Annotated in this window: 57 protein-coding genes (1 of these 57 running past the window's edge); 36 read left to right on the top strand and 21 right to left on the bottom strand. The window is 33.1% G+C overall.

Annotated features, from left to right (window positions below):
• The 7 genes from ABJM36_RS00540 to pepT all read right to left on the bottom strand — a co-directional run.
• Positions 1 to 1,488, bottom strand: partial view of an NADP-dependent isocitrate dehydrogenase gene (locus ABJM36_RS00540; protein WP_348448073.1) — the 5' portion only. 723 nt of this gene lie to the left of the window's left edge; only the first 1,488 of its 2,211 coding nucleotides appear in the window; the start codon lies at positions 1,486 to 1,488; its stop codon lies off the left edge, out of view.
• An 833-nt stretch (positions 1,489 to 2,321) separates the two neighbouring features.
• Positions 2,322 to 2,672 (bottom strand): 50S ribosomal protein L19, encoded by a 351-nt coding sequence (gene rplS, locus ABJM36_RS00535; RefSeq protein ID WP_348448071.1) that lies wholly within the window; start codon positions 2,670 to 2,672, stop codon positions 2,322 to 2,324.
• 353 nt (positions 2,673 to 3,025) lie between these two features.
• A complete protein-coding gene (locus tag ABJM36_RS00530) occupies positions 3,026 to 3,355 on the bottom strand; it encodes a hypothetical protein (protein ID WP_348448069.1) in 330 nt (109 codons plus the stop codon).
• 15 nt (positions 3,356 to 3,370) lie between these two features.
• Complete coding sequence (gene trmD / locus ABJM36_RS00525) at positions 3,371 to 4,048, bottom strand: tRNA (guanosine(37)-N1)-methyltransferase TrmD (RefSeq protein ID WP_348448067.1); 678 nt, start codon at positions 4,046 to 4,048, stop codon at positions 3,371 to 3,373.
• 98 nt (positions 4,049 to 4,146) lie between these two features.
• Entirely contained in the window at positions 4,147 to 4,371 is a 225-nt protein-coding gene (locus ABJM36_RS00520; protein ID WP_348448065.1) for a hypothetical protein, read from the bottom strand.
• Between the two features lie 75 nt (positions 4,372 to 4,446).
• Complete coding sequence (locus tag ABJM36_RS00515; RefSeq protein WP_348448063.1) at positions 4,447 to 5,010, bottom strand: hypothetical protein; 564 nt, start codon at positions 5,008 to 5,010, stop codon at positions 4,447 to 4,449.
• A 125-nt stretch (positions 5,011 to 5,135) separates the two neighbouring features.
• Positions 5,136 to 6,380 carry a peptidase T gene (gene pepT, locus ABJM36_RS00510; protein ID WP_348448061.1) on the bottom strand — a complete coding sequence of 415 codons (1,245 nt, stop codon included), beginning with the start codon at positions 6,378 to 6,380 and terminating at the stop codon, positions 5,136 to 5,138.
• Positions 6,381 to 6,559: 179 nt separating this feature from the next.
• Between pepT and ABJM36_RS00505 the strand changes: the two genes are divergently transcribed.
• Entirely contained in the window at positions 6,560 to 7,591 is a 1,032-nt protein-coding gene (locus ABJM36_RS00505; protein WP_348448059.1) for a quinone-dependent dihydroorotate dehydrogenase, read from the top strand.
• A gap of 4 nt (positions 7,592 to 7,595) precedes the next feature.
• Here the strand turns inward: ABJM36_RS00505 and ABJM36_RS00500 are convergent, their stop codons facing one another.
• A complete protein-coding gene (locus ABJM36_RS00500) occupies positions 7,596 to 8,510 on the bottom strand; it encodes a spondin domain-containing protein (protein ID WP_348448057.1) in 915 nt (304 codons plus the stop codon).
• A 109-nt stretch (positions 8,511 to 8,619) separates the two neighbouring features.
• Between ABJM36_RS00500 and ABJM36_RS00495 the strand changes: the two genes are divergently transcribed.
• The 8 genes from ABJM36_RS00495 (at position 8,620) to guaB (ending at position 21,022) form a co-directional block, all read left to right on the top strand.
• On the top strand, positions 8,620 to 9,483 hold the full coding sequence (locus ABJM36_RS00495; protein WP_348448055.1) for a hydroxymethylglutaryl-CoA lyase: 864 nt from the start codon (positions 8,620 to 8,622) through the stop codon (positions 9,481 to 9,483).
• A gap of 172 nt (positions 9,484 to 9,655) precedes the next feature.
• A complete protein-coding gene (locus tag ABJM36_RS00490; protein WP_348448053.1) occupies positions 9,656 to 10,852 on the top strand; it encodes a DUF4856 domain-containing protein in 1,197 nt (398 codons plus the stop codon).
• A 43-nt stretch (positions 10,853 to 10,895) separates the two neighbouring features.
• Entirely contained in the window at positions 10,896 to 11,990 is a 1,095-nt protein-coding gene (locus ABJM36_RS00485) for an imelysin family protein (RefSeq protein WP_348448051.1), read from the top strand.
• A gap of 110 nt (positions 11,991 to 12,100) precedes the next feature.
• Positions 12,101 to 13,462, top strand: a complete 1,362-nt coding sequence (locus tag ABJM36_RS00480) for an HTTM domain-containing protein (RefSeq protein WP_348448049.1) — start codon at positions 12,101 to 12,103, stop codon at positions 13,460 to 13,462.
• Positions 13,443 to 15,866, top strand: a complete 2,424-nt coding sequence (locus ABJM36_RS00475) for a TonB-dependent receptor (protein WP_348448047.1) — start codon at positions 13,443 to 13,445, stop codon at positions 15,864 to 15,866. The genes ABJM36_RS00480 and ABJM36_RS00475 overlap by 20 nt, the downstream gene beginning before the upstream one ends.
• A 90-nt stretch (positions 15,867 to 15,956) precedes the next feature.
• Positions 15,957 to 18,710, top strand: a complete 2,754-nt coding sequence (locus ABJM36_RS00470; protein WP_348448045.1) for an outer membrane beta-barrel protein — start codon at positions 15,957 to 15,959, stop codon at positions 18,708 to 18,710.
• A gap of 71 nt (positions 18,711 to 18,781) precedes the next feature.
• Entirely contained in the window at positions 18,782 to 19,492 is a 711-nt protein-coding gene (locus tag ABJM36_RS00465; RefSeq protein WP_348448043.1) for an Insecticidal toxin complex protein, read from the top strand.
• A gap of 57 nt (positions 19,493 to 19,549) precedes the next feature.
• On the top strand, positions 19,550 to 21,022 hold the full coding sequence (guaB, locus tag ABJM36_RS00460; protein WP_348448041.1) for an IMP dehydrogenase: 1,473 nt from the start codon (positions 19,550 to 19,552) through the stop codon (positions 21,020 to 21,022).
• 90 nt (positions 21,023 to 21,112) lie between these two features.
• On the opposite strand, the gene ABJM36_RS00455 is transcribed toward guaB, so the two are convergent.
• The 9 genes from ABJM36_RS00455 to ABJM36_RS00415 form a co-directional block, all read right to left on the bottom strand.
• The gene (locus ABJM36_RS00455; RefSeq protein ID WP_348448039.1) at positions 21,113 to 21,682 is read right to left on the bottom strand and encodes a type 1 periplasmic binding fold superfamily protein; all 570 of its coding nucleotides are present in this window, start codon (positions 21,680 to 21,682) and stop codon (positions 21,113 to 21,115) included.
• Positions 21,683 to 21,702: 20 nt separating this feature from the next.
• A complete protein-coding gene (locus ABJM36_RS00450; RefSeq protein WP_348448037.1) occupies positions 21,703 to 24,102 on the bottom strand; it encodes a TonB-dependent receptor in 2,400 nt (799 codons plus the stop codon).
• 76 nt (positions 24,103 to 24,178) lie between these two features.
• The gene (locus ABJM36_RS00445) at positions 24,179 to 24,511 is read right to left on the bottom strand and encodes a hypothetical protein (protein WP_348448035.1); all 333 of its coding nucleotides are present in this window, start codon (positions 24,509 to 24,511) and stop codon (positions 24,179 to 24,181) included.
• Complete coding sequence (locus ABJM36_RS00440; protein WP_348448033.1) at positions 24,511 to 25,005, bottom strand: DUF6787 family protein; 495 nt, start codon at positions 25,003 to 25,005, stop codon at positions 24,511 to 24,513. The genes ABJM36_RS00445 and ABJM36_RS00440 overlap by 1 nt, the downstream gene beginning before the upstream one ends.
• 36 nt (positions 25,006 to 25,041) lie before the next feature.
• The gene (locus tag ABJM36_RS00435; protein WP_348448031.1) at positions 25,042 to 25,479 is read right to left on the bottom strand and encodes a DUF6146 family protein; all 438 of its coding nucleotides are present in this window, start codon (positions 25,477 to 25,479) and stop codon (positions 25,042 to 25,044) included.
• A gap of 222 nt (positions 25,480 to 25,701) precedes the next feature.
• The gene (locus ABJM36_RS00430; RefSeq protein WP_348448029.1) at positions 25,702 to 26,337 is read right to left on the bottom strand and encodes a DUF937 domain-containing protein; all 636 of its coding nucleotides are present in this window, start codon (positions 26,335 to 26,337) and stop codon (positions 25,702 to 25,704) included.
• Between the two features lie 124 nt (positions 26,338 to 26,461).
• On the bottom strand, positions 26,462 to 27,412 hold the full coding sequence (locus tag ABJM36_RS00425; RefSeq protein WP_348448027.1) for a D-2-hydroxyacid dehydrogenase: 951 nt from the start codon (positions 27,410 to 27,412) through the stop codon (positions 26,462 to 26,464).
• A 102-nt stretch (positions 27,413 to 27,514) separates the two neighbouring features.
• Positions 27,515 to 28,579, bottom strand: a complete 1,065-nt coding sequence (gene serC / locus ABJM36_RS00420; RefSeq protein ID WP_348448025.1) for a 3-phosphoserine/phosphohydroxythreonine transaminase — start codon at positions 28,577 to 28,579, stop codon at positions 27,515 to 27,517.
• 181 nt (positions 28,580 to 28,760) lie between these two features.
• Positions 28,761 to 29,819, bottom strand: a complete 1,059-nt coding sequence (locus ABJM36_RS00415; protein ID WP_348448023.1) for an acyl-CoA reductase — start codon at positions 29,817 to 29,819, stop codon at positions 28,761 to 28,763.
• Between the two features lie 99 nt (positions 29,820 to 29,918).
• Between ABJM36_RS00415 and ABJM36_RS00410 the strand changes: the two genes are divergently transcribed.
• From ABJM36_RS00410 to ABJM36_RS00400, 3 genes are all read left to right on the top strand, one after another.
• Positions 29,919 to 30,272 carry a 4Fe-4S dicluster domain-containing protein gene (locus ABJM36_RS00410; protein WP_144117886.1) on the top strand — a complete coding sequence of 118 codons (354 nt, stop codon included), beginning with the start codon at positions 29,919 to 29,921 and terminating at the stop codon, positions 30,270 to 30,272.
• Between the two features lie 162 nt (positions 30,273 to 30,434).
• Positions 30,435 to 30,935, top strand: a complete 501-nt coding sequence (locus tag ABJM36_RS00405) for a hypothetical protein (protein ID WP_348448020.1) — start codon at positions 30,435 to 30,437, stop codon at positions 30,933 to 30,935.
• Between the two features lie 52 nt (positions 30,936 to 30,987).
• Positions 30,988 to 31,593, top strand: a complete 606-nt coding sequence (locus ABJM36_RS00400; protein ID WP_348448018.1) for a thiamine diphosphokinase — start codon at positions 30,988 to 30,990, stop codon at positions 31,591 to 31,593.
• 2 nt (positions 31,594 to 31,595) lie between these two features.
• On the opposite strand, the gene ABJM36_RS00395 is transcribed toward ABJM36_RS00400, so the two are convergent.
• Positions 31,596 to 33,056 (bottom strand): carboxypeptidase-like regulatory domain-containing protein, encoded by a 1,461-nt coding sequence (locus ABJM36_RS00395; RefSeq protein ID WP_348448016.1) that lies wholly within the window; start codon positions 33,054 to 33,056, stop codon positions 31,596 to 31,598.
• A 213-nt stretch (positions 33,057 to 33,269) separates the two neighbouring features.
• On the opposite strand from ABJM36_RS00395, the gene ABJM36_RS00390 reads away from it, so the two are divergent.
• A complete protein-coding gene (locus ABJM36_RS00390) occupies positions 33,270 to 33,668 on the top strand; it encodes an ACT domain-containing protein (RefSeq protein WP_348448014.1) in 399 nt (132 codons plus the stop codon).
• A gap of 102 nt (positions 33,669 to 33,770) precedes the next feature.
• Here ABJM36_RS00390 and ABJM36_RS00385 read toward each other — a convergent pair whose 3' ends face one another.
• The gene (locus ABJM36_RS00385) at positions 33,771 to 34,985 is read right to left on the bottom strand and encodes an RsmB/NOP family class I SAM-dependent RNA methyltransferase (protein WP_348448099.1); all 1,215 of its coding nucleotides are present in this window, start codon (positions 34,983 to 34,985) and stop codon (positions 33,771 to 33,773) included.
• A 388-nt stretch (positions 34,986 to 35,373) separates the two neighbouring features.
• Between ABJM36_RS00385 and ABJM36_RS00380 the strand changes: the two genes are divergently transcribed.
• The 22 genes from ABJM36_RS00380 to ABJM36_RS00275 all read left to right on the top strand — a co-directional run bounded on the left by ABJM36_RS00380 (position 35,374) and on the right by ABJM36_RS00275 (position 54,908).
• Positions 35,374 to 35,952, top strand: a complete 579-nt coding sequence (locus ABJM36_RS00380) for an RNA polymerase sigma factor (protein WP_348448012.1) — start codon at positions 35,374 to 35,376, stop codon at positions 35,950 to 35,952.
• A gap of 48 nt (positions 35,953 to 36,000) precedes the next feature.
• On the top strand, positions 36,001 to 36,318 hold the full coding sequence (locus ABJM36_RS00375) for a hypothetical protein (RefSeq protein ID WP_348448010.1): 318 nt from the start codon (positions 36,001 to 36,003) through the stop codon (positions 36,316 to 36,318).
• A 2-nt stretch (positions 36,319 to 36,320) separates the two neighbouring features.
• Positions 36,321 to 36,881 carry a hypothetical protein gene (locus tag ABJM36_RS00370; RefSeq protein WP_348448008.1) on the top strand — a complete coding sequence of 187 codons (561 nt, stop codon included), beginning with the start codon at positions 36,321 to 36,323 and terminating at the stop codon, positions 36,879 to 36,881.
• Positions 36,882 to 37,032: 151 nt separating this feature from the next.
• On the top strand, positions 37,033 to 37,323 hold the full coding sequence (locus ABJM36_RS00365) for an EF-hand domain-containing protein (RefSeq protein WP_348448007.1): 291 nt from the start codon (positions 37,033 to 37,035) through the stop codon (positions 37,321 to 37,323).
• Between the two features lie 23 nt (positions 37,324 to 37,346).
• Complete coding sequence (locus ABJM36_RS00360) at positions 37,347 to 38,096, top strand: polyphosphate polymerase domain-containing protein (RefSeq protein ID WP_348448006.1); 750 nt, start codon at positions 37,347 to 37,349, stop codon at positions 38,094 to 38,096.
• Positions 38,097 to 38,098: 2 nt separating this feature from the next.
• Positions 38,099 to 38,701: a DUF4956 domain-containing protein gene (locus tag ABJM36_RS00355; RefSeq protein WP_348448005.1), complete on the top strand. Its 603-nt coding sequence runs from the start codon at positions 38,099 to 38,101 to the stop codon at positions 38,699 to 38,701.
• Between the two features lie 20 nt (positions 38,702 to 38,721).
• The gene (locus tag ABJM36_RS00350) at positions 38,722 to 39,450 is read left to right on the top strand and encodes a DUF2490 domain-containing protein (protein ID WP_348448003.1); all 729 of its coding nucleotides are present in this window, start codon (positions 38,722 to 38,724) and stop codon (positions 39,448 to 39,450) included.
• A 16-nt stretch (positions 39,451 to 39,466) separates the two neighbouring features.
• A complete protein-coding gene (locus ABJM36_RS00345; protein WP_348448001.1) occupies positions 39,467 to 40,897 on the top strand; it encodes a CotH kinase family protein in 1,431 nt (476 codons plus the stop codon).
• Positions 40,898 to 41,050: 153 nt separating this feature from the next.
• Positions 41,051 to 42,184, top strand: a complete 1,134-nt coding sequence (locus ABJM36_RS00340) for a YHYH protein (RefSeq protein ID WP_348447999.1) — start codon at positions 41,051 to 41,053, stop codon at positions 42,182 to 42,184.
• Positions 42,185 to 42,255: 71 nt separating this feature from the next.
• Positions 42,256 to 43,047 (top strand): YHYH protein, encoded by a 792-nt coding sequence (locus ABJM36_RS00335; RefSeq protein ID WP_348447997.1) that lies wholly within the window; start codon positions 42,256 to 42,258, stop codon positions 43,045 to 43,047.
• Positions 43,048 to 43,059: 12 nt separating this feature from the next.
• Positions 43,060 to 43,677 (top strand): toxin-antitoxin system YwqK family antitoxin, encoded by a 618-nt coding sequence (locus ABJM36_RS00330; protein ID WP_348447995.1) that lies wholly within the window; start codon positions 43,060 to 43,062, stop codon positions 43,675 to 43,677.
• 4 nt (positions 43,678 to 43,681) lie between these two features.
• Positions 43,682 to 44,350 carry an SCO family protein gene (locus ABJM36_RS00325; RefSeq protein WP_348447993.1) on the top strand — a complete coding sequence of 223 codons (669 nt, stop codon included), beginning with the start codon at positions 43,682 to 43,684 and terminating at the stop codon, positions 44,348 to 44,350.
• 13 nt (positions 44,351 to 44,363) lie between these two features.
• Entirely contained in the window at positions 44,364 to 45,137 is a 774-nt protein-coding gene (locus ABJM36_RS00320) for a YHYH protein (RefSeq protein ID WP_348447991.1), read from the top strand.
• Positions 45,138 to 45,707 carry a hypothetical protein gene (locus ABJM36_RS00315; protein WP_348447989.1) on the top strand — a complete coding sequence of 190 codons (570 nt, stop codon included), beginning with the start codon at positions 45,138 to 45,140 and terminating at the stop codon, positions 45,705 to 45,707.
• A 78-nt stretch (positions 45,708 to 45,785) separates the two neighbouring features.
• Positions 45,786 to 46,373: an SCO family protein gene (locus ABJM36_RS00310; protein WP_348447987.1), complete on the top strand. Its 588-nt coding sequence runs from the start codon at positions 45,786 to 45,788 to the stop codon at positions 46,371 to 46,373.
• 115 nt (positions 46,374 to 46,488) lie between these two features.
• The gene (locus ABJM36_RS00305) at positions 46,489 to 47,574 is read left to right on the top strand and encodes an oxidoreductase (protein WP_348447985.1); all 1,086 of its coding nucleotides are present in this window, start codon (positions 46,489 to 46,491) and stop codon (positions 47,572 to 47,574) included.
• Positions 47,575 to 47,976: 402 nt separating this feature from the next.
• A complete protein-coding gene (locus tag ABJM36_RS00300) occupies positions 47,977 to 48,864 on the top strand; it encodes a hypothetical protein (protein ID WP_348447983.1) in 888 nt (295 codons plus the stop codon).
• Between the two features lie 47 nt (positions 48,865 to 48,911).
• Positions 48,912 to 49,976 carry a substrate-binding domain-containing protein gene (locus tag ABJM36_RS00295; protein ID WP_348447981.1) on the top strand — a complete coding sequence of 355 codons (1,065 nt, stop codon included), beginning with the start codon at positions 48,912 to 48,914 and terminating at the stop codon, positions 49,974 to 49,976.
• An 18-nt stretch (positions 49,977 to 49,994) separates the two neighbouring features.
• The gene (locus ABJM36_RS00290) at positions 49,995 to 51,518 is read left to right on the top strand and encodes a sugar ABC transporter ATP-binding protein (RefSeq protein WP_348447979.1); all 1,524 of its coding nucleotides are present in this window, start codon (positions 49,995 to 49,997) and stop codon (positions 51,516 to 51,518) included.
• A gap of 28 nt (positions 51,519 to 51,546) precedes the next feature.
• Positions 51,547 to 52,515, top strand: coding sequence for an ABC transporter permease (locus ABJM36_RS00285; protein ID WP_348447977.1), 969 nt, complete (start codon positions 51,547 to 51,549; stop codon positions 52,513 to 52,515).
• A 13-nt stretch (positions 52,516 to 52,528) separates the two neighbouring features.
• Positions 52,529 to 54,025, top strand: coding sequence for a mannitol dehydrogenase family protein (locus ABJM36_RS00280; protein ID WP_348447975.1), 1,497 nt, complete (start codon positions 52,529 to 52,531; stop codon positions 54,023 to 54,025).
• A 1-nt stretch (position 54,026) separates the two neighbouring features.
• Positions 54,027 to 54,908: a carbohydrate kinase gene (locus ABJM36_RS00275; protein ID WP_348447973.1), complete on the top strand. Its 882-nt coding sequence runs from the start codon at positions 54,027 to 54,029 to the stop codon at positions 54,906 to 54,908.
• A 71-nt stretch (positions 54,909 to 54,979) separates the two neighbouring features.
• Here the strand turns inward: ABJM36_RS00275 and ABJM36_RS00270 are convergent, their stop codons facing one another.
• A complete protein-coding gene (locus tag ABJM36_RS00270) occupies positions 54,980 to 56,470 on the bottom strand; it encodes a mannitol dehydrogenase family protein (protein WP_348447971.1) in 1,491 nt (496 codons plus the stop codon).
• A 143-nt stretch (positions 56,471 to 56,613) separates the two neighbouring features.
• Here ABJM36_RS00270 and ABJM36_RS00265 point away from each other — a divergent pair, with 143 nt between their 5' ends.
• Entirely contained in the window at positions 56,614 to 57,339 is a 726-nt protein-coding gene (locus ABJM36_RS00265; protein WP_348447969.1) for an NUDIX hydrolase, read from the top strand.
• Between the two features lie 14 nt (positions 57,340 to 57,353).
• Here ABJM36_RS00265 and ABJM36_RS00260 read toward each other — a convergent pair.
• On the bottom strand, positions 57,354 to 57,671 hold a 318-nt coding region (locus ABJM36_RS00260; RefSeq protein ID WP_348447967.1), incomplete at its 5' end, for a hypothetical protein.

Here is a 57,671-nt window from a genome sequence, read left to right as displayed (position 1 = left end):
AATTTCTACATCATGCCCTCTATTTTCATCTAACCAAAATATAGCAGGAATTTTAGAAGCTCTAGCACGTGTTACAGCTAATTTTACCCAATCTTGAATAGGAGCATCTTTAGTTTGGCACATTCTCCAAATATCACCCTCTTCAACGGTATGTTCTAATAAGGTGTTACCAGAGGCGTCAAAAACTTTAACTGTTCCATTTGATGGAATTTCGAAAGTTTTATCATGAGAACCATATTCTTCAGCTTTTTGAGCCATAAGTCCAACATTAGGAACAGTTCCCATGGTTGTAGGATCGAATGCACCATTTTCTTTACAGAATTCGATAGTTGCGGCATACACACCAGCATAACTACTATCCGGGATAACTGCTTTTGTATCTTGAAGGTTGCCGTCGGCATTCCACATTTGACCAGATGTACGAATCATGGCAGGCATGGAAGCATCAATAATAACATCACTAGGTACATGAAGGTTGGTAATTCCTTTGTCAGAATTAACCATGGCTAAATCGGCTCCATGATCTAAAGCAAATCTTATATCATTTCTTATTTCGTCGCGTTTATCTTCAGGTAATTCACTTAATTTTTCAAGTAAGTTTCCAAAACCATTGTTAACATCAACTCCAATTTCATTGAAGGTATTTCCATGTTTCTCAAATAAATCTTTAAAGAAAACACGTACTGCATGACCAAAAATAATTGGATCACTAACTTTCATCATGGTCGCTTTCATGTGTAATGAAAACAATACGCCTTTATCTAAAGCATCCTCGACTTGCGCTTCTAAAAATTCTAGTAATGCTTTTTTGCTCATTATGGTAGCATCAATAATTTCACCTTTAAGTAAAGCAAAACTATCTTTTAAAACAGTAGTATTTCCGTTAGCGTCAATATGTTCAATAGTAATGCTAGTAGCATCATTTAATGTCACAGATTTTTCGTTATTAGCAAAGTCGCCTTCGCTCATAGTCGCTACATGTGTTTTAGAATCCTTAGTCCAAGCTCCCATAGAATGTGGGTTTCTCTTAGCATAATTCTTAACAGCTTTAGGTGCACGTCTATCACTATTCCCTTCACGTAAAACAGGGTTTACAGCACTTCCTTTAATTTTGTCGTAACGAGATTTAATATCTTTTTCGGTATCAGTTGCCGCTTCGGTAGGGTAATCAGGGATGTTAAACCCTTTGTCCTGTAATTCTTTAATAGCAGCTTTTAATTGCGGAACAGAAGCACTAATATTTGGTAATTTAACAATATTGGCTTCTGGCTTTTTTGCAAGGTCACCTAGTATAGCTAAATCGTCTGGAACACGTTGATCTTCATTTAAAAAATCTGGAAACACAGCTAAAATTCGTGCTGCTAAAGAGATGTCTTTAGTTTCAATATTAATACCCGACGATTTAGCAAACGCTTGAACAATAGGTAATAAAGAGCGTGTTGCTAAAGCTGGAGCTTCATCAGTTTTTGTGTAAATGATTCTAGACATTGGTGTCGCTTTTTTTTTAATTATTATTTAGTTAAGTCTTGAAAACGTAGTACGATAACGTTTTCGCGAGCGAATATACGAAAAATGACCTTTTAATATGACCAATTTTATGTTGAAAATAAAGAAAATAAAAACTTTTAGAGTAAATGCAATATAGAGAAGTGTAAGTGCTAATTTGACAAAAAACAAAAGCCATATCACTGCAGAAGTTAATCTCCTTTGATATGGCTTTTTAGAAATAACTTTACAAGTCCTAATAAGTATTTCTACTTAGTTGGGTTTAAAATATTCATCTAAACCTTTTTGGTACTAGTTTTTGTTATTTCAATGAAACATAATCGTAATTTTCAAAATGTATTGACCTATTACTACTATGTTCCTGTAATTGTTTTCTTGATGCTATTAATCTATTATTCACTTTCGTGTTAAAACAGTTATTAGCATTGCTTGCATTACAATAATCACTTTCGTTTTTACTGCTTTTTAAGCTTTCCACTATACTAGTTTGCATCTGCTTGTACGAATGCTACTTTTTATAATGTCATGGTTTTTTATAAACTGACGTATACACGCGGTATAAATAAACCTCAAAAACAATTTTTATAAGAACGTTACCTTATTTAGAAAATTATGCAAATTCGTTGTTGAAGCGAAACCAACCAAAAGGTTGTCATTTTTTCATATGTAAATATATGATCACAATTCAATAAAAGCAAATTATTAAGGTTTTAGATATCAACTAGTTATCAACCGTAGTTATTAACAATAGTTAATAAAAAAAGCCTTGAGAGGTCTCAAGGCTTTTAAATACTGCTAATGCAGATAAACTGTTATTAACGTCTACGCTCTGTAATTCTAGCTTTTTTACCTGTAAGGCCTCTAAAGTAGAATATACGTGCTCTACGTACTTTACCACGTTTGTTAACTTCTATTTTTTGTAATGCAGGTAAATTAACTGGAAAGATACGCTCTACACCAATAGATCCTGACATTTTTCTAATTGTAAAAGTTTCTGAACTTCCAGATCCTCTTCTTTGAATTACCGTTCCTCTAAAAAACTGAGTACGTGTTTTACTACCCTCTTTAATTTCGTAGTATACTGTAATAGTATCACCAGCAGCAAATTCTGGTAAATCTTTCCTTGTTACAAACTCGTCTTGTACAAATTTTACTAAAGATTCCATATCTTTAAATTTAATTATTATTAATTCAGAACAACATTCACGATTCTCGCCAGAGGTTAACCCGAAATTGGGTGCAAAAATAACTATTAATTAGGAATCCGCAACGTTTTATTTGTGTTTTTTTTTGGTGTTTCTTTTTGCTTGATAATACAGCATAAATTTCAAGTTTAGTATAGGCAAAAAGTCAGGCTATTCGCTATATCTTTCTATAAAGCTATTTTTATTTATTACAAATTCACTTTTATAATGAACACTAAGCTTTCATTTAAGTTCAATCTATTAAATGCTTTACATAAAGGATGCCGCTGCTATCCTTAACACGCCGCAGTATATAACAAGGGGGAATTAAGTGCTTACTTAACAGTTTCGATGCTATTTTTATTAAAATAATTTATAGCTAGTAGTAAAAATCCAACTCCAAAAACAAAAAAAGAAAAGGCATTAAAAAAGGTAAGGGTTACCTGTGCATCTAGCAAGGTTTCTGTTCCTTTTTGGGCTGCAATAATATTATACAGGTATCCGCCAACATAACCAATGGTATTAAGCAAGCTTCCTGTAAACAAGAATACGGTTGCTATACATCTTTTTTTTACTAGCATAATTATCGATGCTAGTAATACAATAAGTTGTACAAGACCATTAATTGCAGCCGCAATAGCAAATTGAATTTGAAAATTATCCATATTTTTCTATTTGGTTTAATCGTCCAATAAATCTGGTCTGCGCTCCTTAGTGCGCAAATATGCTTGTTCTTCGCGCCATTTTTCTATTTTCGGTAAATTGCCTCCAAATAATAATTCGGGTACTTTCCAGCCTTTATAGTCTCTAGGTTTCGTATAAATAGGAGGTGCTAATAAACCATCTTGAAACGAATCGGTAAGGGCAGAGGTTTCATTTCCAAGTACTCCAGGAATTAAACGTATTATAGAATCGCAAAGTACTGCAGCTCCTAACTCACCACCGGATAACACATAATCACCAATAGAAATTTCACGTGTTATAAAATGATCGCGAACGCGTTGGTCTACACCTTTATAATGTCCGCATAAAATAATAATGTTTTCTTTCATGGATAATTGGTTGGCAATACCTTGCTTTAAAGTTTCGCCATCGGGAGTCATGTAAATCACTTCGTCATAATTGCGTTCTGCTTGTAATGCCGAAATACATTTATCAATAGGCTCCACCATCATTACCATACCAGCGCCACCACCAAATTGTGTGTCGTCAATAGATTTATAATTATCTGAAGTGTAATCTCTTAAATTATGAAAATGGACTTCTACCAATCCGGCATCAATAGCGCGTTTTAAAATAGAAGCTTCAAACGGACTTTTAAGTAATTCGGGTAAAACAGTTATGATATCTATGCGCATGTTTGCTTTTTAAAAAGGCAAAGATAATTTAATTGTTCTATACCTATTATAATTTGAAATGAGATTAAGAGAAAAAGTACGTTTTATTAGGCTTTAATTTACTCTAAAATTTCATAATCTATATCTAATTTTCGTAAAGCTCTTAACGCAGAACCTGAGTTTTTATCCTTCACTTCAATACCTACAACGTCGCCTTCTAAAAGAATTTCTGTAAGTTCATTTGATAAAGATGCACCTATACTTAATGAAATCTCCTCAATACATTTGGCTATAGCTCTTTTATCTGGCCTTGGAGCATCGCATGATAATAGTTTTAGTTTCATAAGAATGGTTTATTTGTTAGTCTTTATATGAGTAAGGATCCGAGATTTGGACGATGTATTTGTTAAACGTTATTTTTAAGTCGTTAACGGAAATGAAATTCCAAAAGCAAATGCGCCAACAAATTGTTTAACAGAGGGCTGAAAGTAATATGTAAATCCTAAATCAACATTATTTTCTTTTCCTAATTCCAATCCAAACGCAAAAGGAATGTGATAAATAATTCCGCTTTTGGTACTATTATCAAACGCTGTCCATGTTTCAAATTTACCAATAGAAGTTCCTAGTCCTATTTCAACGTATGGTGCCACATAAGGTATAGGTGCACGTACTCTTGCTTTTCCACCAAGTAAAAAGGCTTTTGTTTCCGCTTTTTCGTTAGTAGGATTATTGTTTAGGTCTTTTCCATTTGAGTTTGTCAAAATAAAGCCGGCATAAGGTTTAAATTCTACCCACGATTTAACCTTTAGCACTAACTCTCCTTGCGCGAAAAAGCCATCGTCAGCAATGTTGTCAATACTATTATATGGTACACTAATGCCGTATCCAATTTGCGCATTTATCGACTTTTGTTTTATAAACTGTGCTTCAATTAAATTTGAAGTCAGTACAAGTATTAATAATAACAGAGTTTTTCTCAAAATGAATTTATGGTTTCGTCTACAAGAAAATGTTTTAATACTAAAACAAGTTCAACAGAATTCTTTAATATATTTACTAACATGAAATCAGCTAGGTTTGCCAAAAAAATTAAATGTTTAAATTACTACTTAATACCCTTTAAAGCTGTTAATTCTGCAATCTTACAAATAACCTCGGTTGCTTTTATCATGCTTTCCACAGGCACATACTCATAACGTCCATGAAAATTATGTCCACCAGCAAAAATATTAGGACAAGGTAAGCCCTTATAGCTCAATTGAGAACCATCTGTACCACCACGAATGGCTTTAATTAAGGGTTCAATATCTAGTTGTTTCATGGCTTCTTCGGCAATATCAACAATATGCATTACAGGTTCAACCTTTTCACGCATATTATAGTATTGGTCTATAATTTCGGTAGTTATAACTTCTCTGCCATATTGAGTATTTAATTCGTTAGTAAGTTTTACCATAACCTCTTTTCGCGCCTCAAAATGCTCCATATCATGATCGCGAATAATATAATGTAAGGTCGTTGCTTCAACATCACCTTCTATGTTATGTAAATGGAAAAAACCTTGATATCCCTCGGTATGTTCTGGGGTTTCTAAGCGTGGTAAGGAATTAATAAACTCGGTAGCAATATACATAGAGTTTATCATTTTATCTTTGGCATAACCAGGGTGAACAATTTTACCTTTAATTTTTACAACGGCTCCGGCAGCATTAAAATTTTCGTATTCTAATTCGCCAATCTGACTTCCATCCATGGTATACGCCCAGTCGGCTCCAAATTTTTCAACATCAAATTTATGGGCGCCTCTACCAATTTCTTCGTCCGGCGTAAAACCAACCTTAATAGTGCCGTGTTTTATTTCTGGATGCTTAATTAAATATTCCATAGCCGAAACTATTTCACAAATACCCGCTTTATCATCGGCACCTAATAGCGTAGTGCCATCGGTAGTAATTAAAGTTTGACCTTTATACTGTAGTAAATCTTCGAAGTAATCAGGCGATAAAATGATGTTTTCAGCTTCATTTAAAACAATGTCGTTTCCATCGTAGGTCTCAACAATCTGTGGGTTTACATTTGCTCCTGTAAAATCTGGCGAGGTATCAAAATGAGAAATAAAACCAATAGTGGGCACATCATAATCTACATTACTTGGTAATGAGGCCATAATATAGGCATTCTCGTCTATATTTACATCTTGCATGCCAATGGCTTTAAGCTCTTCGGCAAGTTTGTTGGCCAAATCCCATTGCTTTTCAGTACTGGGAGTCGAATTAGATTTTGGGTCGGATTCTGTATCAATAGTAACGTAACTTATAAAACGTTTTATAATGTGTGTTTTTGAAATCATGAACATGAATTTTTAGTAAGAAAAAGAGTTATTTTTCAAGCAACTAATTTACAATTATTACGCTTGAATAACTTCGTGATGGCTAATTTTTTATTTACAAGATTTCGACTTATTTTTGCATGAAATTATCTTGATTTTGTGTTTTAGCAATAAGAAGATACGTTCAAATAAATCCATTGATGTACAAACTAATACTTCGCCCTCTGTTTTTTGCTTTCGATCCTGAAAAAATTCATCATTTTACATTCCATTTAGTAAAATTTACTTCTAAAATACCAGGTTTTAAAAGTTTGTTTAGAAGCTTATATGTGGTTGATGACGAAAGGTTAGAACGAAAATTACTAGGACTTACTTTTAAAAATCCAGTAGGATTAGCAGCAGGTTTCGATAAAAATGCTGTGCTGTACAACGAACTTGCAAATTTTGGTTTTGGTTTTATTGAAATAGGAACAGTAACCCCAAAGGGGCAAGCTGGAAATCCTAAAAAGCGATTATTTAGATTAAAAGATGATCAGGGGATTATTAATCGTATGGGTTTTAATAATGAAGGTCTTGATGCGGCTATTGTTCAGCTAAAAAAAAATAAAGGTAAACTTATTATTGGAGGAAATATTGGTAAAAACACGGATACCAAACCAGAAGATTACACCAAAGATTACTTAACGTGTTTTAACGCGCTGCATCCTTATGTAGATTATTTTGTGTTGAATGTAAGTTGTCCTAATGTTGGCAGTCATGCTAAACTTAATGATAAAGATTATTTACTAGAATTAATTGGCGCTGTGCAAAACGCCAATAAAACGTTTAGTAAACAAAAGCCAATAGTTTTAAAAGTAGCTCCAGATTTAAATAATATTCAGCTAGACGAAATTATCGATTTAGTAAAAGAAACGAATTTAGATGGTGTTATAGCCAGTAACACCTCAATCGATAGAAGTGGATTAAAGGCTTCAAAAGAAAGGCTAGAGGAGATTGGAAATGGTGGTTTAAGTGGCCAACCGGTAAAAGACAAAAGTACTCAGGTTATAAAGTATCTTTCAGAAAAAAGTAATAAAGCTTTCCCAATTATAGGAGTTGGTGGTATTCATTCGGCAAAAGATGCGCTTGAAAAACTTGATGCTGGTGCAGATTTAGTTCAAGTTTATACCGGCTTTATCTACGAAGGACCGAGCCTTATTAAATCAATAAATAAAGCCATCCTTAATAAATAGACAGCTATTTAATTATCTTTTTTATAACGCTATAATTATTTCTGGTAAGTATTAAGAGATAAGGACCAGATGCTAAAGAACTACAATCTACCGGTTTATTTGAAACTTTACCCGATAAAACAGGCCGACCGTATAAATTGGTGATTTTATAAGTTGTATTTAATCCTGTATTTTCTATATAAAGCTTATTGTTTTTTATAGGATTTGGGTATGTTTTTAAAGGTTCCAAAGCGTTGCTGTCCTCAAGACTTAGTGTAGATGTATTATATTTAAACGTTATACTAGCCATTCGGTTACCGTTAATAGGAAATCCCGAAATTATTGAAATCGGTGCTCTTGGGTTGCTAATCATATTATTCGATGTGTAATCTGTTCCAGAATCGGTACCAGCATCGTAAGCAAAAACATCTAAAGTAAACGTGTCTTTCCAACCGTTATTTATAGTGTTATTTCCAGAACGTAGATTTAAACTAGAAATGGCTATAAACCAATCTGGACTTGGTGCCACCATGGAGACCAAGGTAATTAACGGGAAATCTTCACTTACCGAAACGTTATTTATTGTAGCGTTACTATTATTTCCTGCTGTAGGCGAAAACCCTTGTTCAAGGTATTGATTGGCATTTCCGGCAGTAATTAATGTGTTTATTTCATGTTCAAAATTAGTATTTACACCAATTTCGGCAACATCTTTTATACCGTTAGTTAGAGGAGCAGGAACTCCAAATTCTAAAATATCATTAGGGTTTTTGTGTGTAGCACCAACCAAAGGCGACCAATGTGCATTATTGGGTACTGATGTATGTGCGGTAGTATTCCAAATTGTAGTGACAGAAATATCATAATTAGCTATAGACTGCCCAAAAGTATGATGTTCATTAACTATTAAGATTACAAGTAGAAGTATAAATGTTCTCATAAAATTAGCTTTTATTGGGCGTGGTATATTATTAAGTCGTATTTCCATTTTAAAACTTGCATTCTTAAAAATAATAGTATTTTTAACCATTGAATTTCGTAAATAAATAATGAAAAAACCAGTAAAAATAATTGAATGTCCTAGAGATGCTATGCAAGGTATAAAGCAATTTATACCCACGGCTAAAAAGGTGCAATACATTCAATCGTTATTGCGTGTAGGTTTTGATACTATCGATTTTGGAAGTTTTGTGTCGCCAAAAGCCATCCCGCAAATGGTAGATACGGCTGAGGTACTAGCACAATTAGATTTAAGTAAAACATCAAGTAAGCTGTTATCTATAATTGCTAATACTAGAGGCGCTAACGATGCTTGTAAACATCCGGAAATAGATTTTTTAGGCTATCCGTTTTCCATATCCGAAAATTTTCAGATGCGTAATACGCATAAAACTATTGCAGAATCTGTTAATATACTTCAGGAAATTTTGGAGGTAGCAGATGCATCTAATAAGGAAGTGGTTGTGTATATCTCTATGGGATTTGGCAACCCTTATGGAGATCCATGGAATGTCGATATAGTAGGCGAGTGGACCGAAAAGTTAGCAACCATGGGTGTTAAAATTTTATCCTTAAGTGATACGGTTGGTACATCCAATCCAGAAAGTATCCATTATTTATTCTCTAATTTAATTCCTAAATATCCAAATATAGAATTTGGGGCACATTTGCATACCACACCAACGTCTTGGTTTGAGAAAGTAGATGCTGCCTACAAGGCGGGGTGTTATCGTTTTGATGGCGCTGTGCAGGGGTTTGGAGGTTGCCCAATGGCAACCGATGAATTAACAGGGAATATGCCAACCGAGAAATTACTTTCCTATTTTACCGCAAAACATAACAATAGTCTAAATGCTATTAGTTTTGAAAGCGCCTATAACGAGGCGTCTAAGATTTTTAAAAATTATCATTAATTTTTTTGGTATTTAAGTTATTAAAAAACAGTGGGTTAATTCGTTTTTAAGCTGTCTATTTAAATTTAATCTAAATAAACTTTGCGTACATTAATAATGGGTTTTATATTTGCGACTTCAATTGAAGTATTATTTATAATAAGTCTAAATAAAAACATCAAATTAATTTAAAATGAAAAAAATAGTTCTAAGTTTATTCGTATTAGGTAGTGTGATTACCTCATGTTCAAATGATGATGACGGAAATGTAGAAACTAAAGTTACAGCACCTTCAACCTACGAGTTTACAAGAGAAGGTAATTCAACAGTAAGTTATAGTGGTCAAACCACAAGAATTTTAATGGCGGAAGAAGTGGTATCTGCATTAAAAGTAGAAACTAACACAGAGGCAACAATAGACGCTATGTTTGCTCATGTTGCAGGAGCTAACGATTTTAGCGATGCCGATTTAAATGCTTCAGATAAAAGTGTGCGAAGTAAATTAGCGGCTTCAACGGATTATTTTTCAGCAAATACAACAGAAGCAAATGAAATTAAAGCTGATTTTGATACTTGGATTGAAGAACAAGTAAATACTGTTTTTCCTAGTTGGAGTGTTACGGCATCTGTTGGAGTTGCCGGCGCTTTACAACAAGCAGGTGGTGGAACAACCCGTTATATAAATGCTAAAGGCTTAGAATATAATCAAGCTTTTGCTAAAGGTTTAATTGGAGGGTTAATGATCGATCAAATATTAAACAACTATTTAAGTCCAGCGGTTTTAGACGCAGGAACAAATATTGAAGATAATGATAACGGCGTTTTAGAAGCAGGTAAAACATACACCTCTATGGAGCATAAGTGGGATGAAGCTTTTGGATATCTTTACGGTAATGAAGCAGATGCTACAAATCCTGTTTTAGATGTTGATCAATTCTTAAGTGAATATTTAGACCGTGTTGAAGCCGATGAAGACTTTGCAGGGATCGCTTCTAGCATATACGATGCCTTTAAATTAGGTCGTGCTGCCATAGTTGCTGGCGAATATAGCGTTCGTGATGCTCAAGCAGAAATTATCAAAGAAAACATATCCGTTATACCAGCAGTTAGGGCGGTGTATTACTTACAATCTGGGAAAAATAAACTAGGTGTAGATGATGCTTCTGCATTTCATGGTTTATCCGAGGCTTACGGATTTATTTACAGCCTTCAGTTTACAAGACAACCAAATTCAACAGAACCATATTTATCAAAAACAGAAGTAGATGGGTATTTAGCTCAACTAATGGACGGTAATGGTTTTTGGGATGTTTCAGCAGAAACCTTGGATTCTATATCTAACGAAATTTCTGCAACATTTGGTTTTACAACAGAAGCAGCGGCTAATTAATAATTCTTATTTTTGCAACCGTTTTTAATTTAAAACAATACACATGATTAAAAAAGTTTTTTTAGCAACAGTAGTTCTAGCGCTTTTAGTAGCTTGTAGTTCATCGTCGTCCGATGATAGTCCTACAGTAACGGATAATTTTAATCGAAGTGCCTTGTTAACCAATTTGGCTGATGATATTATAATTCCAGCATTTCAAGATTTATCATTAAAATTAGAAACTTTAAAAACGGATAAAGATGCTTTTATAGCAGATGCAAATCAAACAAATCTAGATGTATTAAGAGCATCTTGGTTAGAAGCTTATAAGGTTTGGCAACATGTTGAAATGTTTAACATTGGTATGGCTGAAGAACTTTTGTATGGGTTTCAAATGAATATTTACCCAGTTTCTACAACCGATGTTGAAACTAATATTTCTAATGGTACTTACGATTTAACACATGCTAATAATAATGATGCCGTAGGTTTTCCTGCAGTTGATTATATGATATATGGCATTGCTGATAATGATGCCTCTATTTTAGCTAAATATGAAGATGAAAAATATAAAACGTATTTATCAGATGTAGTTAATCAAATGGAAAGTTTAACTAATACGGTTTTAACCGATTGGACATCCTCGTATCGTACAACCTTTGTTAGTCAAACATCAAATACAACCACAAGTGCGGTAAATAAGTTTGTTAACGATTTTATTTTTTATTTTGAAAAGGGATTGCGAGCTAATAAATTTGGCATTCCAGCGGGTGTATTTTCTACAAATCCTTTACCAGAAAAAGTTGAAGGGTTTTATAATAAAGAAATTTCAAAGGCATTAGCTTTAGAAGCTTTATTGGCTGTGCAAAATACATTTAATGGAACTTACTATGCATCAAGTGCAAAAGGAGAAAGTTTTAGTTCTTACTTAAATGAATTGGATAGAGGTGATTTAGCATCACTAATAAATACAAGGCTTGACGATGCAAGGGAAAAAATTAATCTCTTGGATAATAATTTTTATTATCAAGTTAACACTGATAATACGAAAATGACCGAAGCTTATGATGCATTGCAATTAGGAGTGGTATCATTAAAGGTTGATATGCTGCAAGCCTTTAATATAAGTGTAGATTACGTTGATGCCGACGGCGATTAAAAAAACATAAACATAACTAAAAGGTTGTCTATTAAAAAAGGCAACCTTTTTTTGTAATTTCATAACCTGTAAGATTCCTGAAATCTTGTAGGGTTCATTTTATAAAAACCGTGTTAAACATAAAAACATATCTAAACCAAACTACAAATGCAGCTCCATTGGCTGTATTTCGTGTTTTATTTGGTGTTATGATGTGTTTTAGCATTATTCGTTTTTGGTATCACGGTTGGATAGAAACACTATACATTCAACCAAAATTTCACTTTACCTATTATGGTTTCGAATGGGTTAAACCACTTGGTGTTTATACTTATATTATCTTTATTATTTGTGGGCTATCGGCATGTTTTGTAGCAATTGGTTTAAAATACAGGCTAGCTATAATAACCTTCTTTTTGAGTTTTACCTACATCGAATTGATGGATAAAACCTCCTATTTAAACCACTATTATTTTATTTCGTTATTAAGCTTTTTAATGATTTTTTTACCGGCCAATGCGCATTTTTCGGTAGATAATTTATGGCATAAAAAAAGCTATAATAATATCCCTAAATGGACCATTGATAGTGTAAAACTCCTATTGGGCATTGTTTATTTTTATGCTGGTTTAGCCAAACTAAATAGCGATTGGTTATTTAAAGCACAACCTTTAAAAATCTGGTTGCCTTCAAAATACGATTTACCACTTATTGGCGATACCTTAATGCACCAAACCTGGTTTCATTACGCCATGAGTTGGAGTGGTGCTTTATACGATTTAAGTATTCCGTTTTTATTACTTTACAGAAAAACACGTGTTTTTGCCTTTGTTTTGGTCGTAATATTTCATGTGTTTACTAGAGTGCTATTTCCAATAGGCATGTTTCCGTTTATAATGATTGTATCTACATTAATCTTTTTTGATGCCGATTTACATCTTAAAATTATCAGCTTTATAAAGCGTATAGTATCTTTCTGTAACACTAAATATTCAGTAGTACAGCACAGCGTTTATACGTATCAATTCAGAAAACCTATTACGATACTTTTAGGGGCGTTTTTTGTTGTTCAGTTAGTACTTCCTTTTAGGTATATGTTATATCCAAACGAATTGTTTTGGAGCGAGGAAGGTTACCGATTTTCATGGCGGGTTATGCTTATGGAAAAAATGGGTATTTCAACATTTAAAATTGTAAATAAAGAAACAGGGGCCTTTTTCTATGTGAATAATAAAGATTTTTTAACTCCATTACAGGAAAAACAAATGAGCGCGCAACCCGATTTTATATTGGAGTATGCCCACTTTTTAGGCGATTATTTTACAGCTCAAGGACATGAAAATGTACAAGTGTTTGTAGAAAGTTATGTGGCTTTAAATGGCAGATTAAGCGCGCCTTTAATAGATAAAACCGTAGATTTGTACGCCGAAAAAGAATCATTTAAACCCAAACATTGGATTTTACCATTTAAGGATGACATTAAAGGACTTTAAAATTATAATAGCACTACTTTTTAGTGTTTCTGCGTTTTCTCAACAAGAAGTTTCAGGAACGGTAATCTTTTCAGAAACAAAGCAACCCATTTCGGATGTTAAGGTTTACGATAAGGCTTCAGGTGTTTTAGCAACAACCGATGCTTCGGGCTATTTTCAGTTTCAAACTTATAAAAAAGAATTAACCTTAGTGTTTTTTTCATTTGAATATGAGGTTGAAGAAATTACGATTACTCCGGAAACCACTTCAGAATTACAAATTATATTAAATGATTTAACTCAAAATTTATCCGAAGTTGAAATCACAGCAAGAAAGCAACGTGTCTTCGAATTACAACGTTTAAAGGATGTTGAGGGAACAGCTATTTACGCGGGTAAGAAAACAGAGGTTGTTTTAGTAGAGCAATCTATGGCTAATTTGGCGGCCAACAACGCTCGTCAAATATACAGTCAGGTGGCAGGTTTAAATATTTATCAAAACGACGATGCCGGCTTGCAACTTAATATTGGTGGCCGTGGCTTGGATCCTAACCGAACAGCAAATTTTAATACACGCCAAAATGGTTACGATATTAGTGCCGATGTGTTAGGGTATCCGGAAAGTTATTACACACCAGCTTCCGAGGGTTTATCGGAAATTCAGGTTATTCGTGGTGCGGCTTCATTACAATACGGGACGCAGTTTGGTGGCTTAATTAACTTTAAAATGAAAGCACCAAACCCTAATACAGCTTTAGAAGTTATTACAAGAAACACGGTGGGAAGCTTTGGTTTGTATACTAATTTTACAAGCTTTAGTGGAACCCAAGATAAATTGAGTTATTATGCATTTGTTAACTATAAAAAAGGAGACGGCTTTAGACCTAATTCAGAATTCGAATCGGTAAATACTTATGCGCATATTGGGTATCAATTTAATAAGAAAACAAAACTAGAAGGCGAAGTAACCTATTTAGATTATTTGGCGCAACAAGCTGGAGGTTTAACCGATGCCATGTTTAATGAAGACCCTTTACAGAGCAATCGCGAGCGAAATTGGTTTCAAGTAAATTGGCTACTTTATAATTTAAAATTTGCTCACGAATTCTCAGAACAAACAAACTTTACCTTTAACTTTTTTGGTTTAAATGCGTCTAGAGATGCTTTAGGTTTTAGAACCAATAGAGTAAGTCAAGTAGATTCTGGTACCGAACGCGATTTAATAAAAGGTGATTTTAATAATTTTGGTTTTGAGTCTCGTTTGCTTACCAAATACAAAGCGTTTAGTAAGGATGCTACCTTTTTAATTGGTGCTAAGTTTTACAAAGCCGATAATTATCAGCAGCAAGGTCCGGGAACAGATGGAAGTGATGCTGATTTCTCCTTTGCTTCAGAAGAATTTCCTAATTACCCAAGTCAATCACAATTCGATTTACCTAACTTAAATACATCGGTTTTTGGTGAAAATATTTTTTATGTTTCCGATAAGTTTTCAGTAACCCCTGGTTTTAGATTCGAATATATAAAAACTCAAAGTGAAGGGTTTTATAAAAACATAAATACAGATGCGGCTGGCAATGTTATTTTTGAAGAAACCGTTGAAGATAATCAAAACTTCGAGCGTTCGTTTGTTTTATTAGGTTTAGGACTAAGTTACAAGCCTAATACCAATTTTGAAGCCTATGGTAATGTGTCTCAAAATTACCGTTCGGTAACATTTTCAGATATAAATATAGATAATCCTGCCTTTCTTATTAGTCCAGATATTACAGATGAAGAAGGCTTTACAACCGATTTAGGAATTCGTGGAAATTTTAATAATGCCGTGTCTTACGATTTGGGTGTTTTCGGACTTTTCTATAAAAAAAGAATTGGTTTTGTAACTATTGTAGATACCGATGGAAGCATTAAAAACGAACGTGGTAATATTGGAGATGCCGTTATGTATGGTGTAGAATCTTTATTCGATTTTAATTTGAAGAAAATTATAGGGTTGAATAATGATTTTAAACTTAATTATTTTTTAAATACATCAGTAATTAATTCGGAATATACAGCTTCAGAAAAGGCAGGTATTAAAGGAAATAAAGTAGAGTTTGTTCCCGATTTAAATTTAAAAATGGGACTTAACGGAGGCTATAAAAATATCTTAGCTAATATTCAATACAGCTATTTAGGAAGCCAATTTACCGATGCTACAAACTCGGTTACCGCTAGTGAAAGTGGTGTGGTAGGCGAAATTCCAGAGTACAATATTTTAGATGCATCGGTGTCCTATAGTTATAAAAATTTCAAAATAGAAACTGGAATAAATAACCTGCTAGATAATAGTTATTTTACCAGAAGAGCCACAGGTTATCCAGGACCAGGTATTATTCCTTCTGCGCCAAGAAACTGGTACACTACACTGCAAATTAAATTCTAAATTATTTTAAGATTTTTTTAACAAGGTTGTGGTTAAACCTTTTCTTACTGTATTGGTCTAAACTTTTTAACCACTACAAACTAAATCAGCTTGAAAAATTTTATAATTTTATCAGTATTACTTTTTTCCACTACTTTATTTGCTCAAAAATTTACTGCCGAAGGCATTGTTAAAGATCAATCGGATTTTGTTCTTGAAGGCGCAACCGTTTATTTTCAAAGTATAAAGGATAGCGTGCCTATTGCTTATGGTATTACAAATAAAAACGGTGAGTTTTCCATAAATGTTAATGCGGAAGAGGATACTAAAACCATTTTCAATATTGCTTATTTAGGCTATAAACCCTATAAAAAAGATATTGATGTACCAGCTGCAGACGATTTAAAAATGGGAATAATAGCATTGGAGGATCAAGCCGAAAGTTTAAATGCCGTTTCTATTATTACCCGGGCGCCTCCGGTTGTTATAAAAAAGGATACCATAGAATATAATGCCGATAGTTTTAAAACATTGCCAAATGATAAGGCAGAAGATTTACTTAAAAAATTACCTGGTATAGAAATAGATTTAGATGGTAATATAACCTATAACGGTGTTGAGGTAGAAGCTATTAATGTGGATGGCATGAGCTTTTTTGGCGAAAAGAAAGGGGAGATAGCATTAAAAAACTTACCTAGTAATGTGGTTAGTAAGGTTCAAGTTACAGACTATAAAACCAATATGCAGAAATTTACTGGCGAAGAGTCAGATTCTGGTACCAAAGAAATAAATCTTAAAATTAAAAAAGGTAAAAATAGAGGTTCCTTTGGCGATGTTAAAGCCGGTTACGGTACCGACGATAAATATCAGGCTAATGCTAACATTTTTCAGGTTATAGACGGCAAGCAATTAGGGGTAATTGGCGGCACAAATAACATTAATATGTCGCGTGGGTTTAATGCGCTTCCAGATACCGATACGAGTACGGGTGATATGAAATCGGATTTTGTTGGTGCAAATTATACCAAAGGGAAGTGGAATGAAACCCGAGTAAACGGAAATTACAAGTATAGCGCTCAAAATAATGATAAGGCCCAAAAAAGTTACACACAGAATTTTTTACCCGATTTAAACTACAATACCAATTCTGAAAGTACAAGTTTTAATGATTCTGAAAAGCATCAAGCAGGAGCCGATTTAAAATTTATAATCAAACCTAAAAATAAGCTGTCTAAAAAAAGAGTACAGCTTTCAAATGAAATCGATTTTAATACCTCAAGTAGCGATTCGGGTTCAACTTCATTAAAAACCTCAGAATCTACCGATGGTGATTTAATTAGCGATTATTCCTCTCAAAATCAGTCAACCTCTTCAAGTTATAATCTTAACAATGAGTTTAGAGTTACAACTATTACCGGGCAAGGACGGGATTATTTAAATATTAGTTTAGATACAGATTTTAGTAAAGGCATGACCGATAGCGAAAAATTTTCAGAAAATATTCTTTATAATAGAAATGAAACCGTTACTCAAAATCAAATTACTAATAACGATAATAATAGTAGTAATATTAGGTTAAATGCCCTTTGGAGTAAAGAGTTGTTTACAGATTTCAGAATTATGCCACGATATTATGTGGCTGTTAACGCTCAAAATAACGAAAAGTATGTTTATGATTATAACGACGTTTCGGAGGAATTCGATGATTTTAACGACATTTTAAGTTCCGAAAGTAATTACACCACTACAACCGTAAGACCCGCCTTAAAATTAAGATACGAATTTAAAGATTTCCGTTTTGAAGTAGAAGGAGGTTATACCAATACTTACCGTAATTATAGAGATCGCTTAGTGGTTGCACGAGATTTTAAAGCAGATTTTGAATACGCAACCTATTCTGCAAGAATACGATACCGCGATAAAAACGGCTATAAAAACATTAACTTAAGGTATAGTCAAGGTATCGATTTGCCTTCTGTAAGTCAGTTACAACCTGTTGAGGATGTTAGCGATATTACTCATATTCGTGTTGGTAATCCGTTTTTAAAACCAGAACTAAGTCATAATTTAAGATTCGATTATCAGAATAATTTAGCATTTCATAATATCAATATTACAGGAAATGCTAGGGCAGATTTTGTTCAAGATAAAATAATCAATTCAACCACTACAGATGCCGATTTAAACAAATTTACAACCTATAGTAATACCAATGGCGATTATTCATTATCTGGAAATGTGGCTTTCTCTAAATCTTATTTTAGTAAAAAGACCAATATTAATCTAAATGTGCGATTAAACGGAAGCTATAAAAACAATATAACGGAACAAAACGGTATTAAGTTTACGGCTAAAACAACTAATATTAGGCCATCGGTTTCGTTTAAATATTCATACGATCAAAAATTAGATTTTAGTGCGGCCTATAGTTACTCGACTACAGAAAGTATTTTTGATACTGATGTTTTTAATGGCAACGACTTTTTTGTTCAAAATTTAGACTTTGAAGCTTCCATATTTTTCTTAAAAAATGTTTTTCTTACTAATAAAGTGTCGTACCGTTATAATAGTACAGTAGGCGATGAGTTTGATGGCGATGCTGTATTTTGGAATGCTGGTTTGGGTATCGAACTTTGGGATAATCAAGCGACTTTAACCTTGGTAGGTTACGATATGTTAGGTAAAAATAATGGCTACAGACGTTCCGTTACAGAAACCTATATTCAGGATGTAGAAAACAAAATTCTGGAGCAGTATTTTATGCTAAACTTTACCTATAAGTTTGGAAGTTTTGCAGGCCAAAAAATGAATGTAAGGGGTAATCGTGGAGGTCGAGGTTCTGGAGGCGGAGGCGGAAGAGGTTAATTAGTACCTATAGCGCCGTGAATTTTTATACTTAAAGTAAATGTAATTAAAATTTCACTTACTTTTAAAGTATGTTTCGATGGTCCTTTTTATTACTACTAGTCATTTTAAATACGTCCGCTTATGCTAAAGAGTGGAAAAACTTAAAGACCTATCAAAAAGCCACTAACCAAAATACAATAACGGCTTCGCATTGGCTAAAAACCGATCGTGTTAATAATACGCTAGTATGGCAAAATGCCAATGTGTATAATCTTAAACATAATGGTTTTCAAGAATACGAGAATATCCAGCAACGCCGCGATTTCTATAAGTGGTTGTATACCCTTTTAGATAAAAAGGGGCACGAGGTTAATTGGGTACAGATGGCACATTATATTTCAGAGAAAATGCGCCTTTTCGATGCCTTTCCTTATACGTTGTTTTTTAATAAGGATATTAAGCAATATGTTTATTTAGGTAACAAAACGGTTTTTAATAACGCTTTTCCTAAGCTTAGGGCATTACATAAATCGCCTATAATTTTAAAAGGTAAAGACGCCGAAAACTGGGATTGTGACATTTTAAAAGAAGAACAATACAATTGGATTCAAGAGGTTTATAAGGTCATGGACATTAAAAGTTTAAAAACCTTAAAACGCATAGCCAAAGGACAAGGTTTATACAGTTTGGTGGTTCCTAAATCCGTTAGGTTTACAGGTGAGTTAGCCAATCCGGAAGACCGTTATCACTACGCTATAAAGGTTCTTAAACCGTATTGTAAAAACAGATACAAAAGTTAACATAATATCTTATAATTTAGTCGTATATTTGCATGCAATTATAATTATAATTGCAACATGACTGCACAAGAAAACAAAATTGTAGGAGAAGGTTTAACTTATGACGACGTTCTATTAGTTCCAGCTTTTTCTGAAGTACTTCCTAGAGAAGTGAATATTCAAACAAAATTTACACGTAATATTACTATTAACGTACCTATTATATCGGCTGCCATGGATACGGTAACCGAAAGTAAAATGGCTATTGCCATGGCGCAAGAAGGTGGTATTGGTGTGTTACATAAAAATATGTCTATTGAGGCTCAAGCACAAAAAGTTAAAAAAGTAAAACGTGCAGAAAGTGGGATGATTATAGACCCCGTTACTTTACCGCTTACAGCTAAAGTGAAGCATGCTAAAAAGTATATGGCAGAATACAGTATTGGTGGTATTCCTATTGTTGCCGAAGATGGTACTTTAAAAGGTATTGTTACCAATAGAGATTTACGTTTCGAGCACGATAACAAAAGACCAATTGTTGAGGTGATGACTAGCGAAAACCTAGTTACCGCAGCTGTTGGAACGTCTTTACAAGATGCGGAATTAATTCTACAAGAACATAAAATTGAAAAGTTATTAATTGTTGACGATAATTTTAAATTATCTGGTTTAATAACGTTTAGAGATATTACAAAACTAAGTCAGAAACCAAATGCTAATAAAGACCAATATGGTCGTTTACGTGTTGCAGCAGCATTAGGTGTTACCGCAGATGCTGTTGAAAGAGCAGAAGCTTTAGTAAATGCAGGTGTCGATGCTGTTATTATCGATACGGCACACGGACATACCAAAGGTGTGGTTGAGGTTTTAAAAACCGTAAAAGCGAAGTTTCCTGAATTGGATGTTATAGTTGGAAATATAGCAACAGGTGCAGCAGCTAAATATTTAGTTGAAGCAGGTGCCGATGCTGTTAAAGTTGGGATAGGACCAGGATCTATATGTACAACACGTGTGGTTGCAGGTGTTGGATTTCCGCAGTTTTCTGCAGTATTAGAAGTTGCCGCAGCTATAAAAGGAAGCGGTGTGCCGGTAATTGCCGATGGTGGTATTCGTTACACAGGCGATATTCCTAAGGCTATTGCAGCTGGTGCAGATACTGTTATGTTAGGCTCGTTATTAGCTGGGACTAAAGAATCTCCAGGAGAAACTATTATTTACGAAGGCAGAAAATTTAAGTCGTATCGTGGTATGGGATCGGTGGAAGCTATGAAAAAAGGAAGTAAAGACCGTTATTTCCAAGATGTAGAAGATGATATTAAAAAACTAGTACCGGAAGGTATTGTAGGACGTGTACCTTATAAAGGGGAACTTAACGAAAGTATCCACCAATTTGTTGGTGGTTTACGTGCTGGAATGGGTTACTGTGGTGCAAAAGATATTGAAACCCTTAAAGAAATTGGACAGTTTGTAAAAATTACGTCAAGTGGTATTAACGAAAGTCACCCGCATGATGTTACTATTACCAATGAATCGCCTAATTATTCTAGGTAAGTTTCTAGTTATATATTAATATGAAAAAAAGCTACACCAACGGTGTAGCTTTTTTTATGAAGTTTAATGTAAAAAAATAAGAAACGGTACTTATTCTACTGCGATATTAAATACAGCTTGAAAATCTGTTTCTCCGCTAGCATTTGTAATATCGCCATCACTTACACCTGTAGCACTTTTATTAGGTTCGTGTCTTAAAGTAATAGTTAATGTTCCTGTACCTAGTGTAGCGCTAGTTGTTACGGTAAATGCTAAACCAACAGGGTTGCTATCGCCATCAAAATCTTCATAAGTAAAAGTCGCAAGACTGTTAGTTACTTGGTAGAAAAATTGGTGTTCGTCATCTTCTTCTTCAATTTCAGCATTTATAGATTCGGCAGGCGATTCTGTTTCATTTAAAAGCTCAAGTGTTCCATTATATGTTGTGTTGGCAGCTAAAGCTCCAGATACAATTACAACAGGAGCGTTTGGTCCGTCGCCATCTAAATCTCTTGTTTGTAAAGTAACAGTTGTTCCACTCGTTACAGGTACTAAAGTAGCTGTTAGGGTTGTTATTACTTCTTCTTCGTTTACAGGTTCTGGATTATCGTCGTCGCTAGAACATGCTGTAAATACTAATGCTGAAATAAATAATAGTGATAATTTTTTTAAAGTTTTCATTCTTCGTGTTTTTTTAATTATTAATAATTTAATTTTAATTGTAACATAAAATTTCTTCCTAAATCATCGGCAAAATATCTTAATCTGTTAAGGTATTCTCTATAAGAAGTATTAAAAATGTTTGAAATATTTAGACCTATATTTAAATTTGTTTTTTTAGAAAGTTTTACTGTAATATCACTTTCAAAATGCATTAAATGATAGGTAGGAGGTGGTGTACTAATATCTAATAAAACAAATTCTTCGGTGGTTGGAATATACACCTCAAAATTATTATCGGGATAATCGTTTTGTTTTAAAACCAACTCGCTTTGTAATTCGGCATTAAAATTTAGCCACTTTTTATTTGAGTATCCTAGGGTATTAACCGTTTTAAAAGAAGGCATATCAATTAAGGCTTCTTTTTGAGTTAGGTCTCTACCTTTTATAAACGCTGTTTTATTATTTAAAAACCACTGGTCGTTAAATTTATAATTTACACTTACATCTAAGCCATATAACAGGGCGTTAGTTTGTAAATACTCCCAAACCGGAAAAGCACCTCTTACGGTTAACTCTGTACCTGTTGGTTTTATATAAATATAATCGTTAATATGATTTACATAGCTTTCTAGGTTTATGGACAGTTTCTCATTTTTAAATAAATACGAAGCACCAATACGGTTTGATGTTTCTTGCTTTATACGCAAATCGCCTAATTCTATTCGTGCTGCAGAGTGGTGCAAACCATCGCTAAACAACTCGGAAGGATTTGGCGCTCTGTTTGCTAATCCGTAATTAAAAATCACAGAGTTAGTCGCGTTAAAATGATGGGTAAGTCCGGCTGAAGCCGAAACATTATGATACGTTAGCACCGGGTTTGCTAATAGCTGTGTTCCTAAATCGTCTATGACAATATTGGCAAAATCTTCATCGTAACCGCGTTCTTCCCAACGGCTTGTTAGATAAAACTTTTTAGCATCTATTTTACTAAAATCGTAACGTAAACCAAAATCTAGATTGGTGTTATCGCCTATTTTGAAGTCTGAAATAGCATAAATTCCGAAATCATATTTATCATAATCAGGAATTAATCGTCTTACACCAGTTTCTGGGTTTGCAAAATTATTTTGGAAACCAAGATTTAACCCAAACTTATAAATAGCGTTGGTGTTAGAGTCTATTTTTAAATCAGATTTTAGGGTATGCGTTTTTAATGTTAAATCTATAGCAGCTTTATCTTTATCGTCGCCAACTCGAATATCGTACTCAAACCTTTGATTGTTTTGGAAGTCGTATTGAACTTCTAAACGCCCAAATTTTTTAAATCGTTTGTAAAAATCTGCTTTAAGAACTTGGTGCGTTACCTCTTGTTTTGGAGCACTAATAGCATAACTAAAATTGTCTTGAACTAACGGTTCTTGGTTGTTAATCGCGTTTACTAAATCTTCTACACTTCCTATATGGGAGGCCCTTAAAATGCCTATTTCATTATTTAAGTAGCTGTAAAAGATATTGAATCCTTTTTCGAAAGTTTTAAACCCAGTATTTACGGATAGACCTTTCGAGTTCATACCCGTATTGGTTAGGTAATAATTTGGGGCTTTAAAATCGCCAAAGCGTTTGTACGACCCTTGCCCAGTTAAATACCATCCTTTTTCCCAAGATTTGGTTAATGAGGAGGATACATTATAACCGCGACCATTACTTTGGGCACCCAAAATGGTTTTGCCGTAAAGGGAATCTTTTAAACTAATGTTTTTAGGTTTTAGCACAATAACACCGCCAATAGCATCGCCACCATAAGCTAAGGCATTGGCACCTTTAATAACGTTTATTTGTCCTGCAGAATTTAAATCGATGTTTGGTGCATGTTCAATTCCCCATTCTTGATCCTGCAAGCGCACGTTATTTGTCATAACAACAATACGGCTACTATGCAAACCATTAATTACTGGTTTTACAATCGTGTTTCCCGTATTAATGGACGACACACCACTTACTCGTTTTAAAGCATCACCAAGACTAAAAGCACTAAAGCGTTCAAGCGTTTTTGCTTTTAACTGCGTTTCTTGAGACGTTTTTGTTAACCTAGGGTTTCCGCTGGCATCAATTTTTATTTCATTAAGTTCCTCAATATGGTGTTCCATATTAATTTCATATTGCGTATCTCCATTAATTTTAACTTCTATTCTTTTTGTCTCGCACCCTAAATGCGAAATTTCTAGAGTTAAAAGTCCTTTACAGAGATTCTCAATACTATAGTTGCCCTCAATATCAGATGTTGTATATCTGTCTAAGGTTTCAATATATATGGCAGCACCAGTTATTGCAGAACCATCATGGAAATCATGTACGTTACCAGAAAGCTTATAATTACAGTTTTGACCATAAGCAATGCCGAATAAACAACATACTATAATCAATGTGTAGTGTTTCATTACTAAATTTTAGTTTAAAAAAAAATGCTAGTATCATTTCTTATTTTAAGCTATTAAAATGAGAAATAATTTTACTTTAAACTAAAAATGGAGGCCCTCTTAAAGAGAAAGATAAAGGCCGATGATTATTAAGAAATTGATATGTTAGACTGTAATTGCGAGCAGGGGATAGGGTTTGAAAAAACTCAATAAATTCTTCCGATAATTGAAAGTGATGAGTAATACTAAATTTTTGAAACTCACAATCTAAATCGACTTTATGAATATGTGTACTACCGTCACCTAAACAAACTTTGTGATTATGATGTTCGAAAACATGTGCTAACTTTACTCCGGCAGGAATTAATAACGTTACTACCAACACAACGGTTAGTAATCTAAAAACGATATGTTCCCTAACTACATGCATTAATCTACAAAGCGTTTTAAACCTAGTCGGCGTAACATTTTCTTTTCGAAATTCCAGAAAAATTTATGCTGACCAAATAGCCAACCTATCAATACAAGTAAAATTTGATAAAAAATAAACCCGATAATGATATATAAAAACCAATATAAAAAGGTGGGTAAGTTGTCTTTATTTATTCCCATTAACTTAATTATTGGCCTGCCTACAAATACTGAAGAAGAGCCCGTAATAGCAAAGACTAAGAATATAGAAATAAGTTCCCATCTATAGGTTACATCCCACTTTTTTTCAAGTTTCGAAAAAATAAAAAGCACTAGTTTTAAAAGGGCAAAAAAGAGTATTGTACTTAAAATTAAATTAAAGACAATATTAGAATTATTTAAAAACAAGGAGGAAAGCCTAAAAGCCGAGTAGCCTAAGCCTAATAGTCCTAATAAAGGGAATATAAATTGCCAATTGCTTTTTATTTCCCAACGTGTTTTTAATTTATCCACTCTTTGCAATTTTTGTGCAAAAATAAATAAAGGGATTTAAATACGGGGAACAAAAGCTCCTAATCTTTGCTTATAGGTTAGCTGGAAGTAAATAAAATAGTTGTATAACATATAATTAACCTCGTAACCGTAATCTATATGAGGTTGATAATCGATTTGCAATTCGTATAAGTTCGGGTCAAACCGTTGAGGTTGAGTGACGCGTTGGTTCCATGCCATGACATATTGATGGTTTCTGTTCTCTAAAAAGGATTGGGAGTAATAACCTCTTTGTTTGGCTCTACTAGCTAACCAAAAGTTAAATCCGGGTTCAATTATTATAATTTCGTATTCAATCTCGTCGTTAGCAATTTTAACAGTATCATTTGCTTTAAGGTTTTCTAAGCGTTCATCTGCATTAGATGTTGTAGTTTTAGAACTGTTACAGGTATAAACGAAAACCGACGCTAGTAATACAAAGATTAATTTTTTCATAATTGACACTTAGTTTAAATGATTATTGTAAAAGTAGTACCAGTTAATTTTTAATAAAAGCTAGAATGAGTAAAGTGGTGGTTTCATTGAGTTATGGCTGCTAGTTTATTTATAAATTTACAAAAAACTAGATGGAGTTGTTGTGTATCCGTGGTATTTAACAAAAAAAAAGAGCCAAACCTTAGGTTTAGCTCTTTTACTACTTTATAAATATCAGGAATCTTATTTTCCAAAAAGACCTCCTAAAAGACCACCAATACCGCCTTTTTTACTTGCATTGCCAAGTACCATTCCTGCAACATCGTCAATAACACTACCGTCACCATCTGCATCAAGAATTTTTTCTAAGAAACTTTGATCTTGAGTAGCTGAATTTCCTCCAAGCATACCGCCTAATAAATCGCCAATACCATTTGAAGCACTTACGTTTTGTTGTTTCGCTTGGTTACCTAAAACACCCATTAAAATTGGGGCAGCAACTTTTAATATGTTAGCTACAGAATCGGTATCTAAGCCAGATTTTTCACCTATAATTTTTTCTACACCTTGTTGTTTTGCTCCTAAAACGTGGTTTAATATTTTCGAACCATCTTCTTTTACATTTTCATCAACACCACCATCAAATAACCCTCCTAGGTTGTTTAAAATACTACCATCGTGTTTGCCTTGAAGGGCACCCATAAGTCCTGCAGCACCTTCTGGTGTTGAGGCATTACGTTCCATAGCTTTCATTAATACAGGCAAGGCCATTGTTAATACACTACTTGTTTTATTTGAGTCGTTACCAGTAGAACCTGCCACTCCGCTAATAATAGTTTTTCCTAGGTCGCTGTTTAATAAATCTAAAATTCCTGCCATGATGTTTTGTTAAATATTTTAATTAATAATTATGAATAAAAATTGGAAGATTAATGTACAAAAAAAAGTCCCAACTTTATAGTTAGGACTCATTTATAATACTTTGGTCACATTTTGTTTATTACTACCCTAAGATACTAATTATTTGTGACGCTAATTCTGTACCAATTCTATCTTGAGCTTCGTTAGTTGCCGCACCAGTATGAGGTGTTAAAGATAAGGCAGGGTTCATTAATAATTGCATTTCTGGTTTTGGTTCTTTTTCAAAAACATCTAAAGCAGCTCTTGCAACTTTACCACTTTCAATAGCTTTTACTAAAGCTACTTCATTAAGAACACCACCACGAGCAGCGTTAGCAATAATAACGCCATCTTTCATCATGTTAAATTCTGCTTCATCAATAACGTATTCTTTTTGAGCAGGAACGTGAAGTGAAATAAAATCAGACTGTTTTAAAACGTCTTCTTTAGAGATGGTTTTAATTTCGAAATTTACTTTTTGACCATCAAAAAATTCTAATTCTAAATCTACTTGATCTAAAAACGGATCGAAAGCTACTACTTTCATTCCAGCACCTAAAGCTACTTTCGCTGTAGCTTGACCAATACGGCCAAAACCTAAAACACCTAAAGTTTTTCCTTTAAGTTCGGTTCCTTTTGCATAAGCTTTTTTAAGACCTTTAAAGTTGTTGTCTCCTTCTAAAGGCATATCTCTGTTTGAGTTATGTAAAAAACGAGATAAACCATAAAAGTGTCCAAATACTAATTCAGCAACAGAATGTGAAGATGCTGCAGGGGTATTAATAACACTTAAACCTTTTTCGCGAGCATACTCAACATCAATATTATCCATACCAACACCACCACGACCAATAATTTTTAATCCTGGGCATGCATCAATTAAATCTTTACGTACTGTAGTAGCACTGCGTACTAATAAAACAGTAATGTCTTTTTCGTTGATGTAGTTAATTAATTGTTCTTGAGCTACGGTTGTTGTTATCACTTCGTATCCACCTTTTGTTAAGGCATCAATACCGCTTTGAGAAATTCCGTCGTTTGCTAATACTTTCATTGAAATTTATTTTTGGTATTCCCTCCAAAGGAGGAAATCTTAATAATTTATTTTAGTTACTTTTTGAGAGTTCCACCTTCATGGAAATAAAAAAGCTGTTTTTTAAGCTTTACTTTCTAATTCGCTCATTACTTCTACTAATACTTTTACACTATCAATAGGCATAGCATTGTACATTGAAGCTCTGTAACCACCAATGCTTCTGTGTCCGTTTACACCACTTACACCTGCTTCTTTAAGCATGGTTTCAAAAGTGTCTTTTAGGTTTTCGTTTTCAAGCGTAAACGTTGCATTCATGTTAGAACGATCTTCTTTAGTAGCAAAACCTTTAAATAATGGATTTAAGTCTATTTCAGAATACATTAAACGAGCCTTCTTTTCGTTTTCTTTTTCGATTTCCTGAATACCACCTAAACCTTTTAACCACTCTAAAGTTAACATGGTTGTGTATATAGGGAATACAGGAGGCGTATTAAACATACTACCTTTATCGATATGGGTTTTATAATCCATCATTGATGGAATTTTACGAGATACTTTTCCTAAAATATCTTCTTTTATAATTACTAGAGTTGTTCCAGAAGGGCCCATATTTTTTTGAGCTCCTGCGTATATTAAATCAAATTGAGTAAAATCTAAAGTACGAGAAAAAATATCACTACTCATATCGCAAACTAATGGAATATTAGTTTTTGGAAACGATTTCATTTGCGTTCCATAAATAGTGTTATTTGATGTACAATGGAAATAATCATAATCTTCAGGTATATCATAACCTTTAGGAATATAATTATAGTTAGCATCTTTTGAAGACCCTACTTCGTATACGTCGTCGTAAATTTTAGCTTCTTTAATAGCTTTTGCTGCCCAAGCTCCAGAATTTAAATAACCAGCTCTTTTTTCTAAAAGATTTAAAGCTACCATTAAAAATTGTGTGCTTGCTCCACCTTGTAAAAACAAAGCTTTGTATCCTTTACCTTCTAAACCTAAAAGCTCTAAAGCTAAAGATCTAGCATTTTCCATAATATCAACAAAAGCTTTACTTCTGTGGGATATTTCTATTAAGGATAACCCGCTGTTGTCTAAATCGACAACGGCTTGAGAAGCTTTAAGTAATACTTCTGGTGGTAAAATACTTGGTCCGGCACTAAAGTTATGTTTTTTCATTTTTGTTCTACCCCTAAACTTTCTTTAAAAGGAAAGTGAATTTTCGGGCTAAATTTAATTAATACTCCGTTTTTATTAAGTATCCTTTATTTTTTTAAAAGGATGAAATGTTATAAAATTTAAAGAAACAAAGGTGCTAATTAATTGGATAAAATTAGTTAAATTATTAATAATTTTTTCGTCAAATTGCTAACAAAAATTCAACAGAATCAACATCATCCGCATAATCCCAAAGTTGAGGTTTTTGAGTAGCTCCAAATGCGATTTCATTTTTATCGAATCCTTTCGAAACTATACATTGAATTTGATCTTTTTTTGATTCTAATTTTGTTTTTAATTCTGAAGCGTTTTCATAATATTCATAAAATAGGGTCGCAATTGGAGAGGCAAAACTTTCATCTTCTTTAATCATGAAGAATCCGTTTTCTAACATATCGAATTCGCTCATTAAATAAACGGCTTTATTATAGTCGTAATTATTAGCATATTTGGCTTTTTCAATAATAGGGTGCCAATGGTAAATAGACTCAAAAAGCACTTTAAAATCATAGTTTTTAGGTACAAAAACTTTTGAAACATTTCTGCAACCTAAACCGTAATATCTAAAAATATCTTCCGAGAGGTTTTTTAAATCTTCAGGCGTTTCGTTTCCTGTTAAAATCGCTATAGAATTCCTGTTTTTTCTAATAATTGAAGGTTTATCTTTAAAATAAAACTCAAAATAACGTGCTGTATTATTGCTTCCCGTAGCAATTACAGCGTCGAAGTTTTCAATTTTAGCTTCTGTAAAAGAAATGCTTCCTTTAAATTGAGGTTCTACATACTCCAAGTATTTTGCTAAATAGGGTAGTAAGTGTTTGTCGTTTGAGGATTGTTTAACCAAAACGTGATGTCCTGAAATTAAAACAGATAAAAAATCGTGAAATCCCACTAGTGGAATATTACCAGCCATAATTATAGCGACTTGCTTTGGCGTATTATTTTCAATCTTGTACGGGGCTAACCAAGTGTTTAAATTTTCTGTGGTTAGCGCATCGGACCACGATTTAAGGGAGAAACTAATATTTTCTTCTGTAAACCAGCCGTTGTTTTCTTTGGCTAATTTTAATTGGTGCTTAAAACCATCGAAGAATAATTCGTTATGTTCAATATTTTCGGCTTTATGGAATACTTCTTTAGAAAATTGTCGTAAAAAATCTCCTAACTTTACAAAAGCATTAATTCTTTCTTGTAATTGCATCCTTTATTTGGTTATGAATAGTTTTGGCTTTATTTTTGCAACTGCAAATTTAAGGAAACTCAAATAGAGTTCTTTAATTTTAAAAGATAAAAAATTACTATGGCAATTATAATAACAGACGAGTGTATAAATTGTGGGGCTTGTGAACCTGAATGTCCAAATACGGCAATTTATGAAGGTGCTGATGACTGGCGCTATAAAGATGGTACTAGTTTAGATGGTACAGTAGTTCTAACTAATGGGAAAGAAGTTGATGCTGATGAGCCACAAGAGCCGGTTAGCGATGAGCTTTACTATATTGTTCCAGATAAGTGTACGGAGTGTAAAGGTTTCCATGATGAACCTCAATGTGCGGCGGTATGTCCTGTAGATTGTTGTGTTCCTGATGAAGATGTTGTTGAAACTGAAGAAGAATTATTGGCTAAGCAAAAATTTATGCATCCAGAAGGATAATATAAATACATTTTAAATATATAAGAATCCTGAGCGTTATGTTTAGGATTTTTTTATGCTAATTTTTATTGAAGAGTTATGAAAGGGTGTACTTAACTTTTTTTAGAATTCAATTAAACCTTTATCAGGTAGCTTAGTCAAACCCCATAAAAAAAAATAGTTATGACGAAAAAATGGATGCGTATAATACATCGTTATTTAGGATTTTTCTTAATTGGCGTAATGATTGTTTACTCATTAAGCGGTGTTATTTTAATTTTTAGAAACACCGATTTTTTAAAAAGTGAAACCATAGTAGAAAAAACAATAAAACCAAATTTAAGCGGCGAAGCACTTGGTCGTGCTTTAAAAATTAAACGGTTTAGGCCAGAAAAAATAGAAGGCGATTTAATTTTATTTAAAAATGGCCAGTATAATAAAACTACAGGGTTAGCTAAATATACTAATAAGGAGTTGCCTTATGTAGTGGATAGAATGACGCATTTGCATAAAGCTACATCGGCCGAACCTTTATTTTATTTAAACATATTTTCAGGGGTATCGCTGTTTTTCTTTTCTATTTCTTCCTTTTGGATGTTTATGCCAAAAACTAAAATCTTTAAAAAAGGACTGTATTTTACAGCTTTTGGTTTAGTGTTAACGCTTATTATGTTGTTTATATAAAGGTTTTTTTTATTGGAAATAAATGTCCTTTAACTTTCCTATTTTTGTTAAGATGAATACGAAGCAAGTATGTTTATTTTTGAATGGCGAGCACCCTAGGTCTATTCCCGATTTGAAAAATTATAAAATGGTTTGTGCTACAGATGGGGCATACAGCTTTTTAAAAGCAAATAACATTGTGCCTCATTTTATTAGTGGCGATTTCGATTCTATAACCGCTATTCCAAAAAGTGTTGAAGTAATTCATACACCAAATCAAGATTTTACAGATTTTGATAAAATTTTACAGATTCTGTTTGATAGGGGTTTTAGCGATATTCATGTTTATGGGGCAAGTGGGCAAGAGCAAGATCATTTTTTGGGTAATTTGCATACCGCTTTGCAATGGCAGAATAAGCTCAAAATTACTTTTTTTGATAATTATGGGGTTTATTTTCTTGCTGATACAAAGGTGAAACTGTCTAATTGTTTAGGTAAACGTGTGTCTTTATTTCCTTTTCCTAAAGCAATGGGGATTGTTACAAAGGGCTTAGAATATGCACTAAACGACGAAGCTTTATTTTTTGGCAGACGTATTGGTACGCGTAATAAGGCTGTAGAAGATACAATTGAAATTAGTTTTAAAACTGGAGATATGTTTCTTTTTATAAACGATTAGTTTTAATTAGGTTCAAAAGACTTCATCTCCAAAGTAGGTTCTATAATTTGTTCATTGTCCCAAAGCGTTTTTTCAAACTTGTTTAGCTGTTTGTATGGTACAATAGAATCCTGGTTAATAGCATGGAAGGTTTTCAAATTTAATTTGCTGTGCGATGTAAATAAAAGTTCTTCCTTGGTTCGATTATTACCTTCAATTTTAAAGCTAAAACTTACTTTGTTTCTTTCGTTACTATTTTCAATAAATTTGAGATCTCTTTTTACAAAAAAGTAACTGCCCGAAGTTCGATTTATGTATTTAGGGTAGTACATGTTGCTGCTGTCCTTTTCAAATAAAAGGGTGCCTTCGCTAACGTTTTCCATATATTTTACACCTAAAACAAATTTTAAGTTCACTTTTTTGCCATGTCTGTTTTTATAATAGTTATAATTCACTTGAGTTATAGCGTAAGTGTGGTCACTAATAAACAATTGTCCAGTATATTTTGCTTTTCCTTTTTTAGGAGTAAATGTGATAAGATGTATTAATTCATTGGCATTAAATACGGCATCGTTATAAGTATATTCATATAGGTTAAAATCTAAAATGGCGTTTAAAAAAGAGTCTTCGAAAAACTGTGCGTGCCTTAATATTGAGCGTGTGCTTTTATTAAGCGTAGCCACCTTATATTCGTGTTTTTGTTTTTCTTCTTGAAATTCATTTTTTAGAGACAGTGAATCTTCTATTTTAAAAAGTCCAGATTTAAGTTTGTAGGTTTTGGTGCTGTCTAGATAATTTAAAACGATATTTTGAGATTTTTCTTGAATTTTATCAAATGAAAAATCGTTTTTAGCATCTAATAAAGACGTCGCTTTTTTTACGGTTAATTTCGTGCTGTCTTTGTTCAATATGAAAATTTCACCTTTAAAATCGGTAAAATTAACCAGATCACTTTCTTTAATTGTTTTAGATAGAGCTTTTAAACTGGTATTGGCCGATTCAAGGTTTCGTTTTTTTACATGCGATGCCTTTTCAATTTCAAATTCTAAACCAGTAAAATTTGCATAATCGGTATCTCGCTTAAATATATTGTGTTTATTTAACACGTTGCTATAGTTACTACTTAGCTTTTGTTTTACTTTTTTAATAATACTATCGGCATTAGGGGGGCTGTTACTAATATAAATTTCACCAAGTTGGTTTATGGCTTCTTCTAGCTCAATGGTATAGTTAAGTAATTTTATACTGGAAGGCGTTATGGTTTTACTTTGGTAACCCATGCATGAAATTATGAGGTTTTCATTTTTTATACCAATGGTAAAGTAACCGTCCTCGTTAGAAATGACGCCCGAATTAACACCTGTTTTTATGGTGGCATAAGGTATTGCCGCTTTTGTGTTTTTATCTATAAGCTGTGCTGTGATATTTTGAGAAATTGCATTCAGACTTACTAATAATATTACTAACGTAATTTTTAAATTCATATATTAAAAGATGCTTATACTTAATAAACGACTGAATTTATAAAATGTAACACTGTTAGAAAATTAATGTCTAGTTATTTAACTTTTAATTAGGGTGAAAAAGCAGTTATTGTTTTTTTGAGTTACATGCTTTTGGAAAAACATGTTTATATTAAGTCGGTTTTTTGTTACTTTACTTTTTTGGTTTTAATATTTTGAATAAAATAAGAAGTAATGACTGGTGAGAAGAATTTAGAAAAGTTAGTACGAAGCATGAACCCAAAGTTAAACCAAGGGAATTATGTTTTTGTAACGGTGAAGGATTTTGGAGAAATCAAAAGAGAAGATACGATATGTGAGTTTAAAGAAGCGGAGGGCATAACCCTTGTAATGTCAAAATTAAAGGCAGATGCGTTAGATCTTAAATATGATTTTGTTGCGCGTTGGATAACTTTAGAGGTGCATTCGGCTTTGGATGCTGTTGGTTTAACTGCATTATTTGCAGAGGTATTAACTAAACATAATATTAGTTGTAATGTTATTGCAGGATTTTATCACGACCATATTTTTGTTGATAAAAACGATGCAGAACAAGCTGTTAAAGTGTTAACCGAACTTTCAGAAAATTATTAGTATTCGTAAAATTTTGACTTATTTTATATAGCGCATAAAAAAATCCTGATAGAGTGTCTATCAGGATTTTTAAGTTTTATAAAACTATATAATAATGTTTAATTATGCCTTACGCTCCAACAAAGCCATATAAAAACCATCGAATCCAGATTTATGAGATAGTAGTTTTTTATCTTTTACTAGTTCAAAATTTGCTCCAGCTTCTGAGGCTAAAAAGGTTTTAACCTGATTTTGATTTTCTGAAGGTAATACCGAGCAAGTTGCGTAAACCAATTGTCCACCTACTTTTAACATTCTAGAATATTGTTGTAAAATGTCTTGCTGAGTTTCTTTTATTTTATCTATAAACTCGGGTTGTAGTTTCCATTTAGCATCTGGGTTACGGCGTAAAACACCTAAGCCCGAACATGGTGCATCAATTAAAACACGATCTGCTTTGTCGTATAATTTTTTAATTGGTTTTGTAGATTCTATTACACGGTTTTCTATATTGTGAGCACCGTTTCGTTTTGCTCGACGTTTTAATTCGTTTAATTTATTGCCATAGATATCCATTGCAATAATTTGCCCTTTATTTTCCATTAAGGAAGCTAGGTGCAAGGTTTTTCCGCCGGCACCAGCACAAGTATCAACCACGCGCATTCCTGGTTGCACATTTAAAAATTCGGCTACTAATTGCGAGTTGGCATCTTGAACTTCAAAATGACCATTTTTAAAGTTTTCGGTAGCAAACACATTAGCACGTTCGCGTAATTTAAGTGCGCTTGGGTAACCGTCTATAAATTCGGTTTCAATATCTAAATCGAATAATTCGGTTTGTAATTTTTCTTTGGTTGTTTTAAGGGTGTTAACTCTTAAAATAACGTCGGCTTGCTCGTTTAAAGCTGCTATTTCTTTACTCCATACGGCATCGCCTAATTCTTTACGGCCAATTTCGTCCATCCAATCTGGAATAGATTCTTTTAGTCGTCGCACTTTCGAAAGTTCATCATAACGTCCTTTAATTTTACGTAATGGTGTGCCTTCAAAATACTTCCAGTCTGGTAATTTTATACCTTTTAAGGTTGCCCAAACGGCAAACATGCGCCATAGGTTATCACGATCAAAAGGTTCTTTAACTTCTGCAATTTCGGCGTACAGACGTTTCCAACGTACCATATCGTATGTGGTTTCGGCAACAAAGCCTCTATCGCGAGAGCCCCAACGTTTATCGCGTTTTAATAGTTGTTGTATAACTTTATCGGCGTATTTACCTTCGTTGAAGATTAATGTTAGGCCGTCTATAACTGCAAAGCAGAGGTTTCTGTGTAATCGCATGGTATTTAAATAAGGCTGCAAAGGTACGTTTTTAAATGGTTAATTTTTAACTTGTTTACAGGTTTTAAAATGGTTTGTTTTATAGGTTACTTGTTTTTGTTTTGTGACTTTAAATACGGTGCTAGCAGATGGGATTTATAAGGTATTAGGAGATGACCTGCGCTCGTGTACCTGCGTTAAGGATTGCAGTGGAAAGCCCACAGGGAGGAACGACCGAGGACTTGCAACGTAAAGCCTGACCCGATAGGGAAACGCCCAAATAGAATTAAGGCTTGATTAAATTTTTTTCATCCATTATTTATCTAGTTTTTATAAAAGCTTAACTTTGATGACTTATATTGATATTGTTAATCCTGATTCTTTAGGGTTAAACCCAGATTAATACTTTTTGACAGAAAACGAATTTATAGAGGGATTGCAAAACCGTAATGCGAATGCGTATGGGAAGTTGTTAGACGAATACCAACAAAAGGTTTTTGCTACTTGTATGTCGTTTGTGCCTAATAAGGAGGATGCCGAGGATATTGCTCAAGATGTTTTTGTTGAGGTGTTTAATTCGATATCGAAATTTAAAGGAAACTCTAAATTGTCGACTTGGATTTACAGGATTACCACCAACAAGTGTTTGGAGTTTATAAGGAAGCGTAATACCAAAAAACGTTTTGCTTTTTTACAAGCTATTACTGGTAATGATATGCCATTGGATAAAACCAATTATTTTACTGAAATGAATCATCCAGGGGTTATTTTGGAAAATAAAGAGAAGAGCGAGACGTTGTTTTTTGCCATAAATCAATTGCCAGATGCGCAAAAGGTGGTATTTACGTTGCATAAGGTAGATGGTAAAAGTTACCAGGAAATAAGTGATATAATTGAAAAAAGTGTGTCCTCAGTAGAGTCTTTAATGTTTAGGGCAAGGAAGAATTTGCAGAAATTGTTAGAAAATTTTTATAAAAATGAGATTTAACGCAAGTTTTTAAAAATTATTGCATCTAATACTATATAACACAGAGTTATGGAAACAAAAAAAAATATACAAGATAAAGTGGATAGCACTTTTAATGCGCTTGATGCTATGGAACCTGTAAACGTATCTCCTTTTTTTAAAGATAAAACCATGCAGGTTTTATTTGCCGAAAAGGATGAAAAACAGAGTGTTTGGAATTGGTTTACGCCTAAATTACAATTAGCAGCTTTGGTTTGTATAGTAGTGCTAAATGTTGTTGCGTTTAGTAAAATGGAAACCGCATCGAGTTACGATGAGAATTTAAGTGAGTTTGCCGAGTCTTATGGATTGGTGGCTAGTGATAATGATAGTTCAATATTAAATTAATTATGTCAAAAAAATTACCATTATATATTCTTCTTGTTTTTTTAATTGTAGTAAATGGCTTTTTTCTCTACAGTTATTTAGGAGAAGGACCGAAGAATAACGCAAAAGAACCTATGCCTCCTAAAATGTTTTTAGCAAAAGAGTTAGGTTTTGATGTGTCACAAAAAGCAAGATTTGATGTTTTAGATAAAAGGCATCATGAACGTATGCAAAATATTGCTAGTGAAATTAGAGTGTTAAAAGATGACATGTTTAATGGATTCTCTGATGCTACCTTTAAGGAATCTAACATTATTGCAATAACAAAATTAATAGGAGAAAAGGAAGCAGCTAAAGATTTGGAGGTATTTCGATATTTTAGAAAGATTAAGGCTATTTGCAATACAGAACAAAAAGAAAAGTTTAATAAAATATTAAAAGATGCACTTAGACGTGGTGATAGAGCGCAAGGGCCTCCGGAAGGAAGACCTGAAGGCAGACGCGATGGAGGGCCTGATAGCGATAGGCCACCGCCACCATTGGATGGTGAGCTCATGAGAGAAACACCGCCGCCTAATCATTAAAAACTAATTACTTTTAAAAAGACCTTCAAAATATTGAAGGTCTTTTTTTTGTGATTTTTTTAACAAAAGGAAACACAAGTTTTTAAAAGTAATGGCATCTAAAAAACCATAACTATAAATTAACGATGCGTTAATATAAAAAGAAATTAAAATGATAAAAAGAAAATTAAAGGTAGGAATATTAGGGTTTGGAATTGCACTATTAACAACGTTAAACGTGAATGCGCAATCACAAAACGGGCAGCAAAGAAAGGAACGTCCAACTATTGAAGAATTGATTAAAGAGATGGACAAAAATGAAGATGCTAAACTTTCTATGGAGGAAGTAAAAGGACCATTAAAAAAAGATTTTGATAAAATTGATGCTGATGAAGATGGCTTTTTAACTGCCGAAGAATTAAAAAATGCACCAAAGCCAAAAGGTAGAGAAGAAAGAGAATAATAATTAAAATACAATATAACATTATGCAAAAAGCTATTCAAAACCTTATAAATACGTTTTCGTCAATCTCTCTAGATGAAATGAATAGTGTTGCACTAATGAAAAGGACGGATACAAAATTTTTAATCAATAAATCCCAATTGGTTACTGTTTTAAATGATCTTGGAAATAATTACAAAGTTTTAGAGGTTAACGATTGTAGAATAATGGAGTATTCGTCCCTTTATTTTGATACTGCAGATAATAAGTTTTATAACGACCACCATAACGGTAAAAACAACAGAACAAAAATTAGACAACGTAAATATGTGAATTCTGACCTTTGTTTTTTAGAGGTTAAGCAAAAAAATGGTAAAGGCGAAACTAATAAAACTAGAATATCTGTAAATGATTTTGAAACTAGTTTATCTAACACTTCCACAGAATTTATTTCAAAAGTTACAGATGAAGAGTATAAGTTGTTTCCGAGTTTATGGAATGGATTTAACCGAATTACTTTAGTAAACATAGCATGTAAAGAGCGTGTTACTTTCGATTTAAATCTTACTTATAAAATTGATACTGTTGAGAAAAGCTATAATGATTTGGTAATTATTGAAGTTAAACAAGAACGTTTCAATAGAAAATCTGAAATAGTAAAAACTTTAAAGACATTAAGGCAACACCCCTATAGTATTAGTAAATATTGTATTGGCATGATAAGCTTGTATCATGATTTGAAGTATAATGTTTTTAAGAAAAAATTAATTAAAATAAATAATATAATAGCATAGATATGGAGTTTTTGGATATCCCAATTTTTGATGATGATTTTTTTAAAATGTCCTTTAGGTTTTTAATAAACTTAGGTTTTTTAACACTAATAATAAGGTGGCTTTATTATACATCGGCAAAACGAAAAGATTATTTGTTTACTTTTTATATGATAAGTTTTATCGTGTTTTTCTTATGCTTCACACTTAAAAAGTTTGAGTTAGATATAGGTATGGCATTAGGTCTTTTTGCCATTTTTGGTATTATTAGGTATAGAACTGATGCCATTAATATTAAGGAAATGACCTATTTATTTGTTGTGATAGGAATATCTGTTATGAATTCGTTGGCAAATAAGAAAATGAGTTATTCCGAAATTATTCTTGCGAATGCGGTAATAGTGATTGCCATTGCAATTATTGAAAAATTTTGGCATTTAAAACATGAGGTTACAAAGGAAATTGTCTACGAAAATATAGAAAATATCAAACCTGAAAATAAACACTTGTTAAAAGCAGATTTAGAATATAGAACAGGTTTAGAAATAAATAATGTGTCGGTTGGTAATGTCGATTTTCTTCGGGATACAGCGCTTCTTACCATTTATTATTATAACCGCAGGTAATAATATATAATAAACTTGATATGAAATTTATAAAAAGCAACACCTCATTATATTTAATGGTTATACTAGTTTCTGTGCTGTTAACTAATAATACCTACGCTCAGACAGAAGATACTGGCGATTGGGGATTATGGAGCACCATTGGTTTAAAATATAAATTAAACAAAAAATGGAGTTTTGGTTTAGAGGAGCAATTACGTTTAAAAGAAGATTTTTCTGTAGTTGATGAGTACTTTACCCAATTAGAAGCAGATTACGAGATTTTTAAAAATTTTAAGTTTGGTGGTGGAATTCGGTATATAAGAGAGAATGATAATCAAGGAAATATTCAGGGTTATGAAAACCATTTTAGATTTAATTTGGATGCTAACTATAAGCATAAACTAAATCGAGTTACCTTAAGTTACAGGCTGCGTTATCAAAATAAAAATGAATTAGGGATTTCCTCCACCGATGGTGATTATCCAAATCAAAACCTGCGTTTAAAAACAGCTGTTAAATATAATTTTAAAAACTGGAGGTTGGATCCTAAGTTTTCTGCCGAAATATTTAATCGCTTTCAAGAAGGAGAGGGGAATAGGTTTAGTAAATACAGATTAACATTTGGTACAGATTACAAAATAAAGAATTTTGGAGAAATAGGTTTTTTTTATCGCATGGAAAAGGAGTTAAATGTTGATTTACCAGAAACCACAAATATAATAGGGCTTAAGTATGTCTATACTTTAAAAAACAAAAAAAATAATTAATAAAACTAATAGAATTATGATTAAGAAAGCTAAACTTAAAATGAATAAATATTCTAGAACACGGTTGTTTATACTCGCCATGGTTTGTATTTGTTCTTGCAGCAACAATACCGATGAAAATGATGAATCTTCCAATGATAGCACAGAAGAAGCAGTTATAGAAGATACCGACTTTGAAGCTATAGATTGGACAACTGAAACCCACAGTAAAGATGCCGATCCGGATTTTGATGAAGTTTTTGATGATACAGCAGTAAAAAGAATAGATATTGTAATCTCTGAAAATAATTGGGATGTTATGTTAAATGATATGACCAATTTATATGGAGCTTTTGGTAACTCTCGAGGTAACAGTTTTTCTGATGAAGACCCCGTTTTTGTTCCAGCTTCTGTGTTTTATAATGATATTGAATGGTATAAAGTAGGAGTTCGTTTTAAAGGAAATTCTAGTTTAGCGAGTGCATGGGGCTCGGGGATATTAAAATTATCTTTTAAATTGGATTTCGATGAGTTTGAAGATGATTACCCGCAAATAGATAATCAACGGTTTTACGGATTTAAAAAATTAAGTCTTAAAAATAATTACGACGATAAATCGATGTTGCGTGAAAAAGTAGCTGCCGATGTATTTAAAAGTGCTGGTTTAGCAGTTTCTCATACAGCGTTTTACACTGTATATGTTGATTATGGTGATGGACCAGTGTATTTTGGACTATATACTTTAGTTGAAGAGGTTGATGATACGGTTATAGATACTCAATTTTCAAATAATGATGGTAATTTGTACAAGCCAGATGGTGATGCAGCAAGTTTTGCTAGTGGTTCTTATGATGAAGATGAGTATGTAAAGAAAACAAATGAAGATGAGGCCGATTTTAGTGATGTAGCAAGTTTATTATCAATAATAAATGATGGAACCCGTAATACTAATGCCGAAACTTGGCGATCGAATTTAGATGCTGTTTTAGATACTGATGTGTTTTTAAAATACTTAGCTGTCAATACGGTTATCCAAAATTGGGATACTTATGGTGTGATGACACATAATTACTTTTTGTACAATAATCCAGATACGGGTAAGTTAAATTGGATTCCTTGGGATAATAACGAGGCTCTACAGGATGGGAAACAAGGTGGTGCTGCAAATTTAGATTTTTCGAATATTTCTTCATCCCAATGGCCGCTAATAGGATATATATACCAAGATGAGGTGTATAAAGCAAAGTATCAATCTTATGTGCAAGACGTGGTAAATGGTGCTTTTAATACAAGTACTATGCAATCGTTATATACTACATATGCTGCTTTAATAGAGGAATATGCAACTTCAGAGAATTCGGGGTATACGTTTTTAAATTCTAGTGCGGACTTTCAAAATGCTGTAAATACATTAAAAAATCATGTGGCATCTAGAGCATCTGCAGCAAGTAGTTATTTAAATAATTAAGATAGAATTTTTGTTTGATTTGGTTTTGTTTAAAAGCTTCATAAGTGAAATTGTGGGGCTTTTTTCAAAAAAAAAAGAATATTTAGCGCAAGTTATTTTTTGATACAGCATCTAAATAAAAAGTATATTAAATAAATAGTAAGAATAATAAAGATGAAAAATATAAATCTAATAAGGTTAATACTTTTAATAACGCTATTAGTTAGCTGTAAAAGTAATAATGCAACACATAGTCATGATGCCGAAGGAGGACATTCCCATCAGCACGATACGGGTAGTCCTGTTAATTATTTTGGTAATTATTCTTTAGTTAACGAAGATTATGGCACTAATACTGTTGTAACCGTTAATTCTAATACAAGAACTATGGTTACCAACGCGTTGCCAAACCATAAAACAGGAGCTTTTCCAAACTCAGGAAATCCTAACAGTATTTCAGCTCAAAATAAAACATACAGCTTTCCAATAAATCCTAAATATTCAGGGAAGGCACAGTGGGTAAGAGAACCAGGGATTGCTTTAAATGGTGTAAAATTCGAGCCAGGAACCGCAGAGGTTGTAGTGTGTGATACAGGTGAAAATTATAGAGTTGAAGCCTTTCAAGATTTAATAGATTTAGGTTTAGATTTTAATCACGCCCACGTACAGCCTACTGGTGCTTATCACTATCATGGATCTCCAACTTCTGTAATCGAAAATTCAGATACAGGTCAAGATTTAGTTCATGTTGGTTTTGCTCATGATGGTTTCCCGATGTATTATTCAAAAAGCGGAGCATATAAACCGAGTTATAAACTTTTGGACGGCAATAGAGAAGGGGAAGATTGTACTTATACAGCGCGTGAAACGATAGATGTTTCTGTTGGCGGTCATCACGATGGTACTTACGGTTCCGATTTTGAATATATTGAAGGTTATGGTGATTTGGATGAGTGTAACGGAATTAATATCGATGGACAATATATGTATTTGGTAACTAACGAGTTTCCTTATGTAAGTCGTTGTTTAATGGGGGAATTTGAGCAGGAGGAACGACGCGGACCGCAAAATGGAGGGGGTAGAAGCCGACAAGGTCAAAAACCAAGAGCTACAGATATAATCAAACAAATGGATGCTAATAAAGATGGGAAATTGTCTAAAACAGAAGCTAAAGGATCATTAGCTGACGACTTCTCGGAAGTTGATGTCAATAACGACGGGTTTATCTCAAAGGAAGAATTAGAAAAGAAGCAGAAACAAAACAGACAAGGTCGACAAGGTGGTCGCCCACAAGGAAATAGAAATTAGTTTTAAAACGAGCTCAGGTTTTTTTACACTGGCATCTAAATATTAAATAATCTTAAAAAAACAGTAATACTATGAATACCTATTTTAAACCTTTTACATTAATTACCATTTTAGCTTTTGCGCTATTTGCTTGTAGTAGCGAGGATTCTTCAAGTGATGATAGTGGTGATGACAATGATGATATCGATGATGTAGTAACAGAATTACATCCTGCTTTTGCCGCGTTCAACCAAGATGCGGTTACCGTTATTTTATCTGATGATGGTACTGAGGTTACTATTGAAACAACAGGGTATCCGGACCACACTTCGGTGTATTGGGAACCAGATAATGCTCTTTATATGGACGAGCCGGAAGTTTCAAAAACAACTCAAGACACTTATATTGGTGGAGGGCAAGGGGAAGCTACGAGTTTTACAGTTGATGCCACTCCAAATTTAACAGGAGCAACTGTTGCCACACAATTAAATACTATTGGAATAGCAGTTAGTGGAGCTTCTATATTTAATGATCAAGAAGGTGCAGGAGATTTGGATCAAGCAGCTGGAAGTTTAGACTGGGCGGGAGCTCATAAAGGCCCTGGTGTATATCACTACCACTTAGAACCTACACCAATTACTAGCGATGATGACAGTTTAGTAGGTATATTACTTGATGGTGTTTTTATTTATGGAAGACAGTGTAGCTCAACAGGAACCTATCCTACTGATTTAGATGCTTCAGGTGGCCACACATCTACCACCCAGTATTCAGATGGAGCAGAAGAATATCACTATCATATTATTAATGAAGTGTATCCTGCTGGTAATTATGCATATGCACCAGCGTATGTTCTTTTTGCGGGACCATTTCAAGGCTACTAAAATTTAAAAAATATGAAACCAATTTTTTTTTTAATACTTATTGTTTTTGCAATAACAGGTTGTAAAAAAACGTCATCGAGTAAAAGTCTTAATACGATTACTATAGAAGAGCAACCTATTGTTATAGAAAATGTTGAGGTGTTAAAAAATGAATTGGTTCTCAATGGAAATAAAGGTCAATGGTTTTATAAAGGTAAACCTTATAATGGATATTCTTTAAAGTATCATCCAAATGGCATTCTGGAAGAAAAATGGGGTTTTTATAATGGTAAGCGAGAAGGTGTTGCTAAACGTTGGACTAAAAATGAAGCCCTTCAATTAGAATCATTTTATAAAAATAATAGGTTAGACGGAGTCTATAAAACATGGTGGGAAAATGGTGTTTTGTCAGGTGAAACATATTACGAAAACGGTGTTAAACAGGGTGTTGAAAGAAAATGGTTTTCCAGTGGGCAATTGAATAAATTAAGACATTTTGTGGATGGTAAGGAACATGGTTTTCAAAAAGCGTGGTTAGCCAACGGTAAGCTATATGTTAACTATGAAGCCAAAAATGGTCGAATTTTTGGTTTGAGGAGAGCAAATTCATGTGTAAGATTAGAGGATGAAGTCGTTATTAGAAAAAAATAATTTTATGAAATACCTATGTATTATAGTAGTGCTAATTTTTACAAGTTGTAAGAAGGAGGCGAAAAAAGAAGCTAATAAGGTTGTTGAAAACAGTCGAGTAGATTATTTACCTTATTACAACGATGCCTCTTTTACACCACATTGGTTAACCCCAAATACAGAAGAAGAAAAAGCGTTTCATAAAATTCCAGACTTTTCATTAACAAATCAATTAGGAGAAACGGTTACTCAACATACGTTTGATAATAAAATATATATAACCGATTTCTTTTTTACCACTTGTCCCGGAATTTGTCCTAAAATGACAGGGAATATGGCAAAAGTTCAAGAGGAATTTAAAAATGAGAAGGATATCTTATTATTGTCGCATTCGGTAATGCCAAGTACAGATTCAGTTTCTGTTTTAAGCGCATATGCAAAAAATAATGATGTTATAGATGATAAATGGCATTTAGTAACAGGAGATAGAAATGAAATTTATACGCTTGGTAGAGATTATTATTTTGTTGAAAGTGATTTAGGAGAAGAAAAAAGTATTGAAGACTTTTTACATACAGAAAACTTTTTATTAATTGATAAGAATAAACATATTCGTGGTATATACAATGGGTTAAACCGTGCTTCGATAGCACAACTACTAACAGATACAAAAACATTATTGTTAGAAAATTAATTTTTTTTAAATTATGAATCACACAAAGTGCCTTTTAGTTTTGCCATTATTTTTAGTGTTTTTTCTTATAGCATGCTCAAGTAGTGATGATGCTTCTCAAACTTTGGAAGAAGAAGAAGTGATTGATGATTTTAATTACGATATATCTTCTATCCTTTCAAAGTTTGATGGTACCGGATTATCTTATGCTGTTAACGGGAATACAGTAACGTTTACAACTGCCGATTTACCAAATCATAAAAGTCCGTATTGGCCTGTAGATAATCCGCTTTATGAGGCTTATAATGGCACAAATTCAAATTGGCATAAAAACCCCAATGAAATTGCAGAGCAAAATATTGTGTTTACAATTACCTTAAATCCGGAGGAAGCTACTAATAAGGAAGCTACACCTCTCGGGCCTATAGGGATTTCAAGAAACGGTGTCGTGTTTTTTAATCAATACGCTGGTCCAGATCAACCATTAACTACTGAAATTAATTCGTTCGATCAATATTTAGGGCATCCAACAGGAGGCGATCAATATCATTACCATATCGAGCCCACTTATCTTACTCAGGAATTTGGAGAAGATGCTTTTTTAGGGTTATTGGCAGATGGATTTCCTGTTTATGGTCCTGTTGAAAATGACAAAACTATTGCCAATAGCGATTTAGATGCGTTTCACGGCCATACAAGTGCTACCGCAGATTTTCCTAATGGCATTTACCATTACCATATTACAAGCGAAGACCCTTATTTAAATGGTAATGGCTACTTTGGGCCCCCCGGAAATATATCGCGCTAATTGAAATTACCAATTGTACATATCGTTCTAATTGCCTTTATAACTTTTAGTTGTAGCCCAAATGCTAATTTACAAAATGTAAATGCTCAGGATGTGAATTTAAAGTTAGGTAATGGTGTTTTATTTTATAAAGACCTGCCTTTTACCGGATATTTAGTATCGTATTACGAACCTTTAAAGTTGAAGTCTAAAATTGAATATGTAGATGGAAAGAAACATGGTTCGGAAAACCAATGGTACATTAATGGCGATAAATCAATTGAGCGTTTTTATAAAAAAGGTTTTAAAACAGGGATTCATAATTCGTGGTGGAAAGATGGAACACCAAAGTTTGAATATCACTTTAATGAAAAAGGTAAATTTCATGGTGTTGTAAAGGAGTGGTATAAAAATTCACAGATTTTTAGAGACTTTAATTATGTTGAGGGAAAGGAAGTTGGACACCAACGTATGTGGAAAAATGATGGCACTATTAAGGCGAATTATGAAGTTGTAAATAACGAACGTTTTGGGTTAATAGGTTTAAAAAAATGTTATACAGTAACTGCTAATGAATACGGAATTAAATAATAATTCTGGTATAAATAGGAACTTTTTTAAGGTGCAATGAATTTTAAATATATAAGTGTACTAATCTTAATAATTTGTTTGTCTTGTAAAGAAGAACAAAAGAATAAATCTGTAGTATCGTTACCCTATTTTAATTCGGCTGATTTTACACCAAAATGGCACACTCCAAAGCATAAAATACCAGCGTTTTCATTTATAAACCAGAGCGGAGTGTCAATTACCAATAAGACCTACGAAGGTAAAATTTACATTGCCGATTTTTTCTTTACAAGCTGTCCTGGTATTTGCCCAAAGCTTACAAAAAACATGGCGGCAATTCAAGACATCTACATGGCAGATAAAGATATTATGCTCTTGTCGCATACGGTAATGCCATGGCGAGATTCTGTGCCATTGTTAAAAGCGTATGCAGAAAAATATCAAGTTAATCCAGAGAAATGGAACTTGGTAACTGGTAATAAAGAGGCGCTTTACCAAATAGCACGAACCGGCTATTTTGCAGATGAAGATTTTACTAAAACACAAGATGAAAGTAATTTTATCCATACAGAAAACTTTGTTTTAGTAGATAAACAAGGATATATACGAGGCGTTTACAACGGAACTTTAGAGGTTGAGGTAGAACGATTAAAGCGCCACATTAAGATTTTAAAACAAAAAGTTTGATTTGGTTAATAGTTCGAGGTTTTTCTCTCTAATGAAAAAAGCCTCGAGAGCATTTGTTTAAAAGCTTCGTGATTTATTCATGAAGCTTTTTTACTTTTATAGAAATTCGAAAATTATGAGGTGTTTTATTCTTTCATTTATAGGTGTTGTTTTATTCGTTTCCTGCGGAAAAAAGGAAACGTTTAAACCGAGAGATATTTCTATAGTTGAAATTGAGCATCTGATTCAAGATTCTACTTTGAATGTTAGGGCTATAGATTTAGTAAAACCAATTGGAAAATATGATTTTTGGAATTTAAACTATGCGGGAAGTAATAGAGTTGTGGGAGAATTTGTTCTTAATGAAGTTTTTGAAAAAAAAATAGAAAATAAAGGAAAGTTTTTATTTAGTCATGGAGATTCTTTGAATTATCATTTTAGGTCTATTGCAAATAATTCAAAAGCCACATTTGTTTTAAGTATTGGAAGTCCTGCTTTATTATTTAAGAAAGATAAGTTTAGTAATAAATTTAATATTGTCTACAAGGAAATCCACCCTAAAGCATTCTACGACTCTATGGCCTTCTGGAACGACCAAGAAGGAATTGCTATTGGAGATTCCACTGATGGATGTTTAAGTGTCATTATTACTAGAGACGGCGGTAATACTTGGAGAAAACTGTTTTGTGATGATTTACCACAAGGAGCGGAAAACGAAGGTGCTTTTGCTGCAAGCGATACCAATATTGCTATTGTTGGCAATAATACTTGGGTGGCAACAACTTCAGGGCGTGTTTATTATTCCCCGGATAAAGGTATAACATGGGACGTATTCAGTACACTAATAGTTAAGGGTAAAGAAACAGAAGGTATTTATTCTATTGATTTTTACGATGCATTAAACGGATTTGCTATTGGTGGCGACTATACCAACCCTGATGATAATGCTGCTAACAAAATAAGAACTCAAGATGGTGGCAAAACATGGCAATTGGTTGCTCAAAATCAAAATCCAGGATATAGAAGCTGTGTGCAGTATATTCCTAATGGAAAAGGAAAGGAATTGGTTGTGATTGGTTTTAAAGGTATTGATTATAGTAATGATTCTGGTAAATCATGGAAGCATTTAAGCGATGAAGGCTTTTATACCATTCGTTTTCTAAATGATTCAATAGCTTATGCTGCAGGTGTGGGTCGAATTTCTAAGTTAGTGTTTAGGTAAAGTCTTTCTATTTTAGTATATTAGTCCTACTGTGTTTTTAGGAATCAGATTACATAAAGAGTAGATCATATTTTAGGTGTGAGGTCTTAAAATTATTCGTGATTTTTAAATTTAAAGAATCCTAATCCTATAATAAAATGCTTCTTTATTTTCGATATCGATATTTTATATGTATTTTTTTTGTTAAAATTTCAAAATTATTTTTTAAACGTAATAAGTACGTTAAAGCCTTTGTTTATACGGTTTTCTAAGCTTGTTTTTGTTGGTTTTAAGGTGTAATGTGTTCTTTTTTAAACTGTTGTTGTTTAAATATATTTGGAGATTAACATTCAATTATTATATATTTGCACAAGAAACGTATAAAGTACGTTTATTAAAAAAACTAAACTAAATATTGAAATTATGAAATCACCACTTCAAAACACTAGGCTAAATCTGCCTACTTCGGTTTTTAATTCAGAACAATCAAAATTTAACAAAACGCGCATTATTCAATTAATAGGGCTTTGTATTCTATTTTTAGGATTTAATACAGTTACTGCTCAAGATGAAAATAACGACGACGATTACAAGGCGTTTACAGCTGGAGCACATTTAAAAAACATGCATTTATGGCATGGTTTTGTAGTGCACCCTGGTGCTATGTTAGCTACTAACTTAGAGTATAACTCTAGAAATAAAAAATTCACTTTTGGTTTATGGGGTGGAGCTAGTTTAACAACAATTGATGTTGTAAATAAAAATACTGGAGAAAATGTAGCAGCTCATTACCAAGAGTTTTCATTGTATACTAAATACCGTTTTTCCGATAAGTTTTTTATAGAGGCAGTGACACATAATAACTATACAGGTGTTGAAGAACGTGGCGATGTACTGCATTATTGGAGTTATGATAAAACTCAAGGTTATAATTTTGTCGATATTAATTTCGGGTATAACATTTCACCTAATACTTTATTGTATTTCGCTACTATAGTTGGAGGTGGTTCTGGTGACTATGAAGTTCAAGTTGACGGTTCGTTTGAAGATTCATGGACGCATTATTTTGAGGTTACCAGTAAAGTTTGGGAAAAAGAAGATGCTAACTTATCTCTATTTGCTGGTGGGGCTTGGTCATTTATAACGGATAAAACGTTTTATACTGAAGGCGCAGGAAACCTCATTAATGTAGGAGCTACCTATAGTGATAAAATTAAATTAGGTAAACACAAATTACCTGTAGGTGTTACCGCCATGTGGAATCCTGAAAAGGAAAAGACTGTACTTCAGGTAGATATTACTATTTTTTAGTATTTTAAATGAACTATTAACTAAATTAAGATATAAATCCATTTATTATGAAAACAAAAAACATGACATCCGTTTTAAGGCAAATTGTTAAACCCTTATTTGTATTAACCTTATTATTTAATCTTTCAAGTTGTGTAGATCAAGGTGCATCTACCCAAGCCGATGTAAATAGTGCAGAGGATACTAGTGCAAAAGTAGAAAGCGAAATAGATTTAACAGGAAAGAAAATAGGATACGCTACACCCTCTTTAAACGCGCCATATTACCAAGCCTTATTACAAAGTATTAAAGCTAGTACCGAAAAAAATGGAATGGTATTTTTATCTGCCGATGGTCAAGATGATATTAATAAACAAGTTGCAGCTGTAGAGGACTTAATAACCAAAGGAGTTGATGCTTTATTATTAAACCCAAAAGATCCTGATGCCTTAGTAGGTGTAACAAAAGTGGCTAAGGCTGCTGGTATTCCTGTTTTTATTATTGATAGCTCTATTGATTCTTCAGCAGAGTACGTAACCACTATTCAATCTAATAATTTAGCAAATGGAGAATTAGCAGGCGAGTGGCTGGTTCAAAAAATGGGAAATACTAAAATGAATATTGCTTTATTAAGTGGTAATGCAGGAAATCCTGTAGGAAGAACGAGAAAGCAAGGATTATTACAGGGTATTACTGAAGAGCAATTAAGAACGCAAGGGAAAATTGATTTAAATGTAAAAACTCAGGCATATACAGATTGGTCATACGCTGGTGGTTTAAAAGCTATGGAAGATATTTTAGTAGCACACCCAGATATTAATGTCGTAATTACAGAATCTGATGTTTGTGTATTAGGAGCTATAAAAGCAATAGAACAAGCTGGTAAAACAGACGATATTTTAATTGTTGCTGGTGCCGACGGACAAAAAGAAGCCATTAAGTATATTATGGATACTGATTTTTACGGGTGTACTGCAATGAATAGTCCGGTGCAAATTGGAAAAAATGCTGTAGAATATGCCATTCAATACATGAATGGAAAAAGAGATTTTAAGAAAACGTCATTCACAGCACCATTATTAATTACAAAAGAAAATGCTGCTAAGTATTACGATCCTAAAGCCTTATTTTAATCTTTAAAATTCATTTATATGAAAACTTCAGAAAGTGAATACAGATTAGAAATGACCGGAATATCAAAAAGTTTCGGTGTAGTTTCTGTACTTGAAAATGTAAACCTAAAAGTAAAGCCTGGAGAAATCCACGCTTTACTTGGAGAAAATGGAGCAGGAAAATCTACGTTAATCAAAATTTTAAGTGGCGTACACCAAAAAGATTCTGGTAAGGTAGTTTTAGATGGTGAGGAAATTAGCCCTAAAAATACCCACGATGGTCAGGTTTTAGGTATTAGTGTAGTGTTTCAAGAATTATCCTTAGTTAACGATTTATCAGTAGCCGAAAATATTTATTTACACAAATTAGGTTCTAGTAAATTTTGGATGAATTGGAAAGAGATTACTAAAAATGCTCAAGATTTAATTGATTCTTTAGGATTTGAAATTGATGCTTCTGCTCGAGTTAGAGATTTAAGTATCGTTCAAAAACAAGTTGTTGAAATTGCTAAGGCGTTATCAGAAGATACTAAGGTTTTAGTATTAGATGAGCCCACAACGGTTTTCGATCCAACAGATACAAAAAAGTTATTTGACAACCTTTTTAAACTTAGGGATAAAGGTATTTCTATTATTTATATTTCCCATCACTTGGATGAGATCTTTAAAATTGCAGATTCTGTAACTGTGCTTAGAGATGGTGTGGACACAGGAAGTATGGCTGTAGCAGATACGGATACCGATGGGGTAATTCGATTAATGATTGGTAGAGAATTAAAAGATTTATATCCAACTCGCGATGTTGAAATTGGTAATGTCCCTGTTTTTGAAGTTAAAAATTTAACGGCTAAAGATACCTTAGTTCACGATGTTTCATTTTCGGTACGCCCAGGAGAAGTTCTAGGAATTGCTGGTTTAGGCGGAAGTGGAAGAACGGAAACTGCTAAACTAATTTTTGGTGCACATAAAAAGAAATCGGGAACTTTAATTTTAAACGGTAAGGAAATAAAAACCAATACACCTGTTTGTGCTGTTGGGCACCAAATTGGTTTTGTTTCAGAAGATAGAAAAGAAGATGGTGTGTTTTTACCACTATCTATCAGACGAAATATTAGCGTTACTAATTTCTCTGGTATTTCAGGTAAATTAGGGTTTATAAATGTTGGTAATGAATATAAAAATGTATTAGGATTAATTGAAAAATTAAATATTAAAGCACCAAGTTCTGAAGTTGATGTTAAAAACCTAAGTGGAGGAAATCAGCAAAAAGTAGCCCTAGCTAAATGGCTAAGTATTGATAGTAAAGTTATTTTTATTGACGAGCCAACCCGTGGTGTTGATGTTGGTGCTAAAATTGAAATTTACAACCTAATTAACGAAGTTGCCAAAAAAGGTGTTGGGGTTGTTGTTATTTCATCAGATATGCCTGAAATCATGGGAATTTCAGATCGCATCTTAGTAATGCATCAAGGGACATTTTACGGCGAATTATCAAAAGAAGAATTTTCCGAAGAAAACATATTACGCTATTCTATTGGCGAAAAACTTAAACAAGTAGTCTAACAAAGCTATAACAAAAAACAAAAAAACAATGGCATTAACAATAAAACAACAACTAAGTACCCCAGGAGGTTTACTTAAGTTTCTCGTAAAACATAATACAATTTTCATTTTTATATTGCTGGTTGTATTTTCAGCATTTATTTCCGATGTGTTTTTTACATCAACAAACCTTTCAAACTTATTAAAGCAAGTATCTGGAATAGGTATTATTAGTATTGGCATGTTGCTTGTAATTCTAACAGGAGGTATCGATTTATCTGTAGGTTCCATGGTGGCATTATTGGCAGTAACCTTTGCAATATTGGTTAACATAGTAATATTACCAATAGCTATTTTGTTAACTATAATTATAGGTTTTGGTTTAGGTAGTGTTTCTGGTTATCTCGTGGCCTATCAAAAAATGGCTCCGTTTGTCGCTACTTTGGCTTTAATGACTATTGCAAGAGGCTTAGGGTTTATTTATTCTAAAGGGTCTCCAATTACATTTAAAACTCCGGGCGGTGAATTCATGTCTAATTTTGCAAATAATTCTACATTAGGTATTCCAAATATTGCAATTGTGTTCTTTTTAATTGTCATTTTAGCAATGGTTTTATTGCGTTACAATGTGTTTGGAAGATTAATTATTGCTATTGGTAGTAACGAAGAAGCTTCTCGCTTATCTGGTATAAAAGTTAATAAATATAAATTTTTAGTCTATGCAATTTCTGGAGCTTTAGCAGCAACCGCAGCTGTAATTGTGGCTTCTAGAACCAACTTAGGATCACCAAATATGGGAATGGCTTGGGAACTTGACGCTATTGCTGCAGTAGTAATTGGTGGCGCAAGTTTAAATGGCGGAAAAGGTACAGCTATAAATACGCTTATGGGTGTGCTTATATTGGGGTTAATTGGTAATATTTTAAATCTTTTAAATGTACCATCATATCCACAGCAAGTAGTTAAAGGAGCAATTATCATTTTTGCCGTATTACTTCAGCGTTTCGAAAGCAAATAAAAAAAAAGAAAAAATGACAACATATAAATTAAACAACTTAAACTTAGATAAGTTTAAGGAGGTAGCGTCTATTCCTAAATATAACAGGGATACTATAAAAACAGGCATTGTACATGTTGGTATTGGAGGGTTTCATAGAGCACATGAAGCCTTATATACAGATGAATTACTTCATAACGAAACAGTTAAGGATTGGGGTATTTGTGGAGTGGCTTTGTTAGATTTTGATACTAAAATATATAATACTTTAAAAGATCAAGATGGGCTTTACACTTTGGTTGTTAAAGAATTGGATGGGACACTTTCTAAACGTATTATTGGATCGATTGTAGAAGTGTTATATGCGCCAGAAAATCCTTTGAACGTTATAGAAAAAATGGCGAGTCCAGAAGTTAAAATAGTATCACTTACTATTACTGAAGGTGGTTATAACTACAACGAGGGTACAGGCGAATTCAATTTTGAAAATCCATTAATTCAACATGATTTGGAGCATTCAGAATCTCCAAAAACCATATTTGGTTATTTAACACAAGCCCTAAAACTTCGAAAAGAAAATGGTTTAAAAGGCATTACTATTCAGTCTTGCGACAACATTCAGGGTAATGGAGACATGACCAAGAAAATGCTAATGAGTTATATTGAAGTGGCAGAACCAGAATTAGTAACTTGGGTAGCTTCTAATGTATCCTTCCCTAATGCCATGGTAGACCGTATTACCCCAGCAACAAGTCCTTTGGATATTTCAATCCTAAAAGATACAACAGGTATTGATGATGCGTGGCCTGTAGTTTGTGAGCCATTTAAGCAATGGGTAATCGAAGATGATTTTATTGCAGGACGACCAGCTTGGGAAAAAGTAGGCGCACAATTTGTAAAGGATGTTGAGCCTTTTGAAAAAATGAAGCTTCAATTACTTAACGCAGGACATTCTGTTTTAGGAATATTGGGAGCTTTAATGGGGTTTGATACGATTGACGAAGTTGCTAATAATTCTAATGTTAATAGCTTTTTACGGGCTTATATGAGGTATGAGGTGGCACCTGTACTTAGTGATTTAAACGGTGTAGATCTAGAAGCTTATGAGGCCTCATTGCTAGAGCGTTTCGGGAATATTTATATTAAAGATCAAATTGATAGAATTTGCAGTGAAAGTTCGGCTAAATTCCCAATTTTTGTTTTACCAACTATAAATTCACAGTTAAAACAAAACGGTCATATTGAACATGCTGCTTTTGTGGTTGCTGCTTGGGCTATTTATAGTTTAGGGCAGGATAAAAATGGAAAGGCCTTATTAATTAAAGATGCCATGCAAGTTGAATTAAATGAAAAGGCTATTGCATCAAAAAATAATCCGGTTGCTTTTTTAGAAATCGAATCTATTTTTGGAAAGCTAAAAGATTCTAAGCTTTTTGTTGAAGCCTATACTAAAGCATATCAAGATATTTCACAAAAGGGTGTTGAAAATTGCGTTTTAGAAATTAATTCTAATTTGAAAAACAATAATTAAGATGGCAAATATTACATGTTTTGGGGAGGTGTTATGGGATGTTTTTCCAACCCATAAAAAGATTGGAGGAGCACCTTTAAATGTGGCAGCTAGACTACAGGATTTTAACAATACGGTTTCTATGATTAGTCGTGTAGGTGAAGATAAAAAAGGCCGTAAAATTTTAAAGTTTTTAAACGCAAAGGGTGTTAATACAGAAGGTGTTCAAATTGATAAAACTTATAAAACAGGGAAGGTAAAGGTGGTTTTGGATGCTGAAGGGTGCGCATCATACGACATTATGTTTCCTCGAGCATGGGATAAAATAGAGTCTACAAATAAGGTACAATCCATTGTTAAAGAATCTGACGCTTTTGTTTTTGGAAGTCTGGTGGCTCGTGATAATACGTCTAGAGAAACGCTTTATGACCTTTTAAAATTAGCAAAGTATAAAATTTTCGATGTGAATTTAAGGGCGCCTTATTACAAAATGGAAGTGTTGTGGTATTTAATAAATCAGGCCGATTTTGTTAAATTTAATGACGATGAGATTTTAGAAATAGCGAATGATTTAGCTCCAGAATCACAATCTTTAGAGGAAATTATATTGTTTATTGCCAAGGAAACTAAATCGAAAACTATTTGTGTAACCAAAGGTGGTAAGGGTGCTATATTGTATTATCAAGATACGTTTTATTACAACAGTGGTTACAAGGTAAATGTGGTAGATACTGTGGGGGCTGGCGATTCTTTTTTAGCTTCAATTATAACTAAATTGTTGGATAATACAGCGCCTCAAGATGCTTTAAATTATGCTTGTGCTGTAGGTGCTATAGTGGCAAGTAGAGAAGGAGCTAACCCAGAAATTAAACAAGAGGATATTGATAAAATGGTTCGCTCCTAAGAGTTTGTTTTTTGTTAATAGTGTTAAAAGCTTCATGTAAATATTCATGAAGCTTTTTTCTGTTTTTACATCTAGAGTAAATTGTTGTTAAAGTGATTCACACTTTCTTTAATGCTGTGCTTTCTTAAATGATTTAGGTAATGAAGATATTTGTTAGTAAAAACGGAGTTGCTGCTTAAGCCTTTAAATACCGATTCTATTTCTAAAAATTTAATAGGATTTTGTTGTGAAAATGCAGCCATTCTAATTAACGTGTTACTAATAGAGTCTACAATATTATATGCATAGCCTAAATCGTTAATGCCATCATTGTATTTACACCAGGCTGCGATAATAAATGCAATATGATTTATTGAATTGTTTTCTGAAAGTTGAATTTTTAAAGTGGATAATATAAAAATTGGAATTTTGGCAGAGCTTTCACTACAAATCCTAGACAGGCTATCATTAATGTTAGGGTTTTTAAACCTGGAAATTAATGTGCTTTTATAGTCCTTGAACGTCATATTTTCTGCATCAACTAACGTGGGTGCAACTTCTAGATGCATATAGGATTTTAAAAATTGAATAAAAACCTCGTCGTTTGCAGCTTCATGTACGGTTTTGTAACCATGTAAAGTTCCTAATATGCCTAAAATACTATGGCCGGCATTTAAAAGTTGCAACTTCATGTTTTGATATGGTTCTATGTTTGTAACAAACTGCACGCCAACTTTTTCCCAGTTTGGTTTGGTTTCAAAAAAATTATCCTCAATAACCCAATTCGTAAAAGGTTCGCAAACCACTGGCCATTGGTCTTCAACTAAAAAATTACTTTTTAATATATTAATATCTTTATGTAATGTTGTTGGGGTAATACGATCTACCATTGTATTGGGGAATGTGGTATTCGCTTTTAGCCAAGGTAAAAGGTTAGGTTCGTTTTTTTCTACATAGTTTAAAAACGAATGTCTCATAGTATCGCCGTTGTTTTTTATATTGTCGCACGATAAGATAGTGCAACCGGAAATACCGCGAAGCTTTCTAAGTTTAAAGGCTTGTGTTAAATAACCAAAAACGGTTTTAGGACTAAAAGGATTTACGACCTCTTCGGCTACTGCAGGATGTTTTTGGTTAAACTCCCCTGTAATTTCATTTAAATGATAACCATCTTCAGCAATAGTAAGTGATATTATTTTAATATCGGGGTTTGCTAATCGTTCTATAACGGCCATTGGGTTTTCTGGGCCAAAAAAATATTCTACAATTGCACCAATAATCTTTGGTTTTTGCAAGCCTGTTGGTGTTTTTGTAATTAAAGTATAAAGGCCATCTTGGTCTTTTAAAACATTGTAGGTTTTACGGTCGGAGTCTAAGAGGTCAATTCCGCAAATTCCAAAATTTAAAGCCTGATGTTTTTCAATTAATTCATTAATGTAATACGCTTGGTGTGCTCGGTGGAAATTGCTTACTCCAATATGTGCAATACTAGTTGTTATTTGATCGCGATCAAATAATGGAATGGATGCATTCTCCTTTATGGCATCCAGGTTTTCCATATTTAAAAATAAAGAATTGGGCATTTTATTATGGTGTTACAAGCGTTGTTTTTATTTCTTTTTAAAATTACATAAAAAATTAATGAAATACGTTGAATTTTTACGGTTTCATTGTATATTAACAGTGCAAAGTAGTTGAATTTTAATGCCCTCTTTTTTAATTGTAAATGGATTTTAGGAAGCGTGATAATGTATCTGTAGATTGTGTGATTTTTGGTTTAGACACCGATGGTTTAAATGTTTTATTGCACAAACGTACACTTAATATGTTTAATGATGATTATCCTGTTATTGACGATTGGGTTATTTGTGGTGGACGTGTTTATATTAGTAAAACTTTAGAGGCTTCGGCAAATATCATTTTTCAAAGTAGTACAGGATATAATGTTTTTAATAGAACCCAGTTTCGTACCTATGGAAATCCTTCACGAATAAAATCTGATAAAGATTTATTATGGGTGCGTAGTCATGGCGTTAAAACCCAGTCTATGACTATTGCTTATTATTTTGCCCAGCCCAAAGATTGTATTGTGGTTAATGAAAAGCATTTTAAATGGTTTCCTATTAAAGACTTGCCAGAGTTAGGTTTTGATCATAGTAAGATTATTAAAGATGCACATGAAGATCTTAAGAAAAAAATTATGGTAGAGCCTATAATTTTTGATTTAATGTCTGATAAGTTTACGTTAAATGAATTGCAATTTGCTTTTGAATCTATTTTAGATATTGAGTTGGATAATCGTAATTTTAGGAAGAAAGTATTAAAGAAAATATATATTGTTCCGTTGAATGAAACTAAAAAAGGTAATGCCAAAAAGCCGTCTAAATTATATGTGTTTAGTAGAGAGGTTTATGATAAGGTTTCCGAAAAGGATTTTATAGTTAATGTATAAAAAAAAGAGAATCATTAGTGATCCTCTTTTTTTCGTTTTTTATATTCTTCTAACATTTTCTGCTTAAAATCATCTTCAGCTATTTTTAAAAGTATTATTTTTTTTGGTGATAATATCTTAGTAAGCTGTTTTGAAAACTCCATTCTTGCATTGTGTTTGTCGACTTCTGCTTTTTCAAGTCGAGTAATTAACTCGTTAGCCTTTTTATCGGTTAAGGTATCTAAGCTTTCTCGTATTTCTTTACGAATTTCTCTAGATTCGATATATCTAATGGCATAATGTTGTTTTTCGTAAGCGTTATAAACCGGCCAAAATTGTTGAGCCTCCTTTTC

It is taken from the genome of Algibacter sp., from assembly GCF_039977455.1.
GTDB lineage: Bacteria > Bacteroidota > Bacteroidia > Flavobacteriales > Flavobacteriaceae > Algibacter_B.
The sequence above is the reverse complement of the archived record's forward strand: the minus strand, read 5'-3'. Positions and strand labels throughout refer to the sequence as shown.

Bases quoted from the DNA above. Each gene is read 5' to 3' on its own strand.
- ABJM36_RS00370 (WP_348448008.1), top strand. From the start codon at position 36,321: ATGTCAAAAAAATTACCATTATATATTCTTCTTGTTTTTTTAATTGTA.
- pepT (WP_348448061.1), bottom strand. From the start codon at position 6,380: ATGATTTCAAAAACACACATTATAAAACGTTTTATAAGTTACGTTACT.
- ABJM36_RS00450 (WP_348448037.1), bottom strand. From the start codon at position 24,102: ATGAAACACTACACATTGATTATAGTATGTTGTTTATTCGGCATTGCT.
- ABJM36_RS00405 (WP_348448020.1), top strand. From the start codon at position 30,435: ATGACGAAAAAATGGATGCGTATAATACATCGTTATTTAGGATTTTTC.
- ABJM36_RS00330 (WP_348447995.1), top strand. From the start codon at position 43,060: ATGAAACCAATTTTTTTTTTAATACTTATTGTTTTTGCAATAACAGGT.
- ABJM36_RS00485 (WP_348448051.1), top strand. From the start codon at position 10,896: ATGATTAAAAAAGTTTTTTTAGCAACAGTAGTTCTAGCGCTTTTAGTA.
- ABJM36_RS00365 (WP_348448007.1), top strand. From the start codon at position 37,033: ATGATAAAAAGAAAATTAAAGGTAGGAATATTAGGGTTTGGAATTGCA.
- ABJM36_RS00435 (WP_348448031.1), bottom strand. From the start codon at position 25,479: ATGAAAAAATTAATCTTTGTATTACTAGCGTCGGTTTTCGTTTATACC.
- ABJM36_RS00295 (WP_348447981.1), top strand. From the start codon at position 48,912: ATGAAAACAAAAAACATGACATCCGTTTTAAGGCAAATTGTTAAACCC.
- ABJM36_RS00340 (WP_348447999.1), top strand. From the start codon at position 41,051: ATGAAAAATATAAATCTAATAAGGTTAATACTTTTAATAACGCTATTA.
- ABJM36_RS00465 (WP_348448043.1), top strand. From the start codon at position 18,782: ATGTTTCGATGGTCCTTTTTATTACTACTAGTCATTTTAAATACGTCC.
- ABJM36_RS00520 (WP_348448065.1), bottom strand. From the start codon at position 4,371: ATGAAACTAAAACTATTATCATGCGATGCTCCAAGGCCAGATAAAAGA.
- ABJM36_RS00390 (WP_348448014.1), top strand. From the start codon at position 33,270: ATGACTGGTGAGAAGAATTTAGAAAAGTTAGTACGAAGCATGAACCCA.
- serC (WP_348448025.1), bottom strand. From the start codon at position 28,579: ATGAAAAAACATAACTTTAGTGCCGGACCAAGTATTTTACCACCAGAA.
- ABJM36_RS00345 (WP_348448001.1), top strand. From the start codon at position 39,467: ATGATTAAGAAAGCTAAACTTAAAATGAATAAATATTCTAGAACACGG.
- ABJM36_RS00410 (WP_144117886.1), top strand. From the start codon at position 29,919: ATGGCAATTATAATAACAGACGAGTGTATAAATTGTGGGGCTTGTGAA.
- ABJM36_RS00335 (WP_348447997.1), top strand. From the start codon at position 42,256: ATGAATACCTATTTTAAACCTTTTACATTAATTACCATTTTAGCTTTT.
- ABJM36_RS00445 (WP_348448035.1), bottom strand. From the start codon at position 24,511: ATGCATGTAGTTAGGGAACATATCGTTTTTAGATTACTAACCGTTGTG.
- ABJM36_RS00265 (WP_348447969.1), top strand. From the start codon at position 56,614: ATGGATTTTAGGAAGCGTGATAATGTATCTGTAGATTGTGTGATTTTT.
- ABJM36_RS00320 (WP_348447991.1), top strand. From the start codon at position 44,364: ATGAATCACACAAAGTGCCTTTTAGTTTTGCCATTATTTTTAGTGTTT.
- ABJM36_RS00395 (WP_348448016.1), bottom strand. From the start codon at position 33,056: ATGAATTTAAAAATTACGTTAGTAATATTATTAGTAAGTCTGAATGCA.
- guaB (WP_348448041.1), top strand. From the start codon at position 19,550: ATGACTGCACAAGAAAACAAAATTGTAGGAGAAGGTTTAACTTATGAC.
- ABJM36_RS00355 (WP_348448005.1), top strand. From the start codon at position 38,099: ATGGAGTTTTTGGATATCCCAATTTTTGATGATGATTTTTTTAAAATG.
- ABJM36_RS00385 (WP_348448099.1), bottom strand. From the start codon at position 34,985: ATGCGATTACACAGAAACCTCTGCTTTGCAGTTATAGACGGCCTAACA.
- ABJM36_RS00275 (WP_348447973.1), top strand. From the start codon at position 54,027: ATGGCAAATATTACATGTTTTGGGGAGGTGTTATGGGATGTTTTTCCA.
- ABJM36_RS00350 (WP_348448003.1), top strand. From the start codon at position 38,722: ATGAAATTTATAAAAAGCAACACCTCATTATATTTAATGGTTATACTA.
- ABJM36_RS00285 (WP_348447977.1), top strand. From the start codon at position 51,547: ATGGCATTAACAATAAAACAACAACTAAGTACCCCAGGAGGTTTACTT.
- ABJM36_RS00505 (WP_348448059.1), top strand. From the start codon at position 6,560: ATGTACAAACTAATACTTCGCCCTCTGTTTTTTGCTTTCGATCCTGAA.
- rplS (WP_348448071.1), bottom strand. From the start codon at position 2,672: ATGGAATCTTTAGTAAAATTTGTACAAGACGAGTTTGTAACAAGGAAA.
- ABJM36_RS00430 (WP_348448029.1), bottom strand. From the start codon at position 26,337: ATGGCAGGAATTTTAGATTTATTAAACAGCGACCTAGGAAAAACTATT.
- ABJM36_RS00475 (WP_348448047.1), top strand. From the start codon at position 13,443: ATGACATTAAAGGACTTTAAAATTATAATAGCACTACTTTTTAGTGTT.
- ABJM36_RS00290 (WP_348447979.1), top strand. From the start codon at position 49,995: ATGAAAACTTCAGAAAGTGAATACAGATTAGAAATGACCGGAATATCA.
- ABJM36_RS00305 (WP_348447985.1), top strand. From the start codon at position 46,489: ATGAGGTGTTTTATTCTTTCATTTATAGGTGTTGTTTTATTCGTTTCC.
- ABJM36_RS00490 (WP_348448053.1), top strand. From the start codon at position 9,656: ATGAAAAAAATAGTTCTAAGTTTATTCGTATTAGGTAGTGTGATTACC.
- ABJM36_RS00300 (WP_348447983.1), top strand. From the start codon at position 47,977: ATGAAATCACCACTTCAAAACACTAGGCTAAATCTGCCTACTTCGGTT.
- ABJM36_RS00325 (WP_348447993.1), top strand. From the start codon at position 43,682: ATGAAATACCTATGTATTATAGTAGTGCTAATTTTTACAAGTTGTAAG.
- ABJM36_RS00415 (WP_348448023.1), bottom strand. From the start codon at position 29,819: ATGCAATTACAAGAAAGAATTAATGCTTTTGTAAAGTTAGGAGATTTT.
- ABJM36_RS00455 (WP_348448039.1), bottom strand. From the start codon at position 21,682: ATGAAAACTTTAAAAAAATTATCACTATTATTTATTTCAGCATTAGTA.
- ABJM36_RS00425 (WP_348448027.1), bottom strand. From the start codon at position 27,412: ATGAAAGTATTAGCAAACGACGGAATTTCTCAAAGCGGTATTGATGCC.
- ABJM36_RS00280 (WP_348447975.1), top strand. From the start codon at position 52,529: ATGACAACATATAAATTAAACAACTTAAACTTAGATAAGTTTAAGGAG.
- ABJM36_RS00495 (WP_348448055.1), top strand. From the start codon at position 8,620: ATGAAAAAACCAGTAAAAATAATTGAATGTCCTAGAGATGCTATGCAA.
- ABJM36_RS00400 (WP_348448018.1), top strand. From the start codon at position 30,988: ATGAATACGAAGCAAGTATGTTTATTTTTGAATGGCGAGCACCCTAGG.
- ABJM36_RS00375 (WP_348448010.1), top strand. From the start codon at position 36,001: ATGGAAACAAAAAAAAATATACAAGATAAAGTGGATAGCACTTTTAAT.
- ABJM36_RS00270 (WP_348447971.1), bottom strand. From the start codon at position 56,470: ATGCCCAATTCTTTATTTTTAAATATGGAAAACCTGGATGCCATAAAG.
- ABJM36_RS00500 (WP_348448057.1), bottom strand. From the start codon at position 8,510: ATGAGAACATTTATACTTCTACTTGTAATCTTAATAGTTAATGAACAT.
- trmD (WP_348448067.1), bottom strand. From the start codon at position 4,048: ATGCGCATAGATATCATAACTGTTTTACCCGAATTACTTAAAAGTCCG.
- ABJM36_RS00360 (WP_348448006.1), top strand. From the start codon at position 37,347: ATGCAAAAAGCTATTCAAAACCTTATAAATACGTTTTCGTCAATCTCT.
- ABJM36_RS00530 (WP_348448069.1), bottom strand. From the start codon at position 3,355: ATGGATAATTTTCAAATTCAATTTGCTATTGCGGCTGCAATTAATGGT.